The organism is Mitsuaria chitosanitabida ATCC BAA-476 = NBRC 102408, assembly GCF_001598255.1.
Taxonomy (GTDB): Bacteria; Pseudomonadota; Gammaproteobacteria; order Burkholderiales; family Burkholderiaceae_C; genus Roseateles; species Roseateles chitosanitabidus.
In genome coordinates this window covers 1-40,524 of the sequence record NZ_BCYP01000015.1, presented here as the reverse complement: position 1 = coordinate 40,524, position 40,524 = coordinate 1, and the positions used below count along the sequence as shown (strand labels likewise).

36 protein-coding genes are annotated in these 40,524 nt (G+C 70.4%); 19 read left to right on the top strand and 17 right to left on the bottom strand.

Translation table 11 applies throughout. The features are described from left to right. Nucleotides 1-131 precede the first annotated feature (131 nt). Nucleotides 132-728, bottom strand: a complete 597-nt coding sequence (locus MCHT01_RS09355) for a flavin reductase family protein (RefSeq protein WP_067064911.1) — start codon at nt 726-728, stop codon at nt 132-134. Nucleotides 729-804: 76 nt separating this feature from the next. Further along, on the bottom strand, nt 805-3,414 hold the full coding sequence (locus tag MCHT01_RS09350; RefSeq protein ID WP_084452270.1) for a DUF3772 domain-containing protein: 2,610 nt from the start codon (nt 3,412-3,414) through the stop codon (nt 805-807). A gap of 204 nt (nt 3,415-3,618) precedes the next feature. On the opposite strand from MCHT01_RS09350, the gene MCHT01_RS09345 reads away from it, so the two are divergent. Further along, nucleotides 3,619-5,064, top strand: a complete 1,446-nt coding sequence (locus MCHT01_RS09345; RefSeq protein WP_067064909.1) for an NAD-dependent succinate-semialdehyde dehydrogenase — start codon at nt 3,619-3,621, stop codon at nt 5,062-5,064. Between the two features lie 106 nt (nt 5,065-5,170). Here MCHT01_RS09345 and yfiB read toward each other — a convergent pair whose 3' ends face one another. The 3 genes from yfiB to yfiR are packed head-to-tail and all read right to left on the bottom strand — an operon-like array spanning nt 5,171 to nt 7,626. Continuing rightward, on the bottom strand, nt 5,171-5,797 hold the full coding sequence (yfiB, locus tag MCHT01_RS09340; protein WP_084452268.1) for an outer membrane lipoprotein YfiB: 627 nt from the start codon (nt 5,795-5,797) through the stop codon (nt 5,171-5,173). A gap of 21 nt (nt 5,798-5,818) precedes the next feature. Beyond that, nucleotides 5,819-7,057: a diguanylate cyclase DgcN/YfiN gene (gene dgcN, locus MCHT01_RS09335; RefSeq protein ID WP_067064908.1), complete on the bottom strand. Its 1,239-nt coding sequence runs from the start codon at nt 7,055-7,057 to the stop codon at nt 5,819-5,821. Further along, nucleotides 7,054-7,626, bottom strand: coding sequence for a regulatory sequestration protein YfiR (yfiR, locus tag MCHT01_RS09330; protein ID WP_067064905.1), 573 nt, complete (start codon nt 7,624-7,626; stop codon nt 7,054-7,056). The genes dgcN and yfiR overlap by 4 nt, the downstream gene beginning before the upstream one ends. Before the next feature lie 546 nt (nt 7,627-8,172). On the opposite strand from yfiR, the gene MCHT01_RS09325 reads away from it, so the two are divergent. Next, a complete protein-coding gene (locus tag MCHT01_RS09325; protein ID WP_067064903.1) occupies nt 8,173-8,526 on the top strand; it encodes a DUF1428 domain-containing protein in 354 nt (117 codons plus the stop codon). 63 nt (nt 8,527-8,589) lie between these two features. Here MCHT01_RS09325 and MCHT01_RS09320 read toward each other — a convergent pair whose 3' ends face one another. Next, nucleotides 8,590-8,958 (bottom strand): tetratricopeptide repeat protein, encoded by a 369-nt coding sequence (locus tag MCHT01_RS09320; protein WP_067064902.1) that lies wholly within the window; start codon nt 8,956-8,958, stop codon nt 8,590-8,592. A gap of 232 nt (nt 8,959-9,190) precedes the next feature. On the opposite strand from MCHT01_RS09320, the gene MCHT01_RS09315 reads away from it, so the two are divergent. Then, complete coding sequence (locus tag MCHT01_RS09315; protein WP_148661460.1) at nt 9,191-9,895, top strand: hypothetical protein; 705 nt, start codon at nt 9,191-9,193, stop codon at nt 9,893-9,895. Nucleotides 9,896-10,067: 172 nt separating this feature from the next. Here the strand turns inward: MCHT01_RS09315 and MCHT01_RS09310 are convergent, their stop codons facing one another. Further along, complete coding sequence (locus MCHT01_RS09310) at nt 10,068-10,937, bottom strand: hypothetical protein (protein ID WP_067064898.1); 870 nt, start codon at nt 10,935-10,937, stop codon at nt 10,068-10,070. Nucleotides 10,938-11,139: 202 nt separating this feature from the next. Between MCHT01_RS09310 and MCHT01_RS09305 the strand changes: the two genes are divergently transcribed. Continuing rightward, a complete protein-coding gene (locus tag MCHT01_RS09305; RefSeq protein WP_067064896.1) occupies nt 11,140-11,355 on the top strand; it encodes a putative motility protein in 216 nt (71 codons plus the stop codon). A 44-nt stretch (nt 11,356-11,399) separates the two neighbouring features. Here MCHT01_RS09305 and MCHT01_RS09300 read toward each other — a convergent pair whose 3' ends face one another. Next, nucleotides 11,400-11,729: a YciI family protein gene (locus MCHT01_RS09300; protein WP_067064895.1), complete on the bottom strand. Its 330-nt coding sequence runs from the start codon at nt 11,727-11,729 to the stop codon at nt 11,400-11,402. A 126-nt stretch (nt 11,730-11,855) separates the two neighbouring features. Here MCHT01_RS09300 and MCHT01_RS09295 point away from each other — a divergent pair, with 126 nt between their 5' ends. Beyond that, complete coding sequence (locus tag MCHT01_RS09295) at nt 11,856-12,227, top strand: YciI family protein (protein WP_067064893.1); 372 nt, start codon at nt 11,856-11,858, stop codon at nt 12,225-12,227. A gap of 22 nt (nt 12,228-12,249) precedes the next feature. Here MCHT01_RS09295 and MCHT01_RS09290 read toward each other — a convergent pair whose 3' ends face one another. Next, complete coding sequence (locus MCHT01_RS09290; protein ID WP_067064892.1) at nt 12,250-12,849, bottom strand: YdeI/OmpD-associated family protein; 600 nt, start codon at nt 12,847-12,849, stop codon at nt 12,250-12,252. Nucleotides 12,850-12,985: 136 nt separating this feature from the next. Then, the gene (locus tag MCHT01_RS09285) at nt 12,986-16,279 is read right to left on the bottom strand and encodes a di-heme oxidoredictase family protein (RefSeq protein WP_067064891.1); all 3,294 of its coding nucleotides are present in this window, start codon (nt 16,277-16,279) and stop codon (nt 12,986-12,988) included. Between the two features lie 285 nt (nt 16,280-16,564). Between MCHT01_RS09285 and MCHT01_RS09280 the strand changes: the two genes are divergently transcribed. The 5 genes from MCHT01_RS09280 (at nt 16,565) to MCHT01_RS09265 (ending at nt 20,156) form a co-directional block, all read left to right on the top strand. Continuing rightward, a complete protein-coding gene (locus tag MCHT01_RS09280) occupies nt 16,565-17,218 on the top strand; it encodes a TetR/AcrR family transcriptional regulator (protein WP_067064889.1) in 654 nt (217 codons plus the stop codon). 4 nt (nt 17,219-17,222) lie between these two features. Continuing rightward, on the top strand, nt 17,223-17,417 hold the full coding sequence (locus MCHT01_RS09275) for a hypothetical protein (protein ID WP_067064887.1): 195 nt from the start codon (nt 17,223-17,225) through the stop codon (nt 17,415-17,417). Nucleotides 17,418-17,822: 405 nt separating this feature from the next. Continuing rightward, nucleotides 17,823-18,386, top strand: a complete 564-nt coding sequence (locus MCHT01_RS26135; RefSeq protein WP_169806110.1) for an Lcl C-terminal domain-containing protein — start codon at nt 17,823-17,825, stop codon at nt 18,384-18,386. Between the two features lie 207 nt (nt 18,387-18,593). Next, nucleotides 18,594-18,881 (top strand): hypothetical protein, encoded by a 288-nt coding sequence (locus MCHT01_RS09270; protein ID WP_067064886.1) that lies wholly within the window; start codon nt 18,594-18,596, stop codon nt 18,879-18,881. A gap of 159 nt (nt 18,882-19,040) precedes the next feature. Then, complete coding sequence (locus MCHT01_RS09265) at nt 19,041-20,156, top strand: glycosyltransferase family 4 protein (protein ID WP_067064884.1); 1,116 nt, start codon at nt 19,041-19,043, stop codon at nt 20,154-20,156. On the opposite strand, the gene MCHT01_RS09260 is transcribed toward MCHT01_RS09265, so the two are convergent. Beyond that, the gene (locus tag MCHT01_RS09260) at nt 20,110-21,156 is read right to left on the bottom strand and encodes an ATP-binding protein (protein WP_067064915.1); all 1,047 of its coding nucleotides are present in this window, start codon (nt 21,154-21,156) and stop codon (nt 20,110-20,112) included. The genes MCHT01_RS09265 and MCHT01_RS09260 overlap by 47 nt on opposite strands. Nucleotides 21,157-21,296: 140 nt before the next feature. Further along, the gene (locus tag MCHT01_RS09255; RefSeq protein WP_084452266.1) at nt 21,297-22,109 is read right to left on the bottom strand and encodes a response regulator; all 813 of its coding nucleotides are present in this window, start codon (nt 22,107-22,109) and stop codon (nt 21,297-21,299) included. Between the two features lie 304 nt (nt 22,110-22,413). Between MCHT01_RS09255 and MCHT01_RS09250 the strand changes: the two genes are divergently transcribed. The 3 genes from MCHT01_RS09250 to MCHT01_RS09240 are packed head-to-tail and all read left to right on the top strand — an operon-like array spanning nt 22,414 to nt 28,187. Further along, on the top strand, nt 22,414-23,607 hold the full coding sequence (locus tag MCHT01_RS09250) for an efflux RND transporter periplasmic adaptor subunit (protein ID WP_067064912.1): 1,194 nt from the start codon (nt 22,414-22,416) through the stop codon (nt 23,605-23,607). An 18-nt stretch (nt 23,608-23,625) separates the two neighbouring features. Beyond that, entirely contained in the window at nt 23,626-26,760 is a 3,135-nt protein-coding gene (locus tag MCHT01_RS09245) for a multidrug efflux RND transporter permease subunit (protein WP_067064883.1), read from the top strand. Then, on the top strand, nt 26,757-28,187 hold the full coding sequence (locus tag MCHT01_RS09240) for an efflux transporter outer membrane subunit (protein ID WP_067064881.1): 1,431 nt from the start codon (nt 26,757-26,759) through the stop codon (nt 28,185-28,187). The genes MCHT01_RS09245 and MCHT01_RS09240 overlap by 4 nt, the downstream gene beginning before the upstream one ends. Before the next feature lie 60 nt (nt 28,188-28,247). Here the strand turns inward: MCHT01_RS09240 and MCHT01_RS09235 are convergent, their stop codons facing one another. Beyond that, nucleotides 28,248-29,174, bottom strand: coding sequence for a M14 family metallopeptidase (locus MCHT01_RS09235; protein WP_067064879.1), 927 nt, complete (start codon nt 29,172-29,174; stop codon nt 28,248-28,250). Nucleotides 29,175-29,364: 190 nt separating this feature from the next. On the opposite strand from MCHT01_RS09235, the gene MCHT01_RS09230 reads away from it, so the two are divergent. The 3 genes from MCHT01_RS09230 (at nt 29,365) to MCHT01_RS09220 (ending at nt 33,851) form a co-directional block, all read left to right on the top strand. Next, entirely contained in the window at nt 29,365-30,186 is an 822-nt protein-coding gene (locus MCHT01_RS09230; RefSeq protein ID WP_067064874.1) for a CPBP family intramembrane glutamic endopeptidase, read from the top strand. Nucleotides 30,187-30,286: 100 nt separating this feature from the next. Beyond that, on the top strand, nt 30,287-30,535 hold the full coding sequence (locus MCHT01_RS09225) for a hypothetical protein (RefSeq protein WP_067064872.1): 249 nt from the start codon (nt 30,287-30,289) through the stop codon (nt 30,533-30,535). 238 nt (nt 30,536-30,773) lie between these two features. Further along, nucleotides 30,774-33,851: a sensor histidine kinase gene (locus MCHT01_RS09220; RefSeq protein WP_067064871.1), complete on the top strand. Its 3,078-nt coding sequence runs from the start codon at nt 30,774-30,776 to the stop codon at nt 33,849-33,851. A gap of 49 nt (nt 33,852-33,900) precedes the next feature. Here MCHT01_RS09220 and MCHT01_RS09215 read toward each other — a convergent pair whose 3' ends face one another. After that, nucleotides 33,901-35,232, bottom strand: coding sequence for an alpha/beta hydrolase family protein (locus MCHT01_RS09215; protein WP_067064869.1), 1,332 nt, complete (start codon nt 35,230-35,232; stop codon nt 33,901-33,903). A 136-nt stretch (nt 35,233-35,368) separates the two neighbouring features. Continuing rightward, a complete protein-coding gene (locus tag MCHT01_RS09210; RefSeq protein WP_067064868.1) occupies nt 35,369-36,346 on the bottom strand; it encodes an alpha/beta hydrolase in 978 nt (325 codons plus the stop codon). 167 nt (nt 36,347-36,513) lie between these two features. Here MCHT01_RS09210 and MCHT01_RS09205 point away from each other — a divergent pair, with 167 nt between their 5' ends. Next, a complete protein-coding gene (locus MCHT01_RS09205; RefSeq protein WP_218017887.1) occupies nt 36,514-37,200 on the top strand; it encodes a DUF6624 domain-containing protein in 687 nt (228 codons plus the stop codon). Nucleotides 37,201-37,213: 13 nt separating this feature from the next. Here the strand turns inward: MCHT01_RS09205 and MCHT01_RS09200 are convergent, their stop codons facing one another. Next, nucleotides 37,214-37,912: a YjjG family noncanonical pyrimidine nucleotidase gene (locus tag MCHT01_RS09200; protein ID WP_067064865.1), complete on the bottom strand. Its 699-nt coding sequence runs from the start codon at nt 37,910-37,912 to the stop codon at nt 37,214-37,216. 214 nt (nt 37,913-38,126) lie between these two features. Here MCHT01_RS09200 and MCHT01_RS09195 point away from each other — a divergent pair, with 214 nt between their 5' ends. Next, the gene (locus tag MCHT01_RS09195; protein ID WP_067064863.1) at nt 38,127-39,314 is read left to right on the top strand and encodes an acetyl-CoA C-acetyltransferase; all 1,188 of its coding nucleotides are present in this window, start codon (nt 38,127-38,129) and stop codon (nt 39,312-39,314) included. A 21-nt stretch (nt 39,315-39,335) separates the two neighbouring features. Here the strand turns inward: MCHT01_RS09195 and MCHT01_RS09190 are convergent, their stop codons facing one another. After that, nucleotides 39,336-39,743 (bottom strand): hypothetical protein, encoded by a 408-nt coding sequence (locus MCHT01_RS09190; RefSeq protein WP_067064861.1) that lies wholly within the window; start codon nt 39,741-39,743, stop codon nt 39,336-39,338. Nucleotides 39,744-39,955: 212 nt separating this feature from the next. On the opposite strand from MCHT01_RS09190, the gene MCHT01_RS09185 reads away from it, so the two are divergent. Next, the gene (locus MCHT01_RS09185) at nt 39,956-40,303 is read left to right on the top strand and encodes a CzcE family metal-binding protein (RefSeq protein ID WP_067064860.1); all 348 of its coding nucleotides are present in this window, start codon (nt 39,956-39,958) and stop codon (nt 40,301-40,303) included. Nucleotides 40,304-40,524 lie beyond the last annotated feature (221 nt).

Sequence of the window (40,524 nt, the reverse complement as noted above, 5' to 3'; positions counted from 1 at the left end):
CCACCTGAGCGTGGGTGACCCCCTCGCCCACGGCGTGGGAGAGGGCGGGGGTGAGGGTCGCCGCATGTCAGAGACCCTCTTGCCCCCTCTCCCGCTTGCGGGAGAGGGTTGGGGTGAGGGTCTTCGGGCTCTCACCCCGCCGCCGGCGTCTGCGGCACCACCAGCGATTCCCCGATCGCGTAGAACTGCCCGCCCGCGATGTAGTGCAGGCTGCGAAGCTCCAGTGGCGCGGACTCGAAATGCCAATGGCCGTCGCTGAACACGCGCGCATCGGCCCAAGCGGCGACGATCTCGCCGATGAAGAGGTCGTAGACCGCCTGGTTCCGGGGCTCCGGCATCACCCGGCACACCATCCACGCGGCGCATCCCTCGACCAGCGGAACGCTGACGCCGTCGACCTCGACATCGCTCAGCGTCGCGCCCGCGCGGGCCAGCTTGTCCGGATCCTCGACCAGGCTGCGCGTGCCCAGCGCATGGGTCAGCGTCAGCTGCGCCGCCGTCGGCACCTGCAGCACGAAATGGCCGCTTCCCTCGACCAGCCCCCGCGTGCGCGTGGCCTTGTCGATGACCACCGTGACCTTGGGCGGCTTGAAGTCCAGCGCGCAGGCCCAGGCGGCGGCCATCGCGTTCCGCACTCCCTCGTGGGCGGCGGAGACCAGAACGGTCGGACCGTGGTTGAGCAGGCGATAGGCCTTCTCGAGCGGGACAGGCGTGAAGTGTTCGTTCATGAAGCAGGGGCGGGCGGCGGGCCCGAGGCGGTCGACGCGGACCGCGCGATTGTGGCCGCGCCCGCGGGTCGCCGCCTCAGCGCGCCGGGGAAGCCGGAGGCAGGGGCGGGCCTTGCCCGGTCAGCGCCGCCAGCAGCGCCGGCCCGGCCGCCAGCGGCAAGGCATCGGCCTCGCGCAGCTGCTTGAGCACCTCGAACAGCACGTCGCTCTTCACGCCGTAGGCAGCGCGCGGGGAGTTGACGAAGCCCGTCACGTTCAGGATCAGGTGGATCCCGTCGACGCCGTCCAGCTGGACGTTGGGCGCCGGCGCGGGCAGCACGCCGGGATGGGCGCGGAAGATCGCGAGGATGGTCTCGCGGACCTGGCTGATGTCGGTCGCGATTGGCAGCGGCAGCTTGAACTGCACCAGGCCCAGCGATTCGCCGTAGGTGACGTTGCGGACGATCTTGGTGATGAACTCCGAGTTCGGGACGATGACCGTGGAGCGATCGCCCATCTGGATCTCGGTGGCGCGCACGTTGATGCGGCGCACGTCGCCCTCGACACCGGACAGCGAGACCCAGTCCCCGACCTTGACCGGCCGCTCGGCCAGCAGGATCAGGCCGGAGACGAAGTTCTGCACCACGGCCTGAAGACCGAAGCCGATGCCGACGGAGAGCGCGCTGGCCACCCAGGCGATGCGCTCCAGGTTGAAGCCGACGATGGACAGCGACGTGGCGATCACCGCGATGTTGCCGGCGTAGCCGAACAGCGTGGTGGCCGAGCCGCGCATGCCGGCATCCATCCGCGTCGTGGGCATGACACGCAGCGTCAGCCAGCGCTTGAGCAGTTGCACGGCGACCATGCCCAGCACCAGCATCGCCGCGGCCCAGAGCAGGTCAGTGGGCGCGAGGGTCAGGCCGCCCAGGGAGAGCTTGTTCTGCACGCTGCCCGCGCGGCGCGCCAGGTCCAGCGGGCCCTCGCCGTAAGGGGCGAGCAGCAGGATCACCGCGAAGAAGCCGACCAGCACGCGGCACAGGCCGGAGAGCAGCACGGCGGCCTGCTCGCGGGTGCGGGCCAGCTGCGAGGGCAGGGCCTGCGCGGCCGCGCCGGCCGCCTTGGCGGGCTCGCCGTCCTTGGCCTGCGCGGCGGCCGCCGCCGCCCCGGACGGCGCGAGCAGCGTCATGAACAGGTCGTCGACCAGCACGACCAGCAGATAGGCCGAGCACAGCACGATCACACCCCAGGCCAACTGGTTCATGCCGAACATCGCCAGCGGAATGAAGCCGATCAACAAGGCCAGGCCGGCGGCGATCAGCGCCAGCCAGCCCGCGCCGCGCAGCACCGACAGCCACATGGGCCGGGCCGCGAGCGCGGCCTCCTGGGCCTTCGCGATGTCGGCCTTGGCGGCGGCCTTGTCCGCGTCCTTGGCATCCTTGGCGGCGTCGGCGATCTCCCGGTCGGCCTGGGCGTCATCGTCCTGCCGACCTTGTCGGGCCACGGCGGCGTGCTCGTCCCGCGCGGGGGCCGCGCCGGATCCGCCGTGATGCGACAGGCGATCGCGCGCCCGGGCGATCAGACCCAAGCCACCGGCCAGGATCGCCATCAGCAACAGTGTCGAGATCAGGTCGACCAGCCAGGTGGTGGCCTCGCCCGCGTCGAGCAGCGAGGCGGTCCGGCTGGCCAGCCAGCCCAGGCCCGAGACCACGGCCAGCGTGCGGGGCAGCCAAGCTAGTCGGGTGGCCGTGGCGTCGGAGATCGACGGCAGGCGCCAGGACGGTTTCGCGGGCAGCAGCAAGGCGGCGCCCAGACCGGCGACGAAGCCCGCGAACCAGGCGATCGCCTCGGCGGTGTCCAGCCAACTGGCCAGGCGGGTGCTGGGCGTCGCGCCGGAGAGCAGAGCGAGCACTAGGCCGTGCGCGATCAGGCCGGGTCGCAAGGTGCGCAGCGCCACTTCGCCGAGCGCGTTCAGCGAGCGACGAAGACGGCCGGCGGGGATGCGGGTGACGCTGAGATGCGTGAGCACGCGGCGCAGCAGGATGCAGGCGATCAGCAGCAGCACGATGCCGCCGGCCAGCATGGCCCAGGCGCGCGGGGCGACGGCGCGGGCGAGGCTGTCCAGTTCCGTGCCGAAACCACGCAGCGCCGGGAGGTCGCGATCCAGGTCGTCCCCGAGAGCCTCCCAGAAGCCGGCCTGCAGCACCGAGGGCGCGCGCTCGGCGAGGCGCGCGCCGAGCTGCTGACGGCGCGCCTCGTTGATGGCCGTGACGGCCTGGTCGGCCTCGACCTTGAGCAGCTTGGCCCGCTTCACTTGTCCGTCCAGCGCGGCGACCTGCTTCTGCAACTGCGCGCGCTGGGCGGCGACGTCCGCGGGCTCCTTGACCCCGGCGGTCGGCTCGCCCAGCTGCTTCAGCTTGAGCTGGGCATCGCCCAGGTCCTTCTCGTAGGACCCCATGACGTCCTCGGCCGTCGCGGCCGCGGTCTGCGCCTGCTTGCGCGCGACCTGCAGCGCCGCGTCGCTCACGTTCTTGTCGGCGACCGCCTTGTGGACCTTCGCCATGTCCTTGCTGGCGGTGTCCAGCTGCACCGCCGGATCGACCGGCGCGGCCTCGTCGCCCTGGGCGAAGGCGGGCCCGTGCATGCCGATGAGGGCGGCAAGAACGACAGCAAGGCCGACCAGCAGTCGAGTCAGGAAGGGAACACGCATCAAGGGACCAGGGCAGTCGGGGTCCGCGGGGACGGCAAGCGGCGCTCCCGCGAAGAGGGCGACCTGCGCTCAATGGCCGGGCGCCCCACGGGGACTGTCGCGCGCGCGGCGCGGCGCTCCGGGCAGGAGGGGTAGAGTCACCGCCCATCTGTCCCGTCTCCGGAGCCGTGCCGCTCCGGGTCCCAACGCCAACCGGATGCCGCCATGACGACCTCTTCCTATCCCGACACCCGCCTGCTGATCGCCAACGAATGGGTCGACGCCACCGGCGGCAAGACCCTCGACGTCCGCAATCCCGCCACCGGTCAGCCCATCGGCAAGGTCGCGCACGCCTCCAAGGCCGACCTGGACCGCGCGCTGGCCGCGGCGCAGAAGGGCTTCGAGGCCTGGCGCGACGTGTCGGCGCATGAGCGCGCCGCCACCATGCGCCGCGCCGCCGCGCTGCTGCGCGAACGCGCCGGCGACATCGCCCGGCTGCTGACGCAGGAGCAGGGCAAGCCGCTGGCGGAAGCCAAGGTCGAGGTGCTGGCCGGCGCCGGCATCATCGAGTGGTTCGCCGACGAGGGCCTGCGTGTCTACGGCCGCATCGTGCCCTCGCGCAACCTGGCAGCGCAGCAGCTGGTGCTCAAGGAACCGGTCGGCCCGGTGGCGGCCTTCACGCCCTGGAACTTCCCGGTCAACCAGATCGTGCGCAAGCTGGGCGCGGCGCTGGCCACCGGCTGCTCCTTCCTGGTGAAGGCGCCGGAGGAAACCCCGGCCTCGCCGGCGGCCCTGCTGCAGACCTTCGTCGACGCGGGCGTGCCCGCCGGGACGGTGGGCCTGGTCTTCGGCGATCCGGCCGAGATCTCCAGCTACCTGATCCCGCACCCGATCATCCGCAAGGTGACCTTCACCGGCTCGACGCCGGTGGGCAAGCAGCTGGCGGCGCTGGCCGGCCAGCACATGAAGCGCGTGACGATGGAACTGGGCGGCCACGCGCCGGTGATCGTCGCGGAGGACGCGGACGTGGCGCTGGCGGTGAAGGCGGCGGGCGCGGCCAAGTTCCGCAACGCGGGCCAGGTCTGCATCTCGCCGACGCGCTTCCTGGTCCACAACAGCCTGAAGGACGAGTTCACCGAGCTGCTGGTCAAGCACGCGCAGAGCCTGAAGCTGGGCGACGGTCTGGCCGACGGCACGACGCTGGGCCCGCTCGCCAACGAGCGCCGCGTGGTGGCCATGTCCAAGGTGGTGGCCGAAGCCCGCGAGCGCGGCGCCAAGATCGCCACCGGCGGCGAGCGCGTGGGCTCGGCCGGCAACTTCTTCGCGCCGACGGTGCTGGCGGACGTGCCGCTGGAGGCGTCGGTCTTCAATGACGAGCCCTTCGGTCCGGTGGCCGCGGTGCGCGGCTTCGACCAGCTCGAGGACGCGATCGCCGAGGCCAACCGCCTGCCGTTCGGCCTGGCCGGCTACGCGTTCACGCGCTCGATCAAGAACGCGCAGCTGTTGTCGCGCCGCGTCGAGGTCGGCATGCTGTGGATCAACCAGCCCGCCACGCCCTCGCCGGAAATGCCCTTCGGCGGCATCAAGGACTCGGGCTACGGCACCGAAGGCGGCCCGGAGGCGCTGGAGGCCTACCTCAACACCAAGGCGGTGTCGATCCTGGGCGTGTGAGCGTCCCGCGGGCGCCGATCGATCCGTGATGAGCGCGTGATCGATCGCCCGGATCAGCCAGGGCCGCGGCGAAAGTCGCGGCCCTTTGTCCTGGGCCGTCCCGCCTTCAGCCGGCCACGATCAGCGCGACGCGCCGGTTCTGCGCGCGGCCCGACTCGGTGCCGTTGTCGGCGATGGGCCGCTCCATGCCGAAGCCGCGCACCTGCAGCTCCTTGAAGGCCAGGCCCGAGGTCTGCAAGGCCTGCGCGACGGCCTCGGCGCGGCGCAGCGAGAGCTTCTGGTTGTAGTCCGCGCGGCCGATGCTGTCGGTGTGGCCCTCGACGCGCAGGCCGGTGATGCCGATCTCGGCGAGGTTCTGCCCCATGCGCTGCAGCTCGGCGCGTTGCGGCGCGTGCAGCAGCACGGAGTCGAAGTCGAAGAGCAGGCTCATCGACAGGTTGAGTTCCCAGCCCGCGTCCGTGTGCTGGAAGCCGAGCTTGCGCAAGGCCTGGCGCTGCGGATCGGTCAGGGTGCCAGGACTTGCCTCCGGCGCCGGCGCGGCCGTCTGGCAGCCGGCGAGGGCGCCCAGCCAGACCCCGGCGGCGCCCACGGCCAGGCCGCTCAACAGTCGCCGTCGCGGGGCATCGTGCGCGTGGGTGGCCGGCGCGTCCGGCGATGCGGACCTCGAGGTCTCAGGCGCGTCGAGCGCGATGGCCCCGCGGGGCGGACGGGAGGGCGTGCGAGGGAACTTCATGAACTGCGACTTCCTCGGTCGTCATGGCGCGTCCGGACCTCTGCGGGCCCGCTTGCGTCGGTACATCGATTCATCGGCATGGCGCATCAGCGTCGCGACGCCGGCGCCATCGCGCGGGAAGACGGCGGTGCCCACGCTGATGCGGGGCTCGACCCAGCCGGCCGGACCCAGGTCCAGCGGATGGCAGACCGTGGTCTCCAGGTGCGCGATCAGGGCGGGCAGGGCGGCCGCGTCGTGCAGCGGCTGCACCAGCACGACGAACTCGTCGCCGCCCAGGCGGCCGACCACGTCGTGCTCGCGCAGACCGGCGCGCAGGCGATGGGCGATGGCGCTCAGCACCTGGTCGCCCGCGTCGTGGCCCAGACGATCGTTGATCTGCTTGAAGCCGTCCGCGTCGATGAAGAGCAGGGCGAGCTGCTCGTGCTCGCGGCTGGCGCGGTTGATGGCCTCGGTCAGGCGCTGCTCGAAGTAGGCGCGGTTGGCGGCGCCGGTCAGCGCGTCATGGCGGCTGCGGCGCGCCAGGTCCTCATGCGCGAGCTGGAGCTCCGCGTGGCGGGCCCGCAAGTCGGCTTCCTGCGCCTGGACCTGGGCCAGCAGGGCGTTGAAGTCGCCGGCCAGCTCGTCGATCTCGCGCACCGCGGCGCCGGGCACGCGGCGGTCGAAGGCCCGGCTGTGGCGGATGCCGCGGGTGTGCTCGAGCATCTTGCGCAGCGGCGCCTCGACCAGCGTCAGCTGATGCCGCGACACGCGCACCACGGCCCAGCCGGTCACCAGCATGCCCAGCAGCACGCTCACCAGCAGCCAGCCCATGGTGGCGAGCAGCATGCTCGCGTCGCCTTGCAGCAGCACATGACCGACGGACTCGCCCTGGGAGGTCACCGGCGCGTCGGCGCGCACGGACCAGAGCTCGAGCAGCTGCTGGCCCAGCGGGCTCGCGGTGCTGCGGGCATGGCTGGCGAGGACCCGGCCATCAGTGAGCTCGATGCGCGCGCTGACGATGCGCTCGCCCTCCACGAGGTCGGCGAGCAGGGTGCGGGCGTTGTCGGCGTCGCGGAAGACCACCGCCGCCTCGACCGAGTAGGCGATCGACCGGCTCAGCAGCTCCAGGCTGTGCTGCTGGGACAGCCGCAGCAGCACCGCGGCGCCCAGCGTGAGCACGAGTCCGACCACGAGCAGCGCGACCAGCGCGACACGCAGCTGACCGCGTCGCAGCAGGCCGCGCAGGCCCAGCGTCGCGGGCGGTGCGCCGAGCGTCTTCATGTGCGGTCCCCCTGGCGCGGCCGCGCGAGGCGCAGGACCTGGGGATGGACGCGCAGGCCGCTGCGGGCGACGGCGTCGAGGTTGACCTCGAAACGGGTGCCGCTGGCCTGGGGCTGGAGGCAGAACATGCCGCCGTCGGTGCAGAACTCGGGTCCGAGGCCGAGGCTGAGGACCGGCCGCTGGTTGAGCGCGCGCAGGGTTTGCCGCTGGGCGTTCATGCTCCAGCCGTCGAAGAAGATCAGGTCGCAGTGGGCGGGCGGCGGCTCGTCGACCTCGATGTCCTGCACGACGATCTGGCGCTGCCCATGCGTGCCCGCGAGCTGGCCGCGCAGCGACGCGGCCTCCGCACTGCCGCGGCTCAGGCAGGCCTGGAGCGGTTGGTGCTCGGTCGGCCAGCGGGTGTACTGGAGGATGCTCGCGACGACCGCGGCGGTGCCGAGCGCGGAGTCGGCGATGCTGCGCGGACGCGACGGGCTTTCCTGGGCCAGGGCGGGCCGGACGGCCAGGGTCAGGCTTGCCAGACAGGTCAGGACAAGCGAAAGGAACCGGAGCAGAAAGACACCACGCATGAGAAGCCGCGCCGCCGGAGGGAGCCGTCAGGGACGGGCCGGCGAAGCCGGGTCAGTGTAGGGGGCGCAATGGCGGGGCTCGGGGCGGAAGCCCCCCGAAGTCGGGGGCGGCTCATGCGCGACGGCCAGCGCGCCGCCGCCCGTCGGCGCGGTGTTCTGGTGTCGCCCGATGACAGTCGAGATGACCGGCCTGTAGCATCGGCCGTCCGGCATGCGCAGCGCGGCGGATCCCACCCAGCCCCGACAACATGCTGGCCGATCCCGGTCTGCAGCGGCAGATCCGGGCGCGCGCCGGTTCCGCTGATTGGTTCGCTACGGGGCCGATCTGCTCGCCAAGGACGTCCACGGGTTGACGGCGCTCGACGTGGCTCGATACGGCGCGAATCCCGCGTTCCGGCGCTTCGTCGAGAGCGAGTACCGCCGCCATCGGAAGAAGCTCGGAACGCGTGTGAGGACTGCCTGAAGCGGCGCTGTCGATCTTCCCCCTCCTCATTCGTCGTGTCAGCGGGGGCGGCACCGAGCCGCGCCAACAACCGGAGAACCGCAATGAACTACGTGGATGGATTCGTGATCGCCGTGCCGACCGCCAAGCGCGAGGCCTACCGCCAGCTGGCGCAGGACGCCTCGGCGGTGTTCAAGGACCATGGCGCGCTCCAGGTCGTCGAATGCTGGGGCGACGACGTGCCCGAGGGCAAGGTGACGTCCTTCCCCATGGCCGTGCAGCGCAAGCCCGACGAGACGGTCGTCTTCTCGTGGATCGTCTGGCCGTCGCGCCAGGCCCGCGACGAAGGGATGAAGAAGTCGATGGAAGACCCGCGCATGGACCACGACCCGAAGACCATGCCCTTCGACGGGCAACGCATGATCTTCGGCGGGTTCGAGATCATGGTCGAAGCCTGAGCCCCGAGGCGCCGGTCAGGCGCCCTCAGCCAGGCGCGCGTACGGTGCGCCCCGGGTCTGAGCTCAGGTCTCGCCAGCCTGACGTGCGCGCGCACGCCGTTTGAGGAAGACCTCGATCTCCTTGATCGATTGAAGGTCGCCACGCTCCCGGGCGACTTCCAGGCCCTGTTGCCAGGCGGCCTCGGCCTCCTCGCCGCGAGCGAGCCTTTCGAGGGCCCGCCCCAGCAGCTTCCACGCGGCCGAGTAGGTCGGATCGAGCCGCGTGGCCTCCCGCAGATGCAGCGCGGCGGCATCGAACTGCTCTTCACGCAGCAGCGCCTGGCCCAGGCCGTAGCGCAGCATGGCGCCATCGCGGCCACTGGCCAGCAGACGTTCGAGGTTGGCCCGCAAGCTGGGAGGGGATGGGGGCGGTGCGTGGTCGGGTTGGGTCATGGGTTCTCGATGTCCCTCATGGACGTCGCAGCGATCGCCGCCACGGGCCTCTCATGGAGGCGGGCGGCCATCGTATCCGCCCTGCCGACTCCCTGCCGTCCGAGGCGGAAGTCCCCTGGATCCTTCACATTGAGGATGAACCCACGCCTCGATCGGAGGCCCAATGGAGACCCCGCGCGCGCCAGCGCGCGTGGCTCATCCGCCCTTCAACGAAGCCTCGACGAGGATCGACATGATCGAACGGTACTTTCGCCCGGGCGTCCGCTTCCTCTGGAACAAGCCGCCCGACAACAACGGCAACGTGGGCGGCGCCATCGTCCCCAGCGCGGGCGTCGCCACCCCCTTGACCTACGACGGACTCGACGGACACTCGGCCGCCGTCGATCCGCTGCTGCTGCTCTCGAATGCCAGTCACGTGCTCGGCATCGCCAAGGGCGCGAACGTGCCCTACGCCTGGCTCGATTACGCGCCGGGACGTACGGCGCAACTGCCCATCGCGGGCGCCGACATCCTCACGGGCTACATGAGCGGCTGCCTGATCGCGCGCGGCACGGCGGGCGGTGTGATGAGCGCCTTCCACCTCGGCACGATCGACAGCCGCCCCGAAGTGAATCGCACCGTCAAGGAGGTCTTCAGCGACGCGCTGCCGCCGGACGTGACGGGCTTCTTCCCCAACCGCGCCTGGACGGCCGGCGAGCTCGCGCTCATCCAGGGCCGTCTCGGTGGTACCGCCGGAGCGGCGTCGATCATCGGGCTCATCACGGCCACGGGCGCCTTCTATGCCGTCGCCTTGTTCCAGATCCAGGAGCCGCGCCCCGGCGGCGTGGGCGGCGTCACCTTCACGAATCCGGCCGGGCTGCGCTACTGGTGCGTGGGCGGCATCAAGCCGGTGCCGGCGCTCAATCGCATCCGGGTCCGGGGCGAGGTGCTGCACTGAGGCCGCGGCCCGCCTGAGCCGTCGCGAGGTCGGCGCGCCGCACGCGGCAGTCTGCAGGTCCAACTGGCCCGGCATCTCTTCCGGTGGGGCGCGCTGCCCCGCTCCCGGGCGATGGCGACGAGGTATGTCGAGGCGATCCGACAGCGCTTGGGCGAGCCGGCCGAAGGCCCGGTCACGCCCGACGCCATCCGCGAATGATCCGGCGTGTCCCATGCTCGATCGCCCGCCAATGCTCGATCAGGCTGAGCGAGAAGCGGTAGCTGACGTCCTCGCCACTCTCGCGGTCGAACATGTCCACCGCGCACTGCGGATTGAACAGTGATTGAGCCGCCTGGCTGTCAGGGTCGTGGCTGTGCATGTGGAACAGACCGCCGTCCCGCAGGGGACCGATCCATTCCACCCGGTCCTGGTGGCTGCCGTCGGGCTTGATCCAGCGGTAGCCGCTGAGGCCGAAGCGGGTGATGCTGGGCGTCGCCTCGATGACGCGGGAACGGTGCAGTCGCGCCATGACCTGCTCCACCGTCAAGGACGCGTCGGTGCCATGAACCGCGAACGACAGATAGTCGATCCGCCGACGATCCCCGTCGTCGACCCAGTTGGTCGGCGAGTAGCCCTCAAGCGTGGGCCAGAAGAACGTCAAGCCGCCGATGCCCCGACGGTCCTCCGAGGGCAGTTCGTAGCGGTCGGCGCCCGGTACGGCGTACTTGCTCAGATCCGAGCGCGCCTTCGGGGTCGTGTAGTTGGCGGGCCACTCGTAGATGCGGCCCGCGACCTGCGCGCGAACCGGCGCGGTGGAGAAATCCCGATCCACCAGGCGCGCGTTCTCGATCATGAGCGGCACGGCATCGGGCGGCAGGTTCGCCTCGGCGAATCGGCGCGCGTGCGTGACCGTGGCGGATTCGGCCGGCGCCTGTGGGGGAGGGGCGTTCTCCCGGCGCCCGCAGCCGCTGGCCGCGACCGCGGTCATGCCCAGGCCCAGGCCGAAGGCTCGTCGGGTCATGCCCGGGCTGGCGGCGGCTTTCGACCCCGTCACGTTGCTCATCGCTGCATCCTCTCCTGTCGCTGCCGGAGCCCGTTCACCAACCGCTCAGCCGCGGGGACAGGACGGATGGGGGCTCATCCCCGAGCTTGTACCCGATGGCGGAACGTCGGCCGGATCGCCTCGATCGGGTTTCTCCACGGCGCCGCCATGGTTTCGCGAAAAGAGACTTCAGCGCCGCGCGCAAGCGGCCGATATTGAAGACATGAACATCGCCAACTCCTCCAGCGTCAACGCCGCGGTCAGCAGCGCCTCCAACAGCACGCCGGGCACGGTCGGCAATGCCGCCAGCCTGTTGGTGCTGCGCAAGGCACTGGATACGCAGGAATCCGGCGCCGCCGCGCTGCTCGCCGCCTTGCCCCAGGCGCCGGCCCTGGCCACCGAGGGCAGCCTCGGGCGCAACGTCAACACCTACGCCTGATCCGCCGGCGCGGTCGGCGCCCGGCTCTGGCGGCGGATCGCGACTCACCGCTCCAGCAGGGGCCAGACCTCCACGACCCCATGGGCCACGGCGCATGGGGTCTTCGCCACGAGGGCGATCGCTTCCTGCAAGTCCCTGGCCTCGATGACGGCGAACCCGGCGATGGGCAGCGCGCTGCGCAGAAAGGCCCCGTCCGTCGTCTGGAGGCCGCCGTCGTCGGGATTCCGGACCTGAACCGGCGCGCCGGCGATGCCCATCAAGGCGCCCCCGGCCTTCAGGCGGGCGTCCTGCGCGTGCGCCGCATCACGCCGTTCGGGCGCGGTACGCTGGTAGCCCGCCTCGTCGCCATATCCCACGGTGATGAACCTCGGCATGGGGAACTCCTTCGCGATGCCATCGCCCCGACCGGGCAATCGGGATTCCCCGACCTGACGAGCCCGTGTCGATTTCCGGCCGCGTCATCCGTCGTCCGGACATCACCCCTTGAAGGAACCCTTCCCATGAAATACCTCGGCCTCGCCTACTTCACGCCCGAAGCCTTCGCCCAGATGTCGCCCGACGAGGTCAAGGCGCTGGTCAGCCAATGCCCGGCCCTGGACGAGAAGATGCGCGCCACCGGAAAGATGCTGGTGTCCGCGTCGCTGGGCGACCTGGACCGGTGGAAGACGCTGCGCCCGCGCGCCGGCAAGACGCTGGTCACCGACGGGCCTTACACCGAGGCCAAGGAGGTCGTCGGCGGCCTGTTCATCATCGAGGCCGACACGCCCGAGGAAGCGCAGCGCATCGCCGCCATGCATCCGGCCGCCACGATCGGCGAGGCCGGTGGCTGGGCGGTCGAGCTGATCCCGCTGGACTTCTATCTGACGCCGTGAGCGACGGTGCCGGCCCGGGCGGTCAGGCCTTGGGTTTGAAGAAGTGGAAGGACTCGCCGCGGGCGAGCTTCTCGATCACCTGCGCGATGCGCCGGGCGCGTGTCTCGGGCTTCACCGCGGTCTGGATGCGCCACAGCACCGCATAGCGATTGGCCGCGTTGAGCGTGGCGTAGAAGGCCTGCGCCTGCGGGGCGGCCGCCAGCGCGGCCAGCAGGTCCTCGGGCTCCGAGGCCGTGCGGGGGCTGTCATAGGCGCGCTCCCAGCGACCGTCGGCCTTGGCGGCCTCGATCTGGGTCAGGCCGGGCGCCTGCATGCGGCCGGTCTCGATCAACCGGGCGACCTTGTCGATGTTGACCTTGGACCAGATGCTGCGCGCGCGTCGCGGCGTGAAGCGCTGCAGGAAGTGCTGCTCGTCGAGGCCCCGCTTCTGGCCGTCGATCCAGCCCCAGCACAGCGCGATCTCCACCGCCTCAGCGTAGGTGACGCTGGGCTCGTCGGCGCCCCGCTTGGCGATCTTCAGCCACAGGCCGTCGGACGCGGCATGGTGCTTCTTCAGCCAGGTCTCGAAGGCCTTGGCCGTCTTGAAGAGGACCGGGGCGAGATCGGTGGGGGTGTCGGCCATGCGGCGGAGTGTGCCGGAGATCGCCGCCCCGTCGTGCCGTCGTTTGGCAGCAGCGAAGGCCCCAACGAGCAACGCCGCGGGATCACCGCGGCGTTGGTGGGGGGGGCGACCGAGCGCTCCCGCGCTCAGCCTCCCATCACAGCGACTTCAGCCAGGCCAGCAGGGCGTCGCGGTCCATCTTCGACAGCTGCTGGAAGCGCTGGCGCGACTTCTCCGCCTCGCCGCCGTGCCACAGGATGGCTTCGGTCAGGGTGCGGGCGCGGCCGTCATGCAGGTAGCCCACCGGCGCGGACGCCTGCACCTTGTCGGTGTAGCCGATGCCCCACAGCGGCGAGGTCCGCCACATCGCGCCCTGCGCCTTGCCTTCCGGCAGGTTGTCGGCCAGGGCCGGGCCCATGTCGTGCAGCAGCAGGTCGGTGAAGGGACGGATGGTCTGGTTGCGCAGTTCCGCGAAGGGGTGCGTGTTGCCGGTCTTCATCTCCGCCGTGTGGCAGGCCGCGCAGCGCAGCGCGTCGAAGACCTTGCGGCCCGAGGCCACCTGCGCCGGATCGACGCGATGCTCGTCCGTCGGCGCGACGCCGCGCGGGAAGCCGCTGGACAGGCTGCGCTGGGCCGGCACGGCCAGCAGCTGCATGTACTGCGTCAGCGCCGTCAGGTCGGTCTCCTGGATGCCCTTCTGCGCCGGGGCGGTGCGGCAGCCCGCGGGGTCCGTCGCGCAGCTGCGGTTCGGGAACACCGGCGAGGTCACCGACATGTCGTTCAGCAGCGCGGCGGCCGCCTGATGACGCACGCTCGCCTTGTAGGCCTTCCAGCCGAAGCGGCCCAGGCGCGTCTCGCCCGTCTCCGGATCGACCACGAAGTTGGCCTTGCCGAGCACGCCGTCCACGTCGGGCTGGGTGCGGGCGCGGGCCAGGATGTCGGCCTCGGGCACGGCTTCCAGCAGGCCCACGCCGATCATCGGCTGGGCCAGGCGCGCCGACCACAGCTGCGGGACCGGGCCGTCGAAGCCGAACTTGGGCTTGCGCAGCTCGACCTTCGTGCCGTCGGCCAGGGTGACGCTGGAGGTGTCGAAGCCCACCACGCGCACCGCGTTGCCCCAGTCCTGCGGCTGGCCCGAGGCCGACACCGCGTTCATCTGGATCGCCGAGCCGTAGCGCGGGTCCGGACGCACCGCGCCGTCGGCGCCTTGCACCGCGACGTGGAAGGACATGGTGTCCAGGCGCTGACCGATCGAGAACGGTGCCGGGCTGCGGCCGTTGTTGGTGTGGCACTGCACGCAGGCCGTGGCGCTGAAGCGCGGGCCGGTGAGGTTCTGGATCGAGGTCATCGGGTCGTTGCCCGGTTCCGCGTGCACGCCCGTCACGAAGCTGCTGTGCACGGTGCGGCGGCCTTCGACGAATCGCTGCAGGTTCTGCATGCCGATGTTGTTGAAGGGCTGCTGGAACATCCGGAAGCCTTCGTCCGAATAGTTGTAGGACACGGAGCCCAGACCGCCCGACCAGGTCGATTCGGGGAGCGGGGTGCTGTTCAGGCGCGGCTGGATGCCGTACCAGGGCTGCAGGCCGGCGCCCATCACGTAGATGACTTCGGTCGTGTAGTAGCGGAAGTCGCCCTTGTCTCCGATCGCGTCCATCGCGGCGCGGCTGGAGAAGAAGGAGCCGGTGAACTCGATGGCCTCGCCCAGCTTGAGGTTGCGCGCCGGGATGTTGACGCCGTTGGGCACCAGCACGCCGTCGGCGTTGGGCGACAGGTCGGAGTGGCCGGGCATGTTGTCCAGCACCACCGAGCAGCCGTCGTTCGCGCCGATCACGCCGGCGTAGCCGGTCGAGGGCTTGAGCAGGCCGTTGGCGGGCGGCTTGGGCATGACCGGGCAGGAGGTCAGGTCCTTGAAGCCGTCGGTGTAGGTGGTGTTGTCCAGCAGCTGGCCGGGCGACATCCAGCCGTAGCCGGTGACATGCGGATCGTCGATGCGGCGGAAGAACGAGTGGCCGCCGCCGCGCTGCGCTTCCTGGAAGTACTGGTTGACGATCAGGCGCGGCTTGGTGACGCCGGGCACGCGGCTGTTGTCGATGAACTCCACGCCCCAGGTCCGGTTGCGGAAGTAGTTCGCGACGAAGTTCATGTAGTTGCCCGGGCCCTTGTCGACCGGGTTGCCATTGGCGTCCACGGTCTCGTTGGGGCCGAAGCCGATCTCGTTCCAGTCCTCGCCGCGCTCGCGGCCGTGGCGGCCGACGCCGCGCTGGCCGAAGCGGGTGACCAGCGTGCCGTCGGGCAGCGTGAACTGCAGCGTCTCGATCGGTGCCTGCGGCTGGAACAGCGCGGCCACGTTGCTGTTGGCCGGCGCGGGGAAGGGCGTGGTGGTCGTCGTCGGGATGCTGTTGTCGCTGCCGATGGACTTGAACTCGACCTCGAACAGCGAGTAGCCGTAGTTGGTGGCGCGTGTCTGTCCCTGCAGACGGACGTAGCGGGTCTTGACGCCGAGGTTGTAGTACTCCTCGGTGCCGCCCTTGCCGTTCTGCTGGTCGCGCAGCTGGGTCCAGGTCTTGCCGTCGTTGGAGATCTGGATCTGGTAGGCCTTGCCGTAGGCGTTCTCCCAGACCAGCTTCATGTAGCCCAGGTTGACCGCGGCGCCGAAGTCGAACTGGATCCAGGCGCCGTCCTCGGCCTTGCTGGCCCAGCGCGTGCCCAGGTTGCCGTCGACCGCGTTGGCGGCGGCCAGGCCGTTGTTCTCGACGCTGGACGCGAGCACCGCCGTCGGTTTCAGCGCGACGCCGGGCTGGCTGGTGTCGCCGTCGGGCGTGGTGGGGGTGGTGGGCTGGTCGGGCGTGGTCGGATCGGTCGGGGTGGTGACCGGCGGGACCGGCGTGCCGGTGAAGGCCTGGATCTCGAAGATCGAGTAGCCGTAGTTGGTCGAGCGGCCCTGACCCTGGATGCGCAGGTAGCGGCCGTGGCCGGTCAGGCCGGTGATGTTCTCGGTGCCGCCGGGGCTGTTCGCGACCGTCTTGATGGTCGTGAAGTTCGTGCCGTCGTCGGAGACCTGGATCGCGTACTGGGTCGCGTGCGCGTTCTCCCAATGGATCAGCACGCGGGAGATGTCGACGGCGGTGCCGTAGTCCAGCGTCAGGTTGGCGTCGTCGGTGAACGCGCTGCCCCAGCGGGTGGTGTCGTCGTGGTCGATGGCCTTGTCGGCCGACAGGTCCCCGCGCTCGGTGGCGCTGGAGGTGGCGGCCACGGGGGTGAGTGCGGTCTCGCTGACGTCGCCGCCCAAGGCCTTGGCCCGCGCCGCGGAGTCCGCCGTCGAGGTGGAGGAGATCTTGGCGTCGGGGCCGGCATCGGACTGCCCGCCGCCGCAAGCCGCGAGCAGCGCGGCGCCGAGGAGCGCAGGGATGACGGCCCTGCCCGTGATGTATCCGAGTCGATGGAACGACATATCCATCCCTCCCGTGCCTGTGGGGTGCGTTGTGGTGGTGTGGTGGACGGCCGCCGCGTGGTGTCGGCGCGCCGTTGCCTGTCCCCCGTTCGAGGGGCAAACGCGGCGGAGTGTCTGGTTTGTTTTGCCACCCGGCAAGTTTTAATGTGTTTCAGGATGCACACGAATCCCGGGATGTCGGCAACGGAATGGACACGGCTCTCTACATTCCGGTGGCGAGGGGCAGGCTTGACGGTCGCTTCACGCTGTTAGGGTTGCGGATGTGACCGGGACATGACCTAGACGATGAGCACTTCGGACTCCACCACCACGCGACGGCGCGAGCAGCAGCGCTCGGCGGACACCAAGCAGACGATCCTGAAGACGGCGCTGCGGGAATTCGCCGAGCACGGCTTCCAGTCGGCGAGCATGCGCACCATCGCGGAGCGCAGCGGGCTGACGCACCAGCTGATCAGCTACCACTTCCAATCCAAGGAGACGCTGTGGCAGGCGGTGGCCGCCCACGTCTACGAGACCTTGCAGCGGGCGCGGGAGGGGCTGATCGGCCAGGCGCGGACCGGGAGCCCGCTGGAGCAGCTGCGGCAGGAGTTCAACGCCTATTTCCACTTCACCATCGTCCACCCGCACCTGCACCGCTTCATGCTGCAGCGGCGGGAGGAGAGCCCGGACGGCGAGCGGCAGGAGTGGATGGCGCAGCACTTCCTGCGGCCGCACTTCGAGCTGGTGAAGCCGCTGATCAAGGCGGCGCAGAAGAGCGGCGACCTGCCCAAGGGCGAGCCGGTGCTGCTGTACTACGCGATGGTGTCGCTGGCCAACACGCTGTCGGTGATGGGGCCGGACATCGAGGCGACGGCGGGGATGGGGGCGTCGGATCCGAAGACGATCAAGGCCTACATGAAGGTGATGGACGAGCTGCTGTTCAAGGGTGGCAAGGCCTGACCCCATGCGGGTGTTCGTTGCGATTCCTGTGCTGCTGTCCACGACCATCCAGGGAACCTGCGGCAGGCAGATCGCCAGACCATTCCTGACGACCAGCGTCGATCACAGGACGAGGCTGGTGCTGCGCTGGGCGGACGAGGGCTTGTCCCGTTCCCGCTGCGAATGCATGAGGACGCTCTTGATCAAGCTGTCCAATTGATTGGAGAGCGGCGATACGCTCTACGTAAGCATTGACGGCGAAGTGGCCCGGCATGCGCGGGTCAAATGATCGCCTTCTTGGGCGTCCATCGCTTGAGAGAGCAAGCCGATATACATACACGCGTGTCCGATATTTCACCGGCCGACGTAGGCGAAATGCATGTCGGTGGTGAGCCCAACAGTGAGCGGCGCTTTGACCCTCAATCGCGGGGCTGGAGATCTAACGTGTGCAAACCTTCGATACAGTCGCGTTCGTCACGGAGGAGAAGCTATGGGGTGGGGTTCTAGCCAGAGGATCTTTGCAGATTCGCCCATGAAGGGGAGAGTGCCCTTTTTGGCAATACTCATCCATCTCGCTGCTGTCGGATTGAGCCTGCCAGTCGCGGCGGAGCCCGTGAATGCGCGAGTGAGTACGCTTGAAGCGCGTGACCTGGATGGTGACGGTGTTGCGGATGCGTTTTATGACACGGTGCTCAACATCACTTGGTTGCAAGACTGGAATCTTGCCAAGACGAAAAAGTACTCTGGAGCCACAGCCGATGGAGGAATGGACTGGATCACTTCCTTGAAGTGGGCCTCCGAGTTGAAGATCGGGGGCTATGACGATTGGCGATTGCCGACGGTGTCGAACGGCGTGAATGAGATCGCACATCTGTATTTTGAAACGCTGGGGCACACTGACAACTGGCAAGTCGACTACTCCAGCAATCTGGATGGTCGGCCTTTTGTTAACTTCTCGGCTGGTTTCTGGTGGCTAGGCACGGAGGATCCGCTTGATTCTGGGCGAGCCCTGAACTTCTGGAACGGATATGGTTTCAGAAACAGTTCGGTGAAGACGATAAGTCTCTATGCGGTCGCTGTGCGAGATGGCGATGTTCGCGAAGTCCCGGAACCGAGTTCTTTGCCCCAGGTGCTTGCGAGCCTTGTGCTCCTTCAAGTCTTCTGGCGCTATCGCAGGACCACGATGTGACATTGGCGTTCTGGGTGTCCTTGCGCCATGTCAATGATCGATGACGAGCATTCAGCGAATGAAGCTCGCCCGTCTCGGCTCTGCGGATCTTCGCGACGAACTCTGCTTCTCCTCGGGCTTCTCCTCGCCGGGAGCGTATGCGCCGGAGCACCCGCGCAGCATGCGGCGCAAGCCCGCATCCACTACTTCGGATTCGAGATTCAGCGCATGACCGGCATTCACGAGGAGCAGATCGAGTCCATCGGACACCTGTACCACGCGAACGCCGACTCGTTGGCGCGGCTGCTCGCCGAAGCGCCTGTGTCGAAGGAGGCCTACTGCGCGCGGAATGTCCGGGCCAAGATCGCGATGCCAACCGGAGACGTGTACTACATCGATGCCGGTGGTGTCGCGCGGGTCGGATCGAGGGTGGTGAAGATCGACACGACAGCGTTCAAGCGACTGGTTCACCTGGATCCGGCTGGCGGTTGCCCGAAGGACCCGTGCGGCCGGTGACCGCGAAGGTCGGCATCAACCGGCCGCCTTGAGCGCCGGGATTCGATCCGGATCACCGCGCCTGTCGGGAGACAGGGTCGCGTTCATCCAGAACGCTCTCCATGAAATCTCCACACATCGTCAACGGGGCGTCCACACCCCGGTTGGAGACTTCTTCCCATGCTGTCCACACCTCCCGGCCTCGGGCCCTCGCCGCTGACGATCTTCCATGTCGTGTTCTCACGCGGCCGATCCAGCGCGGAGCGCCATGCGCTCGATCTGGCCGAGGCCCAGGCCGTCGCCGGCCATGCGGTCCACGTCGTCGGCTCCGGCGCCCGCCTGCGGCGCTCCGTGCCCCAGGGCGTCACCTGGCATGCGTTGCCTTTCCCGCTGCTGCGCGACGCGCGTCTCCACGCGCTTCTGCGCCGGCATCAGGCCGATGTCTGTCACGGCCACCTCGGGCCGGCCTGCAAGGCCGTGTCGCGCTGCGACGGCGTGGTGCGCGTCGGGACGCTCCATCAGGGCTTCGAGCCGAGCCGGCATGAGCTGCTGGACGGCGTCGTCTGCCTGAATCGCGACCAATGGCACACCCTCGGGACCTACCTCGGCGCGGCGCGCGTCGTGCCGCCCTGGGCGCCGCGGCCGCGAGCCGCGCGGCCCGGCCCCGGGCTGAGGGAGCGCCTCAAGCTCGCCGAGGACCAGGTGCTGATCGGGACCGTCGCCCGGCTGACCCGGTCCAAGGGCGTGGACCTGCTGATCCGCGCCTTCATGCAGTCGGCGCCCGGCCACGCCGTCCTGGCCATCATCGGGGAAGGGCGACAGGCGAGGGCGCTCAAGCGTCTGGCCGACGACCACCCCGGCATCCACTTCCTCGGCCATCGCGACGACATCGACGCCGCGCTCGAGGACATGGACCTGTTCGTCTCCCCGTCGCGCGAGGAGGACCTGTCGCTGACGCTGCTGGAGGCGATGCGGGCGGGCCTGCCCATCGTGGCGACGCGGACCCAGGGCGCGCGACAACTGCTGTCGGACGCGCATTCCACCCTCGTGCCCATCGGCGACGTGCCCGCGCTGAGCGCCGCCTTGCTGGCGCGCATCCGCGGGTTGCGCATGCCGATGCCCGGGCTGCGGCCGGCGCGCGAGCGCGTCACTTACGACCTGGGTCTGTACGAGCGCGACGCCGCGGTCGCCCGCATCGAGTCCTTCTATCGCGCGTTGATCTCCGGCGGCGCCTGGCAGTCCAAGCGACTCATGCCATCGGGGTCGTCGGTGCCGCCGGAACGTTCGGCCAGGTGAGCTCGATGGCGGTGCCGCCCAGCGGGGAGGGCACGCACACCGCTTGACCGCCGTGCGCGCGTGCGATCGCGCCCACCACCGCGAGCCCCAAGCCCGTGCCGCCGCTGTCGCGCGACCGCGAGCTCTCCGCGCGCCAGAAGGCCTCGAAGACGCGTTGCGCCGCGGCGGCCGGCACCCCGGGCCCCTCGTCCTCGACGCGCAGCACGCAGCTGCCGCCCGACACGCCGGCATGCACCCGCACCGCGCCGGGCACCGCGTACTTGCGCGCGTTCTCCAGCAACGCCAGCAGCACCTGCCGGATCCGCACCGGGTCGCAGTGCGCGCGCGCCGGCGGCAGGTCCAGCTCGATGTGCTGGCCCGCGCCGCGCAGCGTGTGCTCGTAGACCTCGGTGACCTGCCGGACCTCCGCCCCAAGGTCGGTCTCCACCACCTGCATCAGCAGGTGGCCGCTCTCGGACAGCCCCAGCGTGCGCAGATCCTCGATGAGCCGCGTCAGGCCCTCGACCTGCGTCAGCAGCTTGAGGAACTGCTCCTGCGACGGCTCGAAGACACCATCGGCCAGGCCCTGCAGCCGGCCGCGCAGGATGGTCACCGGCGTGCGCAACTCGTGCGCGATCGCGGCGTTCCACTGCGCCTTCTCCTGCGTCACGCGCTCCAGCTGGTCGGCCATGGAGTTGAAGTCCTCCACCAGCCGCGAGGCCTCGCCCAGCGACAGGTCACCACCGATGGCGCGCGCGCCCAGGTCGCCGGCGGCCACGCGCTGGATGCCCTCGGCCACGGAGTTCAAGGGGATCAGGATGCGCCGCGCGAGCCGCGCCGCGACCCAGGCCGCGCCGGACATCGCGGCCACCGTCGTGACCACCATCCAGGCGATCTCCGGCGGCGTGAGCTCCCAGCTCTCGGTCTCCAGGATGTCGGGCTGGAACTTGGACATCAGGTAGTAGAAGGCGAAGGACCCACCGATCACCATCGCCGTCAGCCAGAACGCCATCATCGTCATCGACACCACGATGCGGCGGCTCAGGCTGCCCGCGGCGGCCACGGCCGCGGCGTCCGCCACGGCGGGCGCGTGGCCGCCCGGGCCGGGCGCTCCGCCGGGAGCGGCGCCCGTCATCGGCGAGCGCACGTCGTGCCCGGTCGTCATTCCACGCCCCGGAAGCGGTAGCCGATGCCGCGCACGCTGGCGGGCACGCCGCTGACCCCCAGCTCCTCGAGCTTGCGGCGCAGCTTGCTCACATGGCTGTCGACGGTGCGCTCCAGCGCCTCGCCCTCCGGGAGGCAGGTCTCGAGCAGCTCGGCGCGGCTGTAGGCACGCTTGGGATGGCGGGCCATCTCGGCCAGCAGACGGAACTCGGTCAGCGTCAGCGCCAGGGTGTGCAGGCCCCCGTCCCGCGCCGCGCCCACGATCGCCGCATCGACGTCGCTGGCGTCGGCCAGACCACGCGTGTCGACCGTCGCGACGTGGTTCTCCAGGTCGATCTCGAAGGGCGGCACGCGCAGCACCTGGCCGGGCGGGCGGCTGGGTCGGCCGGCGCGGCGCAGCACGGCATGCACGCGGGCCACGACCTCGGCGGGGTTGAAGGGCTTGACCACGTAGTCGTCGGCGCCGATGCGCAGGCCGGTCAGCTTGTCGATGTCCTGGTCCAGCGCGGTCAGCATGATGACGGGCGTGTCGCCGCGCTGCCGGATCGCCGCCAGCACCTGCCAGCCGTCGAGCAGCGGCATCTGCACGTCCAGCAGGACGAGGTCGGGCTTGAGCGACAGATGGCCCTCGAGCGCGCGACGTCCGTCGGTGGCCCGCGCGGTGCGCAGGCCCTCGCGCTCGAGGTAGGCCTGCAGGATGTCGGCGATCTCGGGCTCGTCCTCGACGATGAGGACGAGCGAGCTGGAGAACGAGGCCGGCGCGGGCGCGCCCGGCGCGTGAGAGGGGGAAGAGGCGAACGGATCCGTCATGGGGCGGGATTCTCTCCCCGGTCGGGTCGCTCCATCGAATCTCCACAGAACCTCAGCGGCGCCTCCATCGTCGCTGCCCAGACTTCGCTTCTGTCATGGCGACCCGCGTCGCCGACTGTCCTGAAGTGTCCTGAAGTCTGAAAGCGACCTGAACATGAAGCATCGAATGCCCTGGAACCGGCGAGGCGGGGAGGCCCCGGTCCGACATCCCGATCACACGACGATGGCCGAGACGGCCTGCTCCGGAAACGCCCGCCGCGACGCGGCCGCGCTGACGCTGCCCACCAGCCTGAGCGTGCTGGCGATGGCCGCGCTGCTGGGCGCCTGCGGCATGGAGAGCGCCGCCGAGGAAGCGCCGCCGCCCGCACCGCCGCCGCTCGTGGGCATCGCCACGATCCAGCCGGAAGCGGTCACCATCACCGAGACCTTCCCGGGCCGCGTGGCCGCGCTGCGCGTGGCGGAGATCCGCCCGCAGGTCGCGGGCATCGTGCAGCGCCGGCTGTTCCAGGAGGGCGCCGAGGTGCGCGCCGGCCAGCCGCTGTTCGCGATCAACGCCGCGCCCTTCAAGGCGGAGGCCGCCGTCGCCGCGGCCGCGCTCAAGCGTGCCGAGGCCTCGCTGGCCCGCTCGCAACAGCAGGTCGACCGACTGGCCCCGCTGGCCAAGGCCGAGGCCGTCAGCCGCCAGGCCTATGACGACGCCCTCACCGAGCGCGACCTCGCGGCCGCGGACGTCGCGCAAGCCCGCGCCACGCACGAGCGCCGCAAGCTGGATGTGGCGTTCTCCACGGTGGACGCGCCGATCGCCGGCCGCATCGACCAGGCCTTGCAGACCGAGGGCGCGCTGGTGTCCGCCGGCGACGCGACGCCGCTCGCGCGCATCGTGCAGATCGACCAGGTCTATGTGGACGTGCGCCAGCCGGCGTCGGCGCTGGACGGCATCCGCCGTCAGCTCGACGCGGCCAGGCGCGGCAGCGGCAGCATCCCCGCCGTGGTCATGCGCTCCAGCGGCGAGGCCTACGACCTGAAGGCCCGGGTGCTGTTCTCCGGCATGTCGGTGGATGCCGGCACCGGCGACGTGCTGCTGCGCGTGCTGGTCGAGAACCCGCGCCGCGACCTGCTGCCCGGCATGTTCGTGCGGGCACGCATCCCGATGGCGAGCTACGACGGCGCGCTGCGCGTGCCGCAGCAGGCCGTGGTGCGCACCGGCGACGCGACCAAGGTCTGGGTGCTGTCGCGCAACGGCCATGCGCACCTGGCCGACGTGAGCCTGGGCGAGCTGTCGGACCGCCAGTACCGCGTGGTCCAAGGCGTGCGCGCCGGCGACCGCGTGGTGGTCTCCGGCATGGACCGCCTGGCCGAGGGCGTGCGGGTGCAGCTGGCGCCGGTGACCGCGGGCGCCTCGGCGGCCACGGCCACGACGTCGGCAGGACCCGCCGCCGGGCCGGCCGGCGTGGTGTCGACGTCCGCGTCGACCGGTGCGTCGACCGGCGCGCAATGAGGAACCGGGAGATCCGTGATGCCTGAGTTCTTCATCAAGCGACCCGTCTTCGCATGGGTCATCGCGCTGTTCATCATGCTGTTCGGCCTGATCGCGATCCCGCAGCTGCCGATCGCGCGCTACCCCTCGGTGGCGCCGCCCTCGGTGACCATCACCGCCGTGTATCCGGGCGCGACGCCGCAGGCCATGAACGACGGCGTCGTCGGCCTGATCGAGCGCGAGCTCTCCAGCGTCAAGCACCTGCTGTACTTCGAGTCCTCGGCCGACACCTCCGGCATGGCCTCGGTCACCGCGACCTTCAAGCCGGGCACCGATCCGGCGATGGCCCAGGTGGACGTGCAGAACAAGCTGAAGTCCATCGAGCCCCGCCTGCCGCAGGCGGTCCGTCAGAACGGCCTGAACATCGAGTCGGCCTCGTCCGGCTTCCTGATGATCGTGGGCCTGCGCTCGGACGACGGCGCCGTCGACGAGACCGCGCTCAGCGACTACATGGCGCGCAACACCGTCGAGGAGCTGCGCCGCATCGAGGGCGTGGGCCGCGTGCAGCTCTTCGGCGCGGAGCAGGCGCTGCGCGTCTGGGTCGATCCGGCCAAGCTGGTCGGCTTCGGCCTGTCGATGAGCGACATCAGCGCCGCCATCACCCGCCAGAACGCGCAGATCGCGCCGGGACGGCTGGGCGACTCGCCGGCCGTGCCCGGCCAGCGCGTCACCGTGCCGCTGACGGTGCAGGGTCAGTTGGGCTCGCCCGAGGAATTCGCCGCCATCGTGCTGCGCGCCAACGCCGACGGCTCGCGCGTCCTGCTCCGCGACGTCGCGCGGGTGGAGCTGGGCGCGCAGGACTACAACTTCCGCACCAGCGAGAACGGCAAGACGGCCACCGCGCTCAGCGTGCAGCTGACGCCGGGCGGCAACGCGGTCAAGACCGCGCAGCGCGTGCTGGACCGGCTGGAGGAGCTCAAGCCCACACTGCCCAAGGGCCTGAGCTACTCGGTGCCCTTCAACACCGCGCCCTTCGTGAAGATCTCGATCGAGAAGGTCGTGCAGACCCTGGTCGAGGCCATGGTGCTGGTCTTCCTGGTGATGTACCTGTTCCTGCAGAACATCCGCTACACGCTGATCCCGGCCATCGTCGCGCCCATCGCGCTGCTGGGCACGCTGGCGGTGATGCTGGTGTCCGGGTTCTCGGTCAACGTGCTGACCATGTTCGGGATGGTGCTGGCCATCGGCATCATCGTGGACGACGCGATCGTGGTGGTCGAGAACGTCGAGCGGCTGATGGCCGAGGAGGGCCTGAGTCCGCGTGACGCCACCCTCAAGGCCATGCGCGAGATCACCGGCGCGGTGATCGGCATCACGCTGGTGCTGACGGCGGTCTTCCTGCCGATGGCCTTCGCGAGCGGCTCGGTGGGCGTGATCTACCAGCAGTTCACGCTGTCGATGGCGGTGTCCATCCTGTTCTCGGCCTTCCTGGCGCTGAGCCTGACGCCCGCGCTCTGCGCGACGCTGCTCAAGCCCATCCCGGCCGGCCATCACGAGAAGCGCGGCTTCTTCGGCTGGTTCAACCGCGGCTTCGAGAAGCTGACCGGCCGCTACGCCACCGGCGTGGGCAAGCTGGTCGCGCGCAGCGGCCGGATGATGCTGGTGTTCCTGGCGCTGACCGGCGTGCTGGTCGCGGGGCTGCGCATCCTGCCCTCGTCCTTCCTGCCGGAGGAAGACCAGGGCTACTTCATGACCATCTTCCAACTGCCCTCGGACGCGACGGCCGAGCGCACGCGCGACGCGGTGCGGGTCTACGAGCAGCACCTGGCCACGCGACCGGGCATCGAGTCCAACATGTCGGTGCTGGGCTTCGGCTTCGCGGGCTCCGGCCCCAACGCGGCCATGGCCTTCACCAACCTGAAGGACTGGAAGTCCCGCGGTGGCGCGACCACCGCCGACGAGGCCGCCCGCGCGCAGGCCGCGGTGGCGGGCGTCGAGGGCACGGTCATGGCGGTGATGCCGCCCGCGATCGAGGAACTGGGCAACTCCTACGGCTTCACGATGCGGCTGATCGACCAGTCCAACCAGGGCTACGAGGCGCTGAAGGCGGCGCAGGCCCGGCTGCTGGAGCTGGCCGCGCAGAGCAAGCTGGTGGCGGGGGTCTATCCGGAAGGTCTGCCGCCGGGCGTCAGCGTCAAGCTGGACATCGACCGTCAGAAGGCCCAGACCCTGGGCGTGGAGTTCAGCGACATCAGCGACACGCTGTCGACGGCGATGGGCTCGCTCTACGTCAACGACTTCCCCAACAAGGGTCGCATGCAGCAGGTCATCGTGCAGGCCGACGCGCCCGCGCGCATGCAGCTGGACGACGTGCTGAAGCTGACGGTGCGCAATGGCGCGGGCGGTCTGGTGCGGCTGTCCGAGCTGGTGCACCCGAGCTGGCGCGAGGCGCCGTTGCAGCTGGTCCGCTACCAGGGCTACCTGGCCGCGCGTATCGCCGGCTATGCCAACTACCCGGCGTCCAGCGGCGAGGCGATGGCGGAGATGGAGCGCCTGGCGCAGCAGCTGCCGCCCGGATTCACCGTGGCGTGGACCGGCCAGTCGCTGCAGGAGCGGGAGTCCGCCTCGCAGGCGCCCCTGCTGCTGGCGCTGTCGATGCTGGTGGTCTTCCTGGTGCTGGCGGCGCTCTACGAGAGCTGGGCCATCCCGCTGTCGGTGATGCTGGTCGTGCCCTTGGGCCTGATCGGCGCGGTGGCGGCGGTGTTCCTGCGGGGACTGCCCAACGACGTCTTCTTCAAGGTCGGGATGATCACCGTGATCGGCCTGTCGGCGAAGAACGCGATCCTGATCGTGGAATTCGCCAAGCAGCTGCGCGAGGAGGGCCGCGGCCTGGTGGACGCCGTGATCACCGCGGCGCGCATGCGGCTGCGGCCCATCCTGATGACCTCGCTGGCCTTCGTGCTGGGCGTGGTGCCGCTGATGCTGGCCTCCGGCGCGAGCGCCGAGACCCAGCAGGCCATCGGGACCGGCGTCTTCGGCGGGATGGTGGCGGCGACCGTGCTGGCGGTGCTCTTCGTCCCCGCGTTCTTTGTTTTCGTGATGAGCTTGCGCGAGCGGATCGCCGCCTGGCGCGAGCGCCGCAAGCCGTCCCTGATGTCTGGTGAACAAGCATGAAGCTTCTCGTTCTCGTGGCCGCGCTGGGCCTGTCGGCCTGCGCGATGACCCCCACCCTGGAGCGGCCGGCGCTGCCGGTGCCGACCCACTTCCCGCAGCGCGAGCTCGCCGCGATCCCTGGCGCCGACGCCCATGTCGACGCCCGTGTGGATGGCGGCGGAGAGGCCGCGGTGGCGGCGGAGATCGGCTGGCGTGCCATGTTCAAGGACCCGCGCCTGCAGCGCCTGATCGAGATCGCGCTGCGCAACAACCGCGACCTCAAGCTGGCCGCGCTCAACGTCGACGCGGTGCGGGCGCAGTACGACATCCAGAAATCGGCGCAGCTGCCGCAGTTGGGTGTCGGCGTGAACGGCACGCGCGAGCGCACGAATGCCGGCGGCGTGTCCAGCCTGCAGACCTCGACCGGCGTGAGCGTCGGCACGACGGCCTTCGAGCTGGACCTGTTCGGCCGTGTCCGGGCGGGGTCCGAGGCGGCACTGGCCCGCTATCTCGCCTCGGAGCAGGGCCGCCGGGCCGCGCAGATCTCGCTGGTCGGCGCGGTGGCCGATGCCTACTTCGCCGAGCAGCTGGCGCAGGCGCAACTGGCGCTGTCGGAGCGCACGGTCGAGGACTGGCGCGGCTCGCTCGCGCTGGTGCGGCAGCTGAAGGCGGCCAACCAGACCGGGGCGCTGGAGCTGTCGCAGGCCGAGGCGCAGGTGGCTGGGTCCGAGGCCGACCGCGAGGCGCGCCGGCGCGAACTCGAGGTGCGCGGCCACGCGCTGGCCGCCTTGATCGGCCAGGCCTTGCCGGCGGACCTGCCCGATGGCGCGGGGCTGATGGAGCGCTCGGTGATCACGCAGCTGCCGGCGGGGCTGCCGTCGTCGACGCTCGCGCGCCGGCCGGACATCCAGCAGGCGGAACTGGGGCTGGTGGCCTCGAACGCGGAGATCGGCGTGGCCCGCGCGGCCTTCTTCCCGCGGGTGTCGCTGACGGCCTCGGTGGGCACGGCGAGTCCGGGCCTGAAGGGGCTGTTCAAGAGCGGCTCGGGCGTCTGGTCCTTCGCGCCGCAGATCACGCAGCCGCTGTTCATGGCCGGACAGCTGAAGGCGGAGCTGCGCCTGGCGGAGATCCGCAAGTCGGCCGCCGTGCTGGAGTACGAGCGGGCGGTGCAGCAGGCCTTCCGCGAGGTGGCGGACGGCCTGACCGGCCGCGACCTCTACGCGCGCCAGGCCGAGGCGCAGCAACGCGCCGCCGCCGCCGCCGAGCGCCGCGCGGGGCTGGCGGAGATGCGCTACCGGGCCGGCGTGGACAGCCGTCTGGAAGTGCTGGACGCGCAGCGGCAGCTGTACGCCGCGCGCCAGGCCCTGTTGGACCTGCGGCGCGAGGAGATCGCGAATGCGATCGGGCTGTACAAGGCGCTGGGCGGCGGGTTGGTGGAAGACGCCTGACCCGCCGGGCCGGCCCATGCCGAGATGAATGGGCGGCCGGTGGGCGGACGCCCGCCGCCGTCAGTCCGCGTGCGTCAGCGCGAAGGCCAGTGCGGCATGCACGGCCACGACTTGCGCTTCCTCGCACTCGCGCGGATTCGTGCGCGGGCTGTCCGGATAGACCTCGGTGGTGGTCGAGAACTTCGCGCGGGTCAACGAGGCGCACAGCCCCGAGCTGCGGACCGGGAACTCGATCACGCCCTCGGAGATCACCGGCGATCCGATGATCAGGCCCTTGTCGTCCGCCGGCGCGATGTGCGTCACCTGGCGGACGGCCGCGATGATGGCTTCCTGGAAGTCCAGCCGCGAGGTCTCGCTGTCGCCGACGAGGTAGAAGCCGTCGGGGATGACGTCGGGCTCGAAGGGCTTGCCGTCGCGGGCGCAGAGCGCGGGGCGGAACTCGGAGGCGTCGGTGTCGGTGGTCTCGTGCAGGTCGATGTGGAGCAGGAACTGTCCCGCATAGGGCGCCAGCAGCTCGATCAGCGCGGAGGATTCCGGCGCCTCGCGGCGCGCGCCGAAGTTGCGGTTCGGGTCGACGGCGTCGTGGTTCCAGCGCGCGACGCGCTCGTAGCCCCAGGGGCTGACGCAGGGCGCGATGATCAGGTTGACCTTGCCGGCATAGCCCGCCGCATGCTCCTCGGCGAAGCGCAGCGCGCCGGTCACGCCGCTGGTCTCATAGCCGTGGACACCGCCGGTCACCAGCGCCACCGGCAGCGCCGGATCCCAGGACTTGCTCTTGAGCGCGACCAGCTCGTAATGATCGGGCCCGTAGTTCAGCTCGCCGTAGCGGACCCGCTCGAATCGATCGGCGAGCGCCTCGACCCGCGGGGTCACGTCTTGCGCATAGCGGCGCGAGCGCACCTGGCGGGCGCGCCAGGCGGCGCGTTCCGCGTCGCCCCAGGGAACGCCCGGCGTGCCGATGGGATAGAAAGGGGTGGAGGAAGTCATGCCTGCTGCCTGCTTCTGATGAAACCGAGCCCGCGACGATACGCCAGTCGGCGCCGAGGTGCCGAAGGGCAGGGCGAGGGGAAAGCCGGGCATATGTCACTGCCCGCGATCCATCGGGGCTTGCACGCCTCCACCCAGGGGCGGTCGGACTGATAACGTCGGCGGCGCCAAGAGCTGATCGTCCCCGCCGATGCCGCCCAACAAGTCACCATTTCCATCCCTGCTGCAAGCGGCGCTGCTGGTGGTCGCCCTGTACGTGCTGGAGATGCTGATCGGCGCCGGGCTCTACGACGCGCGCAACGCCCTGGGCCTGAGCCTCGAGCAGCTGTCGGCGCTCGAGGCGCTGCTGGGCAACGGGATCGTCATCTCGGTGGCCCTGCATCTGCAGGGATCGGGCTATCGGGACCTCGTCCATCCGGACCGGAAATCGCTGTGGCCGACGCTGGTGATGGTCGTCCCGCCGGTGGTCCTGCTGATGCCGCTGATCGTGCTGCTGGACATGACGATGATGAGCGCGCTGGAGACGCTCCTGCCGCTGTCCGAATCGGAGCGCCAGACCTTCGGCGCCATGAGCACGCAGACGCTGCCCATGGCCCTGATCGTCTGCGTCATCGCGCCGGTCGTGGAGGAGATGCTGTTCCGCGGCGTGCTGCTGCGGGGCTTCCTGGCGCGCTACCCGCGCGGTCAGGCGATCGGCTACTCGGCGCTGTTCTTCGGCGTGGCCCACCTCAACCTCTACCAGTTCTGCCTGGCCTTCCTGCTGGGGCTGCTGCTCGGCCTGATCTACGAGCGGGGCCGGTCGCTGCTGCCGTGCATGGCCCTGCATGCCGCGCTCAACACGGCGGTGTTCGTCCTCTCCGGCGCCAGCGACGTGGCCGCCGGGACCGCCGATGCCAGTGCCGCCGTGGCGCCGGCCATCCCGTCGATCGCCTGGGTGGGCGCGCTGATCGCCGCGGGGATCGGCTTGGTCGCGTTGCAGAAGACGCTGCGGCTGTGGCCGAGCCGGCTCTGACGCCGACGCGGCGCGAATCGCCCGCGGGCGCATGTCCGCGATGTCGGAATGCCGCGCGCCTGTGATGGAATCGACGTCATTCAGGGATGGGAGTCCGACGATGACGAACGACGACAACTACTGGTTCCCCGCCAAGCGCTACGGCTTCGGTTGGGGCGCGCCGACGGGCTGGCAGGGCTGGGCGGTGCTGGCCACCTACTTCATCCTGGTGGCGGTCGTGATCGCCTTGCGTCCCGAGATCGGTCACGGCCCCTTCCTGCTGAGCCTGATGGGGCTGTCCGGCGCCCTGGTGGGCGTGTGCTGGCTGAAGGGCGAGCCGCCACGCTGGCGCTGGGGCGAGCGCGACTGATCCTGGCCCTGGGCCTCAGGTCGAGACGCAGCCGTCCTGGCACTTGTCCTCGATCAGGTCGTGCGGCCTCCCTCGAGGATTCGGATGGTTGTGGGCGGGGATGCTAGCGCCCTCCGGCGCTGGCGCTCGGCCAAGCCGCGTTCGTCATGGGCGGCGATCCTACCTTCGGGAGCGGAGGCGGTACGCGACGCAGGAGACAATCCGGCCCCGTCTCCCTCCAGCTCCCCCCGGTCCGCCCATGCGCCTCGCGCTGCTTCTTGCCTTCTTCCTGGGCGTCGTCATCGGTGCCCCCGCGTCTCAAGCCGCCTCGCCGGCACCCTCGACCCCCGTCACGGCGTCGGCATCGCCTGCCGCCGCGGCCTCGTCATCCGCGGCGCTGCTGACCCCGGCGAGCCAGGCCCTCGCCCATCTGCATCACACGGCCTGGACGGCCAAGGACGGCTTGGCGGGCAATGTGTTCGCCATCGTCCAGACCACGGACGGCTATCTCTGGCTGGGCACGAGCAGCGGTCTGATGCGCTTCGACGGGGTTCGATTCGAGAGCTTCGAGGCGCTCTCCGGCGAGAAGCTCCCGGCCCGTGGCGTGCATGCGTTGCTGGCGATGCCGGACAACTCGCTGTGGGTGGGATTCGTCGAGGGCGGCGTGGCGCTGGTGAAGGCCGGGCGCATCCTGCGGGTCGATCGTCAGGAGCCCTTCAGCACGGCCACCACGCGCCGCCTCGCGCTTGGCCGGGATGGCGCCACCTGGGTCGTCGACGGATCCCGGGTCCTGCGCTTCGCCCAGGGTCAATGGACGAGGCAGGACGAGGGCCTCGCGGACCTGCCGGCGATCCATCCGATGGATCTGGTCATCGATCCCGACGGCAATGTCTGGGTCTCCACGAACCAGGGCCTGTTCGTCCGATCGCCGAAGAGTGCGCGTTTCATGCCGGTGCCGGTGAAGAACGTGAGCTTCCCGGGCCTGGTGGTGGCCCCCGACGGGCGCGTCTGGGTGGTCGACAGCGCCCAGGAGCGCGGCATCCTGCGGCTGCCCGCCGTGCCACCGGCCGGCGGCGACTGGGGCGATCTCTCCGGCTGGCGGCCGGTGCCCGGCGGTCTCTCCAATCCCTTCTTCGATGCCCAGGGCCATCTCTGGTACGGCGCCGGGAATGGACTGGTGCGCGTCAAGCCACCCGCCGCGGGCCCGCTGAAGATCGAGGCCGCCGACCGCGTCTCCCCGTCGACCGGTGGCGTCTCGGGCTACTACACCCTGCGCATGTTCCAGGACCGCGAGGGCAGCGTCTGGGTCGGCACGAACGCCGGCCTGGACCGCTACCGCGCGACGCGCCTCACGCAGGTGCCGTTCCCCGAGGCCCCCGCCGCGGTCTCGATGGCCGTCGACGCGGCCGGCGTCCCCTGGTTCTCGGCGACCGAGCAGGGCCTCTTCCGCCTGGGCGCCGGTCTGGAACGGATCGACAACGGCGTCGACGGAACGCCCACCTACATCGCCATGGGCGCCGACGGCACCCGATGGCTGGGCTATCGAAGCGGGCTGCGTGAATGGAAGAGCGGCAAGCCGATGCTGCTGTCGCCGCCGGGTGTCCCCCACTGGAACTTCTCCATCATCAACCTGCATGTGGACGTCCACGGCGTGGTGTGGATGGTCACGAACGGCCTGGGCTTCTTCCGCTACGACCACGGCCAGTGGGAGCGATTCCACCAGCGTCCCGGTGTGCCCCGGGAGCCGCCGGTCAGCGTGGGCAGCGATCCCGGCGGGACCGTGTGGCTGGGCTACCTGGGCGGGCGCCTGCTCCGCGTGCGAGGCGACGAGCTCAAGATGCTCACCGCGCAGGACGGCCTGCGCGTCGGTACCGTCAAGGCCATCACCGCCCGGGGATCGCATGTGTGGGCCGGCGGGGAGACCGGCCTCCAGCGACTGGACCTGCCAGGCATGCCCGCCATCCACGTGCAGGACGGCGGCGATCTCGAAGGCATCACCGGCATCGTCGAGACCGCCAGCGGTGAGCTCTGGCTCAACGGGCTCACCGGCATCACCCGCATCGCGGCGAAGGAGGTCGCGCGGGCCCTGGGCGATGCCACCTATCGGGCCGCCGTCACGCGCTACGACACGCTCGATGGCCTGCCGGCCTTCTCGGAGCAGGCCTGGCCGCTGGGTACCGCGATGCAGACGCCGGACGGGCGCCTGTGGTTTTCATCGACCAATGGCGTGGTGACGCTGGACCCGTCCTCGCTGCGCCGGAACGACCAGGCGCCCCAGGTCGACGTGCAGCGCGTCGAGACGTCGCAGGACGCGTTCAGGCGCTTGCAAGGCAGCCTGGTGCTGCCGCCCGGCACGCGCGATCTGACCGTCGTCTACACCGCGACCAACCTGGCGATCCCCGAGCGGATCCGCTTCCGCTACCGCCTTGTCGGGCTGGACAAGACCTGGCACGAGGCGGGCACGCGACGCAGCGCGTTCTATACCAACCTGGGACCCGGAAGCTATCGCTTCGAGGTGCTGGCCTGCAACGAGGACGGCGTCTGGGGCACGCAGCCCGCCGTCGTGGACATCAGGATCGAGCCCCGCATCACGGAGCGCGCCGAGGTCCGCGTGGCGCTCGGGCTGGCCGCGCTGATCGCGGTGGGGCTGCTGGTCCGCTGGCGCACGCGGGCGAGGGCACGCGTCGAGCAGGACCGCCTCCGCGCCCGGCTGGAGGAACGGGTCCGCGTGGCGCAGGATCTGCACGACACGCTGCTCCAGGGCTTCCTCGGCCTGGTCCTGCGCCTGCAGGCGGTGGCCCGTGCCGCGATCCGGCAGGAGCCCTCCCGGACCAGCGAGGAGCTGCATCACCTGATGGAGGTCGCCGACGGCTTGCTCGTGGAAGGGCGCGACCGGATCTCCGACCTGCATCGCCCGCCGGCGGCCGGCCCGCTCGAGCAGATGCTGGGGCCGCTGGGCGAGGACCTGTCCCGCCATCACGGCATGCGCTTCGACCTCACCGTCCACGGGAACTCCCGCGCCTTGCCGCCCGGGATCCGGGACCAGCTGGGCCTCATCGTCCGGGAAGCCCTGTTCAACGCCTACCAGCACTCGCAAGGGACGCGGGTGGCGGTGTCCATCGACTACGCGGCGAAGGACTTCACCGTGCGGGTCGAGGACGACGGCGTCGGCATCCCCGAGGAGGTCTTCGCCACGGGAAGCCGCCGCGGCCATTGGGGCCTGCCCGGCATGCAGAGCCGCGCGACCCAGGCGGGGATGCTTGTCACGATCGAGAGCACCCCGGGTCAGGCCACCCGTGTCACGGTGGTGGTCCCCCATGCGGTGGAGCGCGGCTGAACCCGGTCAAGGCGGCACGGCATCGTGCGCGCCGGCGGTCACTTCGTGATCATTTCGTCCCGGGGAAGGGCGCCACGCTCGCGTCGCCGTAGCGCGTCGCGATCCTGCCGTCGCGGATGAAGTCCCGCATCATCGGGAAGTAGCCCTCGGGGAGTCGGATCGACACGCGCTTCCCGTCGGGACCGAGCTCGAACTGCACCATGCCGTGCCCCGTGCGCGGGTACACCGCGAGGGCGTAGGGCTTGCCCTCGGCCATCAGCGCGCGGATGTCCGCCGCCGACCCGGCGCTGGGCGCCACCACGTCGTCCGCGGCCAGCACCCACAGCTGTGGCGTCGTCGACGTCCGCAGCGTCGGCATCGGGTCGTATCGGAACGAGACCGCGAAGTTGTACTTCGTCGCCATGCCCTCGTCGATCTGCTGCTTGTCCAGCGGCAGCACCAGATGCAGCAGGTTGCCGCGGACATCCTTGAACCAGGGCTCCGAGCGGTACTCGCGACGCAGCGCGTCGAAGGCCTCGTAGCCGTCCTTGCCGCGTGACTCGAGCACCCGCTGGCCGGCGCTGTCGAGCGCGAGCGCCTTCTCCGTGTCCTGTGCCGAATGGCCGTTCTGGCGCATGTCGGACAGGACGGCCTGCCGGTCCTGCTCCAGCATGGACACGGTCAGGCCGAAGCTGACGATGGCGAAGTCCACCGGGGCACGATTCGCGGCCAGCGGCACGACCCAGCCGCCCTGGCTGCCCCCCTGATAGCCGACACGGCCGGCACGATCACCGGCGAGGCGGCGCGCCTCCTTCATCGCCATCACGGCGTCGTCCGCGAGCAGCGCCATGTCCTGCGTGTAGGCGCCACCGGAGTCGCCGGTGCCCCGCTTGTCGTAGACGAAGGCGCCGATGCCTTCCGCGGGGAACGACCGTTGCATCCCGACGACCTCGCGCGCGGCGTCCGCCTCCGACCCCTGGACGATCACGACGATGGGCACACGGCCGGCGCCCTTGGGCAGCACCAGCCGCCCGGCGAGCTTCACGCCCCCGGCATCGAAGCTCGTCTCCGTGATGTCGAAGGCGAGGCGTCGTCCCTGCAGGCCTCCGAACGTGATCTCGCCCGTCTCGCAGTCGGCCGCGCTCAAGGTGGCGGCGGCGGGGCGGTCGGTCCAGCCGATGCTGCCGCGCCAGGATCCGTCCGCTTGCGGCGTCAGCCGCCCGGTCTCTCCCGAGAACCGGGTCCAGCGCAAGGTGTCGCCCCGGGACGGCGCGAGGTCCAGGCTGCTGCCGTCGGCCATGCGATAGGCGCCGACCAGGCAGTGGTGGGGGGATGCGGCATGCGCGACAAGCGGCGCCAGGACGATCAGACCGCACAGCGGCAACAGGGCCAGTGATTTCATTGCTCTCCCTCGAGATCCGGTTGGGCGAAACCGCGGGAGTGTCGTCACCGGCACCGAGGGGCGCGAGCGCCAGGAGATGCACCGTCGCCGGGCGCTGACGAGATGCCGGTCCGGCGGACGAAGCGGGGATCCGTCCTCAGGCCTCGTAAGGCCCGCGTCCGGGCAGCGCCCACAACAGGCCCAGGGTCGCGCCCGCTGGCGCCACGGTGAGGTGATCCTCGCCGGCGAGCACATGACTGTCGACGCGCAAGGAGCGGTAGCGGCGCTTCCTCAAGGCCGCCTGGAATCGCAGCGCGTCGGCGACCAGGTCGTTCTCCTTGTTGAATCGCGGGCCCGGGGCCACGGCCTCGTACGCGCCGACGTACTGGAAGACATGCGCGGCGAGGTCCTGGTGGCGTTGCGCGTACGCGGCTTCCCGCTTGAACATCTCCCGCTCGTCGAACCAGAGCGAGGGGCTGCCGAGGATGTAGTGGCTGAACAGCGCCGGCCGGCTGAACAGCACTTGCGACGCGAAGAGCGCGCCATACGAATGACCGAGGATCACCCGCCGATCGGGATCGAGGTGATAACGCTCGGACACTGCGGGCACCACGACCTCGGCGATGTACTTCAGGTAGGCGTCGCCGCCCCCATAGCGCGGCGCGCCGTAGCGATTCGCCGGGCGATTCGGCTTGGTCAGGGGATCGGTCGGCGTGTAGTCGCGCGAGCGCATGTCCACTGCCGATTCGTCCGCGGGTCCGGCAAGTCCGACCAGGACGAAGTCCGCCAGGTTCTGCCCCCGCTGTCCGACCCGATTGCGCAGCGCCCGCACCAGCGGAAATGCATAGGGGGCGTCGGTCACGAACACCGCCGGTCGAAGCGCCGACTGCGCCTTCGCCGCGGTCGCAGCCGTGCCGTTCCCCGTGGTCGTGCCCGGCGCGGAGGCGCCGGGCGGCAGATCGATCCAGACCTCATAGCGGCGGCCGCTCACCGGGTCGGGCAGGGGGTGCACCCAGGTGTTGGGCAGCGCGTAAGGCCCCGAGGCCTCCGGCAAGGCGGGCGCCGCGAATGACGGCGAGGAGGGCGTGAGCAGCGGCGCCAGCGCCGCGCCGAGCAGGTGTCGGCGGTGAATCATTCGTGCGGAATCGAGTGAATCCATGGGCCGGCGAGTGTCCGATCGAATGACGGTCGTCACACCGGCGGTCTCGGTTACGCGGGTTACAGTGCCGCCCCATGCGCAGCGAGCTCTCCATCCGCGTGTTTCGCGGTCTCTCCCGCCGAATCGGCCTGATGGCGGTTCCCTTGACGTTCCCGTTCCTGGTCCTGCAATCCGTGGCGCCGCCCGCGGTCGCGCAGGGGAACCCGACGCCCAGTTGGCGCGAGCGCTGCCCGGGCGCCTCGGACTGGATGAAGGCGCATGCGGACCAGGGGCCGGTCGCGGTCAAGGAGCGCGATGCCCGTCGCACGCTGACCCGTCCCGATCTGGTGGCCGAGCTGCAGTCCCGATTCGACGAGGAGCAGGCCGCCCGCCGGCGCATGCTGGCCGAGCATTTCAGCCCTTCGTCCAACAAGCTCGTGGTGCGTCTCGATGCGGAGAACCTGCGCTGGATGACGCGGTGGTTCGAGAAGGACGGCTTCCCGACCGCCGATCAGATCGGCGAGGGCGGCCTGCATCTGCTGTGGCTGCTGGTCCACCACGCCGACACCGAGCCGGAGTTTCAGCGCAGCGCGCTCGCGCAGTTCCAGCGCCGACACGAGGCCGGCGAGGTCAACCCGCAGGACCTGTCCCAGTTGAGCGACCGCGTCGCGGTGAAGTTCAAGGAGCCGCAGCCCTACGGCACGCAGCGCGACTGGGCCAAGGGCGGCGTCGAGGCGCAGGAGATCCCGGACCTCGCGCGCATCGACGCCAATCGCAAGGCGCTCGACCTGATGTCGCTGTCGGACTACGGCTGCATGATGCATGCGTTCCGGGGCGCGCCGGGCCACTGAGTGCTTCGCGGCCTCAGCCCCGCGACTCGCGCAGCGCCGGCAGCAGCTGCGCGAGGCGGTCGATCTCGCAGGTCGGCCGGGCCTCGGTCTCGTTCGCGAGGCCGTGCGGGTTGAACCAGCAGCTGTCGATCCCGAAACGATTCGCGCCGAGGATGTCCGCATCCAGACGGTCGCCGACGATCACCGTCGAGGCCTTGTCGAAGGCGCGCGCCTTGGCGGCCGCGAACTCGAAGAAGCGCACGTCCGGCTTGGCATGGCCACAGGCCTCCGAGGTCGCCACGAAGGCGACGTGCCCGGCCAGTCCGGCGCTGTGGATGCGGCGGTGCTGGATGGCTTCGATGCCATTGGTGATGATGCCGACCTCGCCGATGGCGGCCAGCTCGGCGCAGGTCTGCAGCGCGCCCTCGATCAGCACGACGCTGTCGGCCAGGCCGTCGAGGTAGAGCAAGCTCGCCCGCTCGGCATCCAGATCCAGGCCATGCCGCTCGAACGTGAGCCGGAAGCGCGCCACCTTGAGCACGTCCTTGGCCACGAGTCCCTGCTCGAAGCGGCGCCACAGATCGAGGTTGATCGCCTGGTAGTCGGTGAACAGCGCATCCGGCACGCGCGTGACGCCGAGCCCGCCCAGCGTGCGCGTGAACGCGAGCCGCTCGGACGCGCGGAAGTCCAGGAGGGTGTCGTCGAGGTCGAGGAGGAAGAGCTGATGCTTCATGCGCCGAAGGCGAGGGCGGGCCGCCATGCCAGACGTCGGCGGGCACGAGCGGCGCAGTGTACCGAGCCGCGTGATCCTCGCGGGCGAGGGCCGGTCCGCATGACCGGTCGTCTCGGTGTCGGTCCCTAAGCACGCGGCCGGGGTGCGGGCCTATGCTCGGCCGATCGGGTCCGCGAGGACCGGACCTCGCCACGATGACCCCCAGGAGACTGCCATGACGACCCCTCAGGCCTACATCGTCGCCGTTGCGCGCACCGCGGCCGGACGCCGCAACGGCCGGCTGTCGGGCTGGCATCCGGCCGATCTGGCCGGACAGATGATCAATGCGCTGGTCGCGCGATCCGGCATCGATCCCGCGGCCATCGACGACGTGGTGATGGGCTGCGTCGGCCAGGCCGGTCAGCAGTCCTTCAACGTCGCCCGCAACGCGGTGCTTTCCTCGGTGCTGCCGGAGTCGGTGCCCGGTACCTCGATCGATCGCCAGTGCGGATCCTCGCAGCAGGCGCTGCATTTCGCCGCGCAGGCGGTCATGTCGGGCACGATGGACGCGGTCATCGCGGCCGGTGTCGAGAGCATGAGCCGCGTGCCCATGGGACTGCCGGCGACACTGCCCGCCCAGCATGGCTTCGGCTCCTACGTCAGCGACGAGATGACGCGGCGCTACCCGGGCGTGACGTTCAGCCAGTTCTCCGGGGCCGAGCACATCGCTCGCGCGTACGGCCTGACGCGGGAGGTGCTCGATGACTACGCGTATCGGAGCCACCTGCGCGCGATCGAGGCCACCCGGTCCGGCGCCTTCGACGCCGAGATCGTTCCCGTCGCGACGCGGACCCTGGAGCAGGGCGACCCAGGCGAGTCGCATCGCGTGGACGAGGGCATCCGCTTCAACGTGACGCGGGAGGGCTTCGACACGGTCAGGGCGATTCAGCCGAAGGACGGCCTGCTGACGGCGGCAAGCGCCTCGCAGATCAGCGATGGCGCGTCGGGTGTGATCGTGGTCAACGAGCGCGGGCTGAAGTCGCTCGGCGTCGAGCCGCTGGCTCGCATCCACCACCTGAGCGTGATGGGCCACGATCCGGTGATCATGCTGGAGGCGCCGATCCCGGCGACGCGACGTGCATTGCAACGCGCGGGGCTGGCCTTGGAGGACATCGACCTGTTCGAGGTCAACGAGGCCTTCGCCTCGGTCCCGCTGGCCTGGCTGAAGGCGCTGGAGGCCGACCCGGAGCGGCTCAATGTCCATGGCGGCGCGATCGCGCTGGGGCATCCGCTGGGGGCGTCCGGCACCCGGCTGATGTCGACGCTGGTCAGCGCGCTCCAGCGGCGCGGCGGCCGCTACGGCCTGCAGACCATGTGCGAGGGCGGTGGACTGGCCAACGTCACGATCATCGAGCGGCTCTGAGATCGGGGCCGTCGAGGGCGATCAGTTGCGGTCGGGGCGGATGGGCAGCCCATGAGGCTCGGGCGCCTCGGTGACCTTGCCGCTGGCCATGCGGGCCGCGCGGCCGGTGCGGGTGGTCGGCTTGGAGACGGGGGCGGCGGTTGCGGTCTCTTGAACCGGCGGCGGGGGCTCCGCCGTCGCGTGCTCGGTGACGGGGGCTGTCACGGGGCCGTGCGAGGGGGCGCCGGACGAGGGGGGTGAGGGGGCCGCGGGCGGCGTCACGACGGGGGCCGGTGCGGTCACCGACGCCGCGTCGACCGGTGGGCCGACCTTGCCGGACTGGCGCCGGCTGGCCGCCGAGCTGGGCGGCGCGTCCTGCGTCTGCGCGATGGCCGCGGCGGCGACCACCGTCACGGACAGCGCGATCACGACCACCTGGATGTGCTTCATGGCGGGGTCCCTCCACGGCAGGGTCCGGCCAGCGCTTGCCATCCGCGGGGCCGGATCGGCATCGCGGCAATCGACATGCCCGGGATCGCAGATGACGACTTTGTCATCGATCGGCAGGGATTCCCGGAAGCCGCCGATTTCTACAGTGATCTCCGCGATGAACGTGCTGTCGGCCTCCACCGGAGGCGGCGTTCTCGAATTGGAGACCTCACATGAAAGCATCCCTGTCCCTGCTGTCCGCCGTCGCCACCCTGACGCTCGCCGCCGGCGCCGCCCAAGCCGCCGCGCCGCAGGCGGACCAGCTGATGAACGGCCGTTCCGCCTATGGCGTGCCGGCTGCCGGCATCCAGGCGGACAAGGTCGTCGACGTCAAGGACGGTGGCTCGCTGAACATCGACTGCGGCCAGACGGTGGAGTTCCGCGATGGCGGGAAGTCGTTCACCTGGAAGTTCGATTCGGTTCAGCACCGGGCGGTGAACCTCGCGCAGATCGCGCCGAGCGGCTTCGGCGCCAAGGGCTTCGTGGTCCACGTGTCGCGCAACGAGGCCGAGGGGAACTGACGCCACTCGCCGAGGCGCTCAACAGCTCGGCGCCTCCGGCGCCTCGGTACAAGGTATCTCGGCGCTGGCGCGCCGAGTTTCCGGAACGTTTCCAACCCCGAACCCTGCGTGCTGCACGCTGATTTCTGATAGCACGGAGCACGGAGCACGGAGCACGGAGCACGGAGCACGGAGCACGGAGCACGGAGCACGGAGCACGGAGCACGGAGCACGGAGCACGG

Excerpts from the sequence above, each read along its gene's own strand:
- MCHT01_RS09355 (WP_067064911.1), bottom strand. The coding sequence starts at position 728 with ATGAACGAACACTTCACGCCTGTCCCGCTCGAGAAGGCCTATCGCCTG.
- MCHT01_RS09350 (WP_084452270.1), bottom strand. The coding sequence starts at position 3,414 with ATGCGTGTTCCCTTCCTGACTCGACTGCTGGTCGGCCTTGCTGTCGTT.
- MCHT01_RS09345 (WP_067064909.1), top strand. The coding sequence starts at position 3,619 with ATGACGACCTCTTCCTATCCCGACACCCGCCTGCTGATCGCCAACGAA.
- yfiB (WP_084452268.1), bottom strand. The coding sequence starts at position 5,797 with ATGAAGTTCCCTCGCACGCCCTCCCGTCCGCCCCGCGGGGCCATCGCG.
- dgcN (WP_067064908.1), bottom strand. The coding sequence starts at position 7,057 with ATGAAGACGCTCGGCGCACCGCCCGCGACGCTGGGCCTGCGCGGCCTG.
- yfiR (WP_067064905.1), bottom strand. The coding sequence starts at position 7,626 with ATGCGTGGTGTCTTTCTGCTCCGGTTCCTTTCGCTTGTCCTGACCTGT.
- MCHT01_RS09325 (WP_067064903.1), top strand. The coding sequence starts at position 8,173 with ATGAACTACGTGGATGGATTCGTGATCGCCGTGCCGACCGCCAAGCGC.
- MCHT01_RS09320 (WP_067064902.1), bottom strand. The coding sequence starts at position 8,958 with ATGACCCAACCCGACCACGCACCGCCCCCATCCCCTCCCAGCTTGCGG.
- MCHT01_RS09315 (WP_148661460.1), top strand. The coding sequence starts at position 9,191 with ATGATCGAACGGTACTTTCGCCCGGGCGTCCGCTTCCTCTGGAACAAG.
- MCHT01_RS09310 (WP_067064898.1), bottom strand. The coding sequence starts at position 10,937 with ATGAGCAACGTGACGGGGTCGAAAGCCGCCGCCAGCCCGGGCATGACC.
- MCHT01_RS09305 (WP_067064896.1), top strand. The coding sequence starts at position 11,140 with ATGAACATCGCCAACTCCTCCAGCGTCAACGCCGCGGTCAGCAGCGCC.
- MCHT01_RS09300 (WP_067064895.1), bottom strand. The coding sequence starts at position 11,729 with ATGCCGAGGTTCATCACCGTGGGATATGGCGACGAGGCGGGCTACCAG.
- MCHT01_RS09295 (WP_067064893.1), top strand. The coding sequence starts at position 11,856 with ATGAAATACCTCGGCCTCGCCTACTTCACGCCCGAAGCCTTCGCCCAG.
- MCHT01_RS09290 (WP_067064892.1), bottom strand. The coding sequence starts at position 12,849 with ATGGCCGACACCCCCACCGATCTCGCCCCGGTCCTCTTCAAGACGGCC.
- MCHT01_RS09285 (WP_067064891.1), bottom strand. The coding sequence starts at position 16,279 with ATGTCGTTCCATCGACTCGGATACATCACGGGCAGGGCCGTCATCCCT.
- MCHT01_RS09280 (WP_067064889.1), top strand. The coding sequence starts at position 16,565 with ATGAGCACTTCGGACTCCACCACCACGCGACGGCGCGAGCAGCAGCGC.
- MCHT01_RS09275 (WP_067064887.1), top strand. The coding sequence starts at position 17,223 with ATGCGGGTGTTCGTTGCGATTCCTGTGCTGCTGTCCACGACCATCCAG.
- MCHT01_RS09270 (WP_067064886.1), top strand. The coding sequence starts at position 18,594 with ATGACCGGCATTCACGAGGAGCAGATCGAGTCCATCGGACACCTGTAC.
- MCHT01_RS09265 (WP_067064884.1), top strand. The coding sequence starts at position 19,041 with ATGCTGTCCACACCTCCCGGCCTCGGGCCCTCGCCGCTGACGATCTTC.
- MCHT01_RS09260 (WP_067064915.1), bottom strand. The coding sequence starts at position 21,156 with ATGACGATGATGGCGTTCTGGCTGACGGCGATGGTGATCGGTGGGTCC.
- MCHT01_RS09255 (WP_084452266.1), bottom strand. The coding sequence starts at position 22,109 with ATGACGGATCCGTTCGCCTCTTCCCCCTCTCACGCGCCGGGCGCGCCC.
- MCHT01_RS09250 (WP_067064912.1), top strand. The coding sequence starts at position 22,414 with ATGGCCGCGCTGCTGGGCGCCTGCGGCATGGAGAGCGCCGCCGAGGAA.
- MCHT01_RS09245 (WP_067064883.1), top strand. The coding sequence starts at position 23,626 with ATGCCTGAGTTCTTCATCAAGCGACCCGTCTTCGCATGGGTCATCGCG.
- MCHT01_RS09240 (WP_067064881.1), top strand. The coding sequence starts at position 26,757 with ATGAAGCTTCTCGTTCTCGTGGCCGCGCTGGGCCTGTCGGCCTGCGCG.
- MCHT01_RS09235 (WP_067064879.1), bottom strand. The coding sequence starts at position 29,174 with ATGACTTCCTCCACCCCTTTCTATCCCATCGGCACGCCGGGCGTTCCC.
- MCHT01_RS09230 (WP_067064874.1), top strand. The coding sequence starts at position 29,365 with ATGCCGCCCAACAAGTCACCATTTCCATCCCTGCTGCAAGCGGCGCTG.
- MCHT01_RS09225 (WP_067064872.1), top strand. The coding sequence starts at position 30,287 with ATGACGAACGACGACAACTACTGGTTCCCCGCCAAGCGCTACGGCTTC.
- MCHT01_RS09220 (WP_067064871.1), top strand. The coding sequence starts at position 30,774 with ATGCGCCTCGCGCTGCTTCTTGCCTTCTTCCTGGGCGTCGTCATCGGT.
- MCHT01_RS09215 (WP_067064869.1), bottom strand. The coding sequence starts at position 35,232 with ATGAAATCACTGGCCCTGTTGCCGCTGTGCGGTCTGATCGTCCTGGCG.
- MCHT01_RS09210 (WP_067064868.1), bottom strand. The coding sequence starts at position 36,346 with ATGATTCACCGCCGACACCTGCTCGGCGCGGCGCTGGCGCCGCTGCTC.
- MCHT01_RS09200 (WP_067064865.1), bottom strand. The coding sequence starts at position 37,912 with ATGAAGCATCAGCTCTTCCTCCTCGACCTCGACGACACCCTCCTGGAC.
- MCHT01_RS09195 (WP_067064863.1), top strand. The coding sequence starts at position 38,127 with ATGACGACCCCTCAGGCCTACATCGTCGCCGTTGCGCGCACCGCGGCC.
- MCHT01_RS09190 (WP_067064861.1), bottom strand. The coding sequence starts at position 39,743 with ATGAAGCACATCCAGGTGGTCGTGATCGCGCTGTCCGTGACGGTGGTC.
- MCHT01_RS09185 (WP_067064860.1), top strand. The coding sequence starts at position 39,956 with ATGAAAGCATCCCTGTCCCTGCTGTCCGCCGTCGCCACCCTGACGCTC.